Annotated in this window: 46 protein-coding genes (2 of these 46 running past the window's edge); 24 read left to right on the top strand and 22 right to left on the bottom strand. The window is 67.6% G+C overall.

Features of this window, described 5'->3' with window-relative positions; translation table 11 throughout:
• On the bottom strand, positions 1-5086 hold the 5' portion of the coding sequence (locus GU927_RS15005) for an alpha-2-macroglobulin family protein (protein WP_161763270.1). It extends 320 nt beyond the left edge of the window; 5086 of the gene's 5406 nt are visible here — the first part of the coding sequence; it begins with the start codon at positions 5084-5086; its stop codon lies beyond the left edge, outside the window.
• A 151-nt stretch (positions 5087-5237) separates the two neighbouring features.
• On the opposite strand from GU927_RS15005, the gene GU927_RS15000 reads away from it, so the two are divergent.
• Positions 5238-7787 (top strand): hybrid sensor histidine kinase/response regulator, encoded by a 2550-nt coding sequence (locus tag GU927_RS15000; RefSeq protein ID WP_161763268.1) that lies wholly within the window; start codon positions 5238-5240, stop codon positions 7785-7787.
• A gap of 7 nt (positions 7788-7794) precedes the next feature.
• Here GU927_RS15000 and yaaA read toward each other — a convergent pair whose 3' ends face one another.
• The 3 genes from yaaA to GU927_RS14985 all read right to left on the bottom strand — a co-directional run bounded on the left by yaaA (position 7795) and on the right by GU927_RS14985 (position 11031).
• A complete protein-coding gene (gene yaaA, locus GU927_RS14995; protein ID WP_161763266.1) occupies positions 7795-8589 on the bottom strand; it encodes a peroxide stress protein YaaA in 795 nt (264 codons plus the stop codon).
• A 38-nt stretch (positions 8590-8627) separates the two neighbouring features.
• Positions 8628-10670 carry a DNA helicase RecQ gene (recQ, locus tag GU927_RS14990; protein ID WP_161763265.1) on the bottom strand — a complete coding sequence of 681 codons (2043 nt, stop codon included), beginning with the start codon at positions 10668-10670 and terminating at the stop codon, positions 8628-8630.
• Between the two features lie 73 nt (positions 10671-10743).
• Entirely contained in the window at positions 10744-11031 is a 288-nt protein-coding gene (locus GU927_RS14985) for a YggT family protein (RefSeq protein WP_161763263.1), read from the bottom strand.
• A 134-nt stretch (positions 11032-11165) separates the two neighbouring features.
• Here GU927_RS14985 and GU927_RS14980 point away from each other — a divergent pair, with 134 nt between their 5' ends.
• The 7 genes from GU927_RS14980 to GU927_RS14950 all read left to right on the top strand — a co-directional run bounded on the left by GU927_RS14980 (position 11166) and on the right by GU927_RS14950 (position 17187).
• Positions 11166-11696, top strand: a complete 531-nt coding sequence (locus tag GU927_RS14980) for an acyl-CoA thioesterase (RefSeq protein WP_161763261.1) — start codon at positions 11166-11168, stop codon at positions 11694-11696.
• Between the two features lie 73 nt (positions 11697-11769).
• Complete coding sequence (locus GU927_RS14975) at positions 11770-13140, top strand: MFS transporter (protein WP_161763259.1); 1371 nt, start codon at positions 11770-11772, stop codon at positions 13138-13140.
• The gene (gene mepA, locus GU927_RS14970) at positions 13140-14027 is read left to right on the top strand and encodes a penicillin-insensitive murein endopeptidase (RefSeq protein ID WP_161763258.1); all 888 of its coding nucleotides are present in this window, start codon (positions 13140-13142) and stop codon (positions 14025-14027) included. The genes GU927_RS14975 and mepA overlap by 1 nt, the downstream gene beginning before the upstream one ends.
• Positions 14000-14896, top strand: coding sequence for an esterase-like activity of phytase family protein (locus GU927_RS14965; RefSeq protein ID WP_161763256.1), 897 nt, complete (start codon positions 14000-14002; stop codon positions 14894-14896). The genes mepA and GU927_RS14965 overlap by 28 nt, the downstream gene beginning before the upstream one ends.
• Positions 14897-14983: 87 nt before the next feature.
• Positions 14984-15607, top strand: coding sequence for a queuosine precursor transporter (locus tag GU927_RS14960; RefSeq protein ID WP_161763255.1), 624 nt, complete (start codon positions 14984-14986; stop codon positions 15605-15607).
• A 244-nt stretch (positions 15608-15851) separates the two neighbouring features.
• Positions 15852-16277 (top strand): alternative ribosome rescue aminoacyl-tRNA hydrolase ArfB, encoded by a 426-nt coding sequence (arfB, locus tag GU927_RS14955; protein ID WP_161763253.1) that lies wholly within the window; start codon positions 15852-15854, stop codon positions 16275-16277.
• Entirely contained in the window at positions 16270-17187 is a 918-nt protein-coding gene (locus GU927_RS14950; protein WP_161763252.1) for a phosphotransferase enzyme family protein, read from the top strand. The genes arfB and GU927_RS14950 overlap by 8 nt, the downstream gene beginning before the upstream one ends.
• Before the next feature lie 2 nt (positions 17188-17189).
• Here the strand turns inward: GU927_RS14950 and pncB are convergent, their stop codons facing one another.
• On the bottom strand, positions 17190-18479 hold the full coding sequence (pncB, locus tag GU927_RS14945; protein ID WP_161763251.1) for a nicotinate phosphoribosyltransferase: 1290 nt from the start codon (positions 18477-18479) through the stop codon (positions 17190-17192).
• Between the two features lies 1 nt (position 18480).
• Entirely contained in the window at positions 18481-19089 is a 609-nt protein-coding gene (gene pncA, locus GU927_RS14940) for a bifunctional nicotinamidase/pyrazinamidase (protein WP_161763250.1), read from the bottom strand.
• 103 nt (positions 19090-19192) lie between these two features.
• Here pncA and trhO point away from each other — a divergent pair, with 103 nt between their 5' ends.
• Entirely contained in the window at positions 19193-20095 is a 903-nt protein-coding gene (trhO, locus tag GU927_RS14935) for an oxygen-dependent tRNA uridine(34) hydroxylase TrhO (protein WP_161763330.1), read from the top strand.
• A gap of 6 nt (positions 20096-20101) precedes the next feature.
• Here trhO and GU927_RS14930 read toward each other — a convergent pair whose 3' ends face one another.
• Positions 20102-21157: an ABC transporter ATP-binding protein gene (locus GU927_RS14930; protein WP_161763249.1), complete on the bottom strand. Its 1056-nt coding sequence runs from the start codon at positions 21155-21157 to the stop codon at positions 20102-20104.
• Between the two features lie 24 nt (positions 21158-21181).
• Positions 21182-21964, bottom strand: coding sequence for an IclR family transcriptional regulator (locus GU927_RS14925; RefSeq protein ID WP_161763248.1), 783 nt, complete (start codon positions 21962-21964; stop codon positions 21182-21184).
• Positions 21965-22066: 102 nt separating this feature from the next.
• Here GU927_RS14925 and GU927_RS14920 point away from each other — a divergent pair, with 102 nt between their 5' ends.
• From GU927_RS14920 to GU927_RS14885, 8 genes are all read left to right on the top strand, one after another.
• Positions 22067-23311 (top strand): ABC transporter substrate-binding protein, encoded by a 1245-nt coding sequence (locus GU927_RS14920; protein WP_161763246.1) that lies wholly within the window; start codon positions 22067-22069, stop codon positions 23309-23311.
• Between the two features lie 105 nt (positions 23312-23416).
• Positions 23417-24319 carry a carbohydrate ABC transporter permease gene (locus tag GU927_RS14915; protein WP_217765686.1) on the top strand — a complete coding sequence of 301 codons (903 nt, stop codon included), beginning with the start codon at positions 23417-23419 and terminating at the stop codon, positions 24317-24319.
• 1 nt (position 24320) lies between these two features.
• Complete coding sequence (locus GU927_RS14910; RefSeq protein WP_161763244.1) at positions 24321-25166, top strand: carbohydrate ABC transporter permease; 846 nt, start codon at positions 24321-24323, stop codon at positions 25164-25166.
• Positions 25163-27250 (top strand): alpha-galactosidase, encoded by a 2088-nt coding sequence (locus GU927_RS14905; protein WP_161763243.1) that lies wholly within the window; start codon positions 25163-25165, stop codon positions 27248-27250. The genes GU927_RS14910 and GU927_RS14905 overlap by 4 nt, the downstream gene beginning before the upstream one ends.
• A gap of 15 nt (positions 27251-27265) precedes the next feature.
• Positions 27266-28162 carry a 2-dehydro-3-deoxygalactonokinase gene (locus GU927_RS14900; protein ID WP_161763241.1) on the top strand — a complete coding sequence of 299 codons (897 nt, stop codon included), beginning with the start codon at positions 27266-27268 and terminating at the stop codon, positions 28160-28162.
• Positions 28159-28770, top strand: a complete 612-nt coding sequence (locus tag GU927_RS14895) for a 2-dehydro-3-deoxy-6-phosphogalactonate aldolase (RefSeq protein WP_161763240.1) — start codon at positions 28159-28161, stop codon at positions 28768-28770. Before GU927_RS14900 ends, GU927_RS14895 begins: the two co-directional genes overlap by 4 nt.
• Entirely contained in the window at positions 28767-29624 is an 858-nt protein-coding gene (locus GU927_RS14890) for an SMP-30/gluconolactonase/LRE family protein (protein ID WP_161763239.1), read from the top strand. Before GU927_RS14895 ends, GU927_RS14890 begins: the two co-directional genes overlap by 4 nt.
• Complete coding sequence (locus GU927_RS14885) at positions 29621-31522, top strand: beta-galactosidase (protein WP_161763237.1); 1902 nt, start codon at positions 29621-29623, stop codon at positions 31520-31522. Before GU927_RS14890 ends, GU927_RS14885 begins: the two co-directional genes overlap by 4 nt.
• Here GU927_RS14885 and GU927_RS14880 read toward each other — a convergent pair.
• The gene (locus tag GU927_RS14880) at positions 31519-33126 is read right to left on the bottom strand and encodes an alpha-amylase family glycosyl hydrolase (protein WP_161763236.1); all 1608 of its coding nucleotides are present in this window, start codon (positions 33124-33126) and stop codon (positions 31519-31521) included. The two genes, GU927_RS14885 and GU927_RS14880, sit on opposite strands and share 4 nt — an antisense overlap.
• A 344-nt stretch (positions 33127-33470) precedes the next feature.
• Here GU927_RS14880 and GU927_RS14875 point away from each other — a divergent pair, with 344 nt between their 5' ends.
• Positions 33471-34715 carry an MFS transporter gene (locus tag GU927_RS14875; protein ID WP_161763235.1) on the top strand — a complete coding sequence of 415 codons (1245 nt, stop codon included), beginning with the start codon at positions 33471-33473 and terminating at the stop codon, positions 34713-34715.
• Here the strand turns inward: GU927_RS14875 and GU927_RS14870 are convergent.
• Entirely contained in the window at positions 34712-35737 is a 1026-nt protein-coding gene (locus GU927_RS14870; protein WP_161763233.1) for a DUF4424 family protein, read from the bottom strand. The two genes, GU927_RS14875 and GU927_RS14870, sit on opposite strands and share 4 nt — an antisense overlap.
• Positions 35738-35860: 123 nt before the next feature.
• Here GU927_RS14870 and GU927_RS14865 point away from each other — a divergent pair, with 123 nt between their 5' ends.
• Positions 35861-37033, top strand: a complete 1173-nt coding sequence (locus tag GU927_RS14865) for an MFS transporter (RefSeq protein ID WP_161763231.1) — start codon at positions 35861-35863, stop codon at positions 37031-37033.
• Between the two features lie 102 nt (positions 37034-37135).
• Positions 37136-38158, top strand: a complete 1023-nt coding sequence (locus tag GU927_RS14860) for an aspartate-semialdehyde dehydrogenase (RefSeq protein ID WP_161763230.1) — start codon at positions 37136-37138, stop codon at positions 38156-38158.
• Between the two features lie 206 nt (positions 38159-38364).
• Here GU927_RS14860 and recR read toward each other — a convergent pair whose 3' ends face one another.
• The 5 genes from recR to torT all read right to left on the bottom strand — a co-directional run bounded on the left by recR (position 38365) and on the right by torT (position 42661).
• Entirely contained in the window at positions 38365-38970 is a 606-nt protein-coding gene (gene recR / locus GU927_RS14855) for a recombination mediator RecR (RefSeq protein WP_161763226.1), read from the bottom strand.
• Positions 38970-39323 (bottom strand): YbaB/EbfC family nucleoid-associated protein, encoded by a 354-nt coding sequence (locus GU927_RS14850; protein WP_161763221.1) that lies wholly within the window; start codon positions 39321-39323, stop codon positions 38970-38972. The genes recR and GU927_RS14850 overlap by 1 nt, the downstream gene beginning before the upstream one ends.
• Positions 39324-39379: 56 nt before the next feature.
• Positions 39380-39787 carry a hypothetical protein gene (locus tag GU927_RS14845; protein ID WP_161763219.1) on the bottom strand — a complete coding sequence of 136 codons (408 nt, stop codon included), beginning with the start codon at positions 39785-39787 and terminating at the stop codon, positions 39380-39382.
• A complete protein-coding gene (locus GU927_RS14840; RefSeq protein WP_161763217.1) occupies positions 39763-41523 on the bottom strand; it encodes a DNA polymerase III subunit gamma/tau in 1761 nt (586 codons plus the stop codon). The genes GU927_RS14845 and GU927_RS14840 overlap by 25 nt, the downstream gene beginning before the upstream one ends.
• A gap of 64 nt (positions 41524-41587) precedes the next feature.
• A complete protein-coding gene (gene torT, locus GU927_RS14835) occupies positions 41588-42661 on the bottom strand; it encodes a TMAO reductase system periplasmic protein TorT (protein WP_232489227.1) in 1074 nt (357 codons plus the stop codon).
• Positions 42662-42728: 67 nt separating this feature from the next.
• Here torT and GU927_RS20515 point away from each other — a divergent pair, with 67 nt between their 5' ends.
• On the top strand, positions 42729-45581 hold the full coding sequence (locus tag GU927_RS20515) for an ATP-binding protein (protein WP_161763216.1): 2853 nt from the start codon (positions 42729-42731) through the stop codon (positions 45579-45581).
• Here GU927_RS20515 and GU927_RS14805 read toward each other — a convergent pair.
• A complete protein-coding gene (locus tag GU927_RS14805) occupies positions 45562-46266 on the bottom strand; it encodes a response regulator (RefSeq protein WP_161763215.1) in 705 nt (234 codons plus the stop codon). The genes GU927_RS20515 and GU927_RS14805 overlap by 20 nt on opposite strands.
• Positions 46267-46456: 190 nt before the next feature.
• On the opposite strand from GU927_RS14805, the gene GU927_RS14800 reads away from it, so the two are divergent.
• The 3 genes from GU927_RS14800 to GU927_RS14790 all read left to right on the top strand — a co-directional run bounded on the left by GU927_RS14800 (position 46457) and on the right by GU927_RS14790 (position 50479).
• Positions 46457-47395, top strand: coding sequence for an ABC transporter substrate-binding protein (locus GU927_RS14800; protein ID WP_161763214.1), 939 nt, complete (start codon positions 46457-46459; stop codon positions 47393-47395).
• Between the two features lie 100 nt (positions 47396-47495).
• Positions 47496-48521, top strand: coding sequence for a quaternary amine ABC transporter ATP-binding protein (locus GU927_RS14795; RefSeq protein WP_161763213.1), 1026 nt, complete (start codon positions 47496-47498; stop codon positions 48519-48521).
• 26 nt (positions 48522-48547) lie between these two features.
• Positions 48548-50479 (top strand): ABC transporter permease, encoded by a 1932-nt coding sequence (locus GU927_RS14790; RefSeq protein WP_232489226.1) that lies wholly within the window; start codon positions 48548-48550, stop codon positions 50477-50479.
• Between the two features lie 42 nt (positions 50480-50521).
• Here the strand turns inward: GU927_RS14790 and GU927_RS14785 are convergent, their stop codons facing one another.
• The 6 genes from GU927_RS14785 to GU927_RS14760 form a co-directional block, all read right to left on the bottom strand.
• On the bottom strand, positions 50522-52027 hold the full coding sequence (locus GU927_RS14785) for a tripartite tricarboxylate transporter permease (RefSeq protein ID WP_161763211.1): 1506 nt from the start codon (positions 52025-52027) through the stop codon (positions 50522-50524).
• A 12-nt stretch (positions 52028-52039) separates the two neighbouring features.
• Positions 52040-52498 carry a tripartite tricarboxylate transporter TctB family protein gene (locus GU927_RS14780; RefSeq protein WP_161763210.1) on the bottom strand — a complete coding sequence of 153 codons (459 nt, stop codon included), beginning with the start codon at positions 52496-52498 and terminating at the stop codon, positions 52040-52042.
• Positions 52499-52560: 62 nt separating this feature from the next.
• Positions 52561-53538, bottom strand: a complete 978-nt coding sequence (locus tag GU927_RS14775) for a tripartite tricarboxylate transporter substrate-binding protein (RefSeq protein ID WP_161763209.1) — start codon at positions 53536-53538, stop codon at positions 52561-52563.
• 214 nt (positions 53539-53752) lie between these two features.
• On the bottom strand, positions 53753-55096 hold the full coding sequence (locus GU927_RS14770) for a sigma-54-dependent transcriptional regulator (RefSeq protein WP_161763208.1): 1344 nt from the start codon (positions 55094-55096) through the stop codon (positions 53753-53755).
• Positions 55093-56883: a sensor histidine kinase gene (locus GU927_RS14765; protein WP_161763207.1), complete on the bottom strand. Its 1791-nt coding sequence runs from the start codon at positions 56881-56883 to the stop codon at positions 55093-55095. The genes GU927_RS14770 and GU927_RS14765 overlap by 4 nt, the downstream gene beginning before the upstream one ends.
• Positions 56884-57032: 149 nt before the next feature.
• Positions 57033-57671: the final stretch of an NADP-dependent isocitrate dehydrogenase gene (locus GU927_RS14760; RefSeq protein ID WP_161763206.1), read on the bottom strand. 1584 nt of this gene lie beyond the right edge of the window; only the last 639 of its 2223 coding nucleotides appear in the window; its start codon lies beyond the right edge, outside the window; its stop codon occupies positions 57033-57035.

Here is a 57671-nt window from a genome sequence, read left to right as displayed (position 1 = left end):
CGAAGGGCGTCACCTCCAGCACCGCGATCATCCGCGTCCCGACCGGCACGGTGGCCGCATCGACCGGCGTGCCATCCATCGCCAGATAGCTGCGCGTAATGGCATAGCCGTTGCCGGATGCAGGCTCGGCCGCCTCGGGCACGCCGAAGGTGGTGACAGTCAGCGTCGTATCCGCCCCGCCATTCGCCACCGCGACCGGCACCGCGCCCAGACCCCGCATGGCGACCAACGGCCCGTCCGCCGCCTGACCGTCCAGCGTGACGCCCTCGGCCCCCGCCCCGTCGATCAGCGCATTGGCCGCCAGCAGCACCCAGGTCACCTCCTGCGTCGACATCCGCCCCTGCGTCGCGATCCGGTCCGCCAGCGCCTCGCGGTCCACGGCAGCCGACCCCGCCTCGACCGCCAGCGTCAGCACCGCCGCCGCATCGCGATAGACCGTGCCGTAATCCGCGCGGAACAGTTGCTCTGTCTCCACCGCCGCCGCATCCAGCGCCGCCCCTGCCCGTGCAAACATCGCATCCGCGCGCCGCTGCTCGCCATAGGCGGCCAACGCCGCGCCAAGCTGCGCCATGGCGGTGGGCGTGGCAAAGGCATCGCCCTTGACGTCGGCGTAATAGCGCAGGTCCCCGATCGCCGCCGCCCCCTCGCGCGCCAGCACCATCAGAGCATAGGCCAGCGCCTCGCCGCCATAGTCGAAATCGGCGGTGTAGTTGACCTGGTTACGCAGGTTGTCCAGCGCCATGCGGAAGCCCGCATCCGGCACGTCGAACCCGCGCGCCTTGGCCCGTGACAGGAAGTCGGTGACATAGGCATCCAGCCACATATCCCCCGACCCCGGCCCCCACAGGCCAAAGCCGCCCTCGGCCCCCTGATTGGTCAGGATCTCCGTCACCGCCTGCTGCACGCGGCCCTGCACGTCATCCGACCACGGCAGGTCCATCGCCTGCGCCACCTGATCGAAGTAAAGCAGCGGCATCGCCTTCGACGTCATCTGTTCCGTGCAGCCATAGGGATACCGGTCGAGCGCCGCCAGCAGCCCCGGCGCATTCAGCCGCGCCAGCGGCCCGATCGCCAGCGTCGCCCGCGCGCCCGGCTGGAACCCCGCCAGCACCGCATCGTCAAAGGCGAAGGTCTGCCCCCCCGCCAGATCGAAGCGCGACACCTTCACCACCTCGGGATCGCCCCGCATAACGGGCAGCGACAGCACCTTGGTCAGGACCTTGCCATCCGGCGTGGTCAGGGTGACGGCAATCTCCTGCACGCCCTCCTCCGCCGCCGTCACGGGCACCGCGACGACCTGCTTGCCCTTCTCGGCCAGATCGACGCTTGCCGGCACATCGCCAAGGCTGACCCCGCGCCCCTCGACCGCCAGCCCCGTCTTGCCGAAGGGCCCCGTGGCGTGGACGATCTCCAGCAACACGCGGCTTTCATCCCCCGGCGCCATGAAGCGCGGCAGGGACGCCGTCACGACCACCGGATCGCGCACCAGAACATCCGCACTCGCCTGCCCGACGCCGGTCCTTGACCACGCGACCGCCATCACCTTCACCGTGCCGTTGAAGGCGGGCAGGGTGAATTCGGCGCGCGCAGTGCCATCAGCGCCCACCTCCACCGGACCGGTGAAATAGGCGACCAGCTCCTCTGTCGGCGGAGGGGCCTGCAACCGCGCCTGCGCGCCCGCATCGCCGCCCGACCGGACGGTCCCCTCTGCCCCGTTCATCCCGTCGATCAACCGCCCGTACAGGTCGCGGATGCCGACGCCCAGCTTGCGCTGCCCGAAGTAATGCCCCTGCGGATCGGGCGGGGTGAATGACGTCAGGTTCAGGATGCCCTGATCCACCGCCGCTATGGTGACATAGGCCGTCTCGCCCGCCGCCACGCCCTCCACCTTCACCGCCACGGGCAGCACGCCGCGCGGATCGGCCTCGGCCGGAACCTCCACCATCGCGGACAAGGCCCGCGCGCCGGGATCGACCGCCGCATGGGCCAGACCCAGCGCCCGCGCCGGATTGCGCCCCGCCGCCACATCCATCGGGCGCAGCACCTGCGCCGTCACATAGACCCCCGCGCCCCAGTCATCCGTCACGGGCAGGTCGATGACGTTCTCGCCCTCGGCCACATCCACCGCCTGCATGGCGACCAGTCGGTTCGACAGCACCATCACCACGGCCTTCCCCGCAAAGCGCGGCACCAGCCGCAGCTTGGCCACATCCCCCGCCGCATAGGCCGCCTTGTCCAGCGACAGCTCCAGCGTGTCGGGCGTCGCCGCCGCATCCGCCGCCGCAAACCACCCCGCGCTGAACGGAACGGATGTCAGCGCCACCCCGTCGCCTTGCGTGACGGTCAGCACATATTCTCCCCACGTCACCGGCACCGCCAGTTCCGCAGGCGCCGCCAGCGCCAGATCGCCCTCTGCCACCCGCTCGCGCCGCGTGACGGGCTGCCACATCCAGTTGCCGTAACTCTGGTACCACTGATAGGTCGTCTCGACCCGCATCAGCTCCCACTTTGCAGCCATCGCCGTGGCCTTGCTGTCCGGCCCCACCGCCGCAACGCTGAACCGCGCCTCGGCATTCTCGGCCACCACCCCGTCGAACAGCGGCTTCACCCCGATCATCGCCGCCGCAGGGGCCAGCGCCTGCGTCACCACCCGCTCCACCGGACGGCCCGACCCTTCGGCCACGCGCACCGCCACCCGCGCCTCCAGCGGACGGTCCGCCGTCGCCGCATCCGGCATCGCCAGCGTCACCGCCGCCTTGCCCGCCGCATCCGTCCGCGCCGGATCGAAGCCCTGCATCACTGCATCAAAGGGCACGTCATGCGCGCCGAAACGATAGCCGTCCCAGCCCGCCAACTCCTCGGCCGCGCGCAACAGAACCTCGCCCTCCACCGCCAGATCGGCCCCCGGCGCGCCGAACAGATAGCGCGCCTCGACCCCCAGTTCCGCCACCTGACCGGGACGCAGCCCTTCGGGAACCGTCACGTCGAAATCGATCCGTTCGGGCAGGAAATCCTCGACCAGAAAGGTCTTGGCGACCAAGGGCGCGGCATCGGCATCGGCCAGAACCTCCATCCGCCAGACACCGCGCGGCGCATTGCCAAGGATCGGCTGGCTGGCGACATAGCCGCCGCCCCAGTCACTCACCACCTGCCGCGCATGTTCCACCCCGTCGGGCCGCTTGACCACCACGGTCAGGGGCAGCCCCTCGATCGCCGCCGCCCCGCTGTCGCGGGCAAGGATCGTGGCATAGACCGTCTCGCCCGCGCGATAGGCCCCGCGATCCGTGGTCAGGAACACATCCACCGGCGGTGCCGCCTCGCGCCCCTCGACCCCGCGATCCGACAGGTCGAATTCCGGCTCGGTCAGCGACAGGAAGGCCACATCCTCGCCACCATCCCGCGCCACCACCATCGCCGGTGCCGCCCCGCCCGTCCCGCGCGTCAGACCCGCATCGAACCGCGCATAGCCCTGCTCGTCGGTCGTGGCAGACCCCAGAACCTCGTTCCCGTTCGAGACCAGCTCCAGCGCGACGCCCGCCTTCGCCTCGGCAGAGCCGAGCGAGCGGACAAAGACGTGCAGCCCGTCCACCCCCGACAGGGTCGTCATCCCCAGATCCGAAACGGTGAACCACTGCCAGCCCGCCGCCACCTCCCACGCCTGCTTGCCCGGGACCGACGCGCGCAGCGCATAGACCCCCGCCCCCTGTCCCGCCAGCGCCTCGTCCATCGGCAGGCGGGTGGTCACGTCGCGGTTCACCTCCATCCCCACGCTGGCTGATCCCTTCCAGACCTCGGTCCCCGTCTGGGCGGTGAAATCATATTCCTGCCATTCGGCCAGCGGCGCCGACAGATAGCCGTTCTGGAAGGCGCGGATCAGGTTCCGGTCCGTCACGCGATACAGCACCAGATCGACCACCTCGGTATTCACCGTCTCGACCGGCAGCGCCGCGCCTGCGGCCTTGGGCAGGACATAGGCCCGCCCCGGAAAGCGCACGCCGGGCGACCGGTCGCGGATGTATTGGGTGATGTCCACCGCATCCGCCAGAACCTGCCCGTCCGCCGCCGGAAGCCCCGCGCGGAAGGTCACCGTCGCCCGCTGCCCGTGTGTCAGACCCTCGACACAGATGTCTCGGTAATTGGCGCTGACCGTCAGGTCCGGCGCGTCAAGCTGCACGAAACTGGCGTAATCCACGCCCTTGGCCACCAGATCCTCGGAAAAGGTCGCGCAGATGCGCGGGCGCGCGCTGTCGCTTTCCACGCGGTTCTCGACGATGCGGAACCCGTATTTCCCCGCCGCATCGGCCAGCAGCGCGGCCGTGTCGTCCCGCGGCTGGATCTCCTGCGCCAGCCGCAGCGCGCGCACCATGTCGCCGCCACGGTCGATCCGCTCCAGCGCCTGGCCCATCTGCACAAGGATCGTATGCCCCTCGCGCGGATCGTCCGACCGCAGCCAGGCATTGACCGCCGCGTAATAGGACCGCTCGAAATAGCTGCGCTGCTCGGGCCCCTCGAACCCGCCCATGGCAAACAGCAGCCGCGCATATTCCGCCCAGTCCGCCGCCGCATCGGTCAGGCTCGCCACCGCGCCCGCCTGCCGGAAGGCGCTGTCGAAATCGCCCTGCATCTCGGCATCCGCCGCCGCCGCGCGCCATTCCTCGGCGCTCCACCCGCCCGCCGGATGGTTCCCCGCCAGATCGGCCGCCTGCTGAGTGACCGCCCCCAGCTCCCAGTCCTGCACGAAACCGATCTCGCCCCGCCGCTCGCGCGCGCGCCCTGCCGCGCCCTCGTCCGCCAGCGCCACCGTGCCGGACAGCGCCCCCGCATAGCTCTCCGCCGCGCCGGTTCCCGCCTTCAGAAAGCAGCTTCCGTTGCGGCTGTTGAAGGTGAATGCCTCGCACGATGTGTTGGCCAGACAGGCCCGCTGGCACGCCTCCACCGTGGTATCGAAGGCCGAGGCGATATCGCCCCCCGGCAGGTCCGTATCCTGCCACATCACGATCCGCTTCTGCGGCACAAGCTCCTGCGCCTGGGTCACCGTCGGGACAAGGAAGATCAGGGCCGAAAGGCACAGGGACAATAAACGCATGGCGGCACCACCAGAGGTGTTGGAACTGCCGCCGATGCTGTCACTCCCCCGCCTGTCTGGCAAGCGGCGTCCCGTCGCGGGCAGCCGTTTACCAGCCATTTACCGCCCTCTCCGATGCTGGCGCAGCAACGGGCCGAGTCGGGACCAAGGCATGACATTGACAGAACGTCTGGCACAGGAACGCCGCGCGCGCATGGCGGCGGAACGGCATCTGGAATGGAAAAGCCGCGAATTGGCCGCGGCCAACGAAAAGCTGGCCCTTCAGGCCCGCGCCCTTTCGGAACAGGTGGTCGAGGAACGCCAGTCCGCCCGCGCCGCCCGGTCCGAGGCTGCGCGTCTCAAGGGCCAGAACGAACGCTATGTCGGCGATCTCGACCGCGCCCACACCGCCGCCGTCATGGCCGAACGCCGCCTGCGGACCTCGATCGACACCATCCGCGACGGTTTCGCGGTATTCGACGGTGACGACCGCCTCGTGCTTGCCAACCGCGCGATGATGCAGCCCTTCCCGCAAGGGGCCGTGGTTCAGGGCATGACCTACCGCGACCTGATGGAACGTCTCGCCCCGCTCATCGACACGGACCAGCCGGTCGAGGACTGGGTCGCCACCATGCTTGACCGCATCGCCGCCGACCACATTCCCCCCGTGGAACTCGCCTTCCGCTCCGGCCTCTGGGTCCGGCTCGAGGACCGGCGCGCCCGCGACGGCGATCTTGTCAGCCTCGCCATCGACATCACCGGCGAAATGCGCCTGCGCGCCGCGATCGAGGCGATCCCCGACGGCTTCGTCATCTTCGACCGTCACGACCGCCTTCTGCTGTGCAACCAGACCTACCGCCGCATCTATTCCGCCGCCGCCGACACCATCCGCCCCGGCGCCCGGTTCGAGGACATCCTGCGCGCGGGCCTTGCCGCCGGCCAGCATTCCGATGCCATCGGCCGCGAGGAGGAATGGCTTGCCGAACGCATCGCCGAATTCCGCTCCGCCTCGGGCCTGTCGGAACAACACCTTGCCGATGGCCGCTGGATCCGCGCCAAGGACCACCCCACCCCCGATGGCGGCCGCGTCGGCCTTCGCACCGACATCTCGGCCGAGCGCGAGGTGCAGGAATCCCTCCGCACCGCCCGCGCCGCCGCCGAAGCTGCCAGCCGCGCCAAATCCGCCTTCCTTGCGAATATGAGCCACGAGATCAGGACACCGATGAACGGCGTCGTCGGCATGGCCGAACTGCTCTGCGGCACCCCCCTGACCGAAGAGCAGCGCCTTTTCGCCGAAACCATCCGCTCCTCGGGCGAGGCGCTGCTGACCATCATCAACGACGTCCTCGACTACTCCAAGATCGAGGCGGGGCGCCTGAACCTGCATCCCGAACCCTTCGACCTTGACCGCCTGATCCACGAAACCGCGATCCTCCTGCAACCGCAGGCCCGCGCGCAGGGGATCGACCTGATGATCGACTACGACATGTTCCTTCCCACCCGCTTCATCGGTGATCCGGGGCGGCTGCGGCAGGTGCTGACCAACCTCATGGGCAATGCGGTCAAATTCACCGAGGCAGGCCATGTCATCGTCCGCGTCGTCGGCATCCCCGGTGAAAAGGGCGGCAACGCACGGCTGCACATCTCGGTCGAGGATACGGGGATCGGCATCGCACCCGAACAGATCGACCACATCTTCGGCGAATTCAATCAGGCCGACAGCGCCGCCAACCGCCGCTTCGAAGGTACGGGTCTGGGCCTTGCCATCACCCGCCGTCTCGTGGATCGCATGGGGGGGGATATCTGGGTCGACAGCGAACCGGGCAAGGGTTCGTGCTTCGGCTTCTCCCTCTCCCTGCCCGTCGCGGAAGAGCTGCACGCCATGCCGCGCCCCACCAGCCTGCGCCGCGTGCTGCTCTGCGATCCGAACCCGCTCAACCGCGACATTCTGGAACGGCAACTCGCGCCCCTGTCGCTTGCCGTCACCACCTGCCGCAGCGCTGCCGAAATCGCCCCGCTGCTCGAAGGCCCCTGCGATCTGGTCATCGCCGACTTCCCGGGCGATGGCCCCGAAGGCCAGACCCTGCTCGACACCCTTCAGGCCCGCCGCAATCCGCCGCCGCTGATCCTGCTTGCCAACCCGGCGGGCCTGTCCGCGGCCAATGCACATGTCGCGCAGGGCATGGCCGCCGCCGTTCTTCCCCGCCCTGTCCTGCGTGGCGAACTCTGGTCGGCCGTCGCCCGCCTGACCGGTGCCGAAACCCCGCCCGATGCGGTCAGCCCGCCGCCCGCCGCCCGCCGGATGCGCGTCCTCGCGGCCGAGGACAACCAGACCAACCAGCTCGTCTTTGCCAAGATGGTGCGCGACCTCGACCTCGATCTGCGCTTTGCGGCGGATGGCCAGCAGGCGGTCGATCTGTGGCAGACCTTCCACCCCGACGTGATCTTCATGGATATCTCGATGCCCGTGATGGACGGCTGCACCGCCGCCCGCACCATCCGTCAGGCCGAGGCTGGCCGCGCCCGCGTTCCCATCCTCGCCCTTACCGCCCATGCCATGCCCGAGGATGGCGACGACATCCTCGCCGCCGGAATGGACAAGCACCTGACCAAGCCGCTCCGCCGTTCGGCCATCCTTGCCGCGCTACAGGAATATTGCCCCGAAGGTGCCGATCTCGGACCCCATGCCGAAGCGGCCACCCCCGCCGCCAGCGCCGCCTGACCCGCCCTCAGGCTGCCGCTTCCGCCCCCGCCTCGCGCAGGAAGACCGGCCTGTCCGGTGTGGAACGTTCCGCGTCCAGCGCATAGCCGCCCGTGGAAAAGCCAAGGATATCCGCAGGATCGGTCAGCCGGTTCTCGGCGATGAAGCGCGCCATCGCCCCCCGCGCCTTCTTGGCGAAGAAGGACACCACCTTCGCCTCGGCCCCCCGTCCTTCAAGGAAGACCGGCGTCACCACCCGCAACTTCAGCGCGCGCAGGTCCACCGCCCCGAAATATTCCTGCGAGGCGCAGTTCACCAGAACCTCCGCCCCGACCTCGGCCCCCTGCGCGTTCAGCGCCCGCGCGATCCGGTTGCCCCACCATGCGTAAAGGTCCGGCCCCTTCGGATTGGCCAGACGGCTGCCCATCTCCAGCCGGTAGGGCTGGATCAGGTCCAGGGGCCGCAACAGCCCGTAAAGCCCCGACAGGATACGCAGATGCCCCTGCGCCCAGCGCAGCGCGTCGGCATCCAGCGTCTTTGCCTCCAGCCCCGCATAGGTATCCCCGTCAAAGCAGAAGGCCGCGGGTTTCACCGCGCCCGCCGCAGGCTTGGCGCGGAAGGCCGCGAACCGCTCGGCATTCAGCCGCGCCAGCGGTTCCGAAATCCCCATCAGCGCGCGCAAATCGGCCACCGAAAGCCCCCGCGCGATCTTCGCAAGCTTGGCCGCATCCGCACCGAAGGAGGGTTCGGTCGGCTCCAGGCCCGCAGGCAGGGCGCGCGGCTCTTCGTCCAGCCGCTTTGCAGGGGAAATGACGCACAGCATGGCAATCTCCTTTGGCTAGCCTGCCCAGATAGGCCCGCTTACGCCTCGCGCAAGACCGACAGGAAGGCTTCTCCGAACCGTTCCACCTTCTGGTCGCCCATCCCCTGTATCCGCTGCAACTCGGTCAGGGTCGACGGACGCCGCTCGGCAATCAGGCGCAGCGTGGAATGGGTGACGGACAGGTATTTCCCCGTCCCGTCCTCGCCCCGCGACAGCGCGACCTGCACATCGGCCAGCCGGTCAAAGACCGGCCCCGCCGCCTGCCCCGCCAGCCGCAGCCGCTGGGGATGCACCTGCTCGGTCGCCCCCACGATCACGGCAAGGAACTCTGCCCCGTAACTTTCCAGCTTCTTTGCACCCACCCCCGTGATCCCCGCCATCTGGTCCAGCGTGGCGGGCCGCCGCTCGGCCATCTCGATCAGGGTCCGGTCGGGGAAGATCACATAGGCGGGCACCCCCGCCGCCTCGGCCAGCGCGCGCCGCTTGGCCTTCAGCGCCGACAGAAGCGGCGCATCCTCGTCGGATACCAGCGCCTTGACCGCCACCGAAGGCCGCGCCGCATCGACCGTATCCTTGCGAAGCGTGATGCTCTCCTCTCCCCGCAGGATGGGCCGCGCCGCCTCGGTCATGCGCAGCGCGCCATGCCGCTCCGGATCGGGGCGCACCAGATCGCGCCCCATCATCTGCCGGAACACCGCGCCCCATGCGGCCTTGGTCAGATCGCGCCCCACGGCAAAGGTGGGCAGCTTGTCATGCCCCCGCTCGCGCACCTTGTCCGTCGCCGCCCCCGTCAGGATGTCGATCAGATGCCCCGCCCCGAACCATTCCCCCGTCCGCAGGATGGCCGACAGCGCCTTCCTCACCGCCTCGGTCGCGTCGAACAGCACCGCAGGTCGGTCGCACAGGTCGCAATTCCCGCAAGGCTCCGCCGCCTCGCCGAAATAGCCCAGCAGGACCTGCCGTCGGCAGCCCATCGCCTCGGCCAGCCCCAGCAGCGCATTCAGCCGCGCATGATCCGCCGCCTTGCGGTCCGCAGGCGCGATCCCCTCGTCGATCTGCGCCCGCCGCAGCCGGATGTCGTCGGGACCGTAAAGCGTCATCGTCTCGGCCGCCGCGCCATCACGCCCCGCGCGCCCGATCTCCTGATAATAGCCCTCGATCGACTTGGGCAGGTCGGCATGGGCGACCCAGCGGATATCCGGCTTGTCGATCCCCATGCCGAAGGCGATGGTCGCCACCACGATCAGCCCGTCCTCGCGCTGGAAGCGGATTTCGACCTGCCGCCGCTCCTCGGGGTCCATCCCGCCGTGATAGTGGCAGGCCACATGCCCCGCCTCGCGCAGCGCCTGCGCCAGCGTCTCGGTCTTGGCCCGCGTCGCGCAATAGACGATGCCCGACTGCCCCTTGCGCGCCGCCGCGAACCGCAACACCTGCGTGCGCGGATTGTCCTTCACCGCAAAGGCCAGATGGATGTTTGGCCGGTCGAATCCGCGCAGGAAAGTCTCGGGCGCCACCCCGTCGAACAGCCGCGTCACGATCTCGGCCCGCGTCTCTTCGTCCGCGGTGGCGGTGAATGCCGCCAGCGGCACGCCCAGCGCGCGGCGCAACTCCCCGATCCGCAGGTAATCGGGCCGGAAATCATGCCCCCACTGGCTGACGCAATGCGCCTCGTCCACCGCGATCAGCCGCGTCCCGATCCGCCGCAGCATGGGCAGCGTCGCCGCCGATGCCAACCGCTCCGGCGCCATGTACAAAAGCTTCAGCCGCCCCGCATCCAGCGCGGAGAACACCTCTTCCGTCTCGGCCTCGGTATTGCCTGATGTCAGCGCCCCCGCCTCCACCCCCGCCTCGCGCAGCGACCGCACCTGATCCCGCATCAGCGCGATGAGAGGCGAGATCACCACCGTCACCCCGTCGCGGCACAGCGCGGGCAGCTGGAAACACAGCGACTTGCCCCCGCCCGTCGGCATGATGGCCAGCGTGTTGCGCCCCGCCATCACCGCCGCCACGATTTCGGCCTGACCGGGGCGGAACCCCGGAAAGCCGAAGACGGAACGCAGCAAGGTTTCGGGATCGGTCATGGCGGGGCAGGGGGCCTGAATCGGGACGGGGCGGGGAAAGCCTGCCCCGCCCGTGGTTACGAAGCGGTGAAGATCACATGAAGGCGGCGGCGTTGTTCACCAGAACGATCCGCAGCGCATAGACCGCCAGCAGCACGACCAGCGGGGCAAGGTCGATCCCGCCAAGGTTCGGCAGCACCGACCGGACGCGCGAATAGATCGGTTCCAGCAGACGGTTCAGCGCATCCCAGATTTGCCCGACCAGCGGCTGGCGCAGGTTCAGAACCTGGAAGTTGATCAGCCAGCTCATGATGATATGGGCAAGGATCACCCACTGCACGACATCCAGGATGAGCAGCAGGATTTGCAGGATCGAGGTCATTCAGCGGCCTCCGCATACTAGGGCTTGTGTCACAGGTAGCCTCTGGCGGCCAAAACCGCAACGCCCTTCCGCAGCGTCGCGCCTTGACCTTCCGCGCCCCAGCGGGCAACCCGCAGCCGACAGGAGAGCTGCTCATGTATCCCTTCCTCCGCATGGCCAAAGAGTTGTGGGTCTTCCGCAATGCCCCCGCCCTTCCGCTGCTGGGCACGCATGTCAGCACGCATATGTGCTGGCCGTGGGATCTGGACCCGTGGGTCGAACTGAACAATGGCCGCACGCTGACGATCTACGATCTGGGCCGTATCCCTCTGGGCCAGCGCACGGGGCTGCACCGCGTTCTGGCGGCGAATGGCTGGGGGATGACGGTCGCGGGCAACACCGTGCGCTACCGCCGCCGCATCCGCGCCTTCGACCGCATCACGATGCACAGCCGCTGCATCGGCTGGGACCACCGCTTCCTCTATATCGAACAATCGATGTGGAAGGGCGACGACTGCACCAGCCATCAGGTCATCCGCTCGGCCGTGACCTCGAAGGACGGCATCGTCGCGCCCGACCGCGTGCTTGCCGCGCTGGGCCAGCCGCAGCAAAGCCCGCCCCTGCCCGATTTCGTGCAAGCCTGGATCGCGGCCGAGGGGCAGCGGCCCTGGCCCCCCGCCCGTTGACCGCTCCAGCCTTGCCAGACGGCCGGTTTCACGATTCAATCGCGACAAAAGGCCGAAAGGGCAGGGGGCGGGCATGAGTGCGACGGTCAGCGCAAGAAAGCGCATCTGGGGATGGTGGTTCTTCGACTGGGCCAGCCAGCCCTACAACACCCTGCTCCTGACCTTCATCTTTGGCCCCTACTTCGCCGAGATCGCCCGCGGCCAGTACATGGCCCAAGGGCTGGATGCCGATGCCGCAGGCGCCGCGGCACAGGCCTATTGGGGCCTCGGCCTTGCCATTTCCTCCGTCGCCATCGCCATCTTCGCCCCCATCCTCGGCGCGATTGCCGACAGCACGGGGCGGCGGATGGTCTGGGTCTGGTTCTTTTCGGCCTTCTACGTCGCAGGCTCCGCCGCGCTGTGGTTCGTGGCACCGGGGGGCGACACGCTGTTCTGGGCGGTGGCCTGTTTCGGGCTGGGCTTCATCGGCATGGAATTCGCCACCATCTTCACCAACGCCCTGATGCCCTCGCTTTCGGACCATGACGACATGGGCGCCATTTCCGGCTCGGGCTTTGCCTTCGGCTATCTGGGCGGGCTGCTCGCGTTGATCCTGATGCTCGCGCTCTTTGCCGAAAACAGCGCGACGGGGAAAACGCTGATCGGCCTCGACCCCATCCTCGGCCTCGACCCCGAAGCGCGCGAGGGGACGCGCGCCGTCGGTCCCTTCACCGCGCTCTGGTATGCGGTCTTCATGATCCCCTTCTTCCTCTGGGTGCGTGAACCCCGCACCGAACGCCGCCCCCTGAACCTCGGCCTTGCCTTCGCCAGCCTGCGCGACCTTCTCGCCTCGCTCCGCTGGCGCGGCAGCCTCTCGGCCTATCTTGCCTCGTCGCTCTTCTACCGCGATGCGCTGAACGCGCTCTACGGCTTCGGCGGGGTCTATGCCTCGGGCGTGCTGAACTGGGAGATCACGCAGATCGGCGTCTTCGGCGTGGTGGGCGCGGTGACGGCGATGGTCGCAAGCTGGATCGGCGGCAAGGCCGACCGCCGCTTCGGCCCCAAACCCGTGATCGCCTTCTGCATCGTGGTCCTGATGCTCGTCTGCCTCGTCATCGTCGGCATGACGCGCGAGTCGCTCTGGGGCCTCCCGCTCGACCCTGCCTCCAGCGCATCGGACACCATCTTCTTCGCCTGCGGCGCGCTCATCGGCGCGGCGGGCGGGGCGCTTCAGGCCGCCTCGCGCACCATGATGGTCCGCCACACCACCCCCGACCGCGCGACCGAAGCCTTCGGCCTTTACGCCCTGTCGGGCAAGGTCGCCTCCTTCATCTCGCCCGCGCTGATCGCCCTTGCCACCTATCTCAGCGGATCGCAGCGCATCGGCATCTCTCCGCTGATCGTGATGTTCCTGATCGGCCTCGTTCTGCTATCCTTCGTGCGGGCAAAGGGCGAGCAGGCGTGATGTTCAAGTCATTGGCAGGATTGGCACTGGCAGTCGCCCTCGCGCTGCCGGCAACGGCAGAGACCAAGGCGAACCAGCTTTTCGGCGCGGTGGACCAGCCCAGCTCCAGCCGCCCCATGCCCTATGGCAGCTACGCCAAGGGCTGCGCGGACGGCCTTGTCGAACTGCCCGAGACGGGGCCCACATGGCAGGCCATGCGCCTGTCGCGCAACCGCAACTTCGGCCATCCGGTAATGATCGACTACCTCGTCGACCTCAGCCGCGCCGCCACGCAGATCGGCTGGGCCGGCCTCTATATCGGCGACATCAGCCAGCCCCGCGGCGGCCCGATGACCAGCGGCCATGCCAGCCACCAGATCGGGCTGGACGCCGACATCTGGATGCTGCCCCCCCGCCGCCTCGACCTGTCGCGGCAGGAACGCGAGGATATCTCGTCGATCCCCGTCCGCTCCGCCGACCAGCGCAGCGTCACCGACAACTGGACCCCCGCCCATGCCGCGCTTCTGCAGGCCGCCGCATCCGATCCGCGCGTCGACCGCATCTTCGTCGCCGCCGCCGTCAAGATCGAGATGTGCCGCACCGCCACCCGCGCCGACCGCAAGTGGCTCCAGAAGATCCGCCCCGTGGCGGGGCATGACACCCATTTCCACGTCCGCCTGAAATGCCCCCGCGGCGCCCGCCAGTGCGAGACGCAGACCCCCACCGTCGATGAACTGTCGAAAGGCGGCGACGGCTGTGACGAGACGCTGATGTGGTGGGTCTCGGACGAATACCTCAACCCCGAACCGGACCCGAATGCCCAGCCCGCCCCGCGTGAGCGCGGCGCGCGCGACTACACCCTTGCCGATCTGCCCAGACAATGCCGAAACGTCCTCTCCTCGCCCTGACGGCGGCGGCCTGTCTGGCCCTCGCACTGCAAGGCAGCGCCAGCCCGCCCGCACCGGCGGGCTTTCTTGGTTCCTACGAATGGACGATGCCGGATGACGCCTTCGGCGGCCTTTCGGGCATCGAGCTTTCCGCTGACGGGCTGCGCTTCACCGCCATTTCCGACCGCGGCGCATGGACCGCCGGCACGATCACCCGCGACGCGCAGGGCCGCATCACCGCCATCACCGCCGCCCCCCTGCGCCTCCTGCGGGGCAAGGGCGACGGCCCGCTGGAAAAGGGCCGCAACGATTCCGAAGGGCTGGCCATCGCCCCCGATGGCACCGCCTTCGTCTCCTTCGAAAACGTCGCCCGCGTCCTGCGCTATGCCACGCTCGACGGACCTGCCGAAAACCTGCCCACCCCGCCGGAATTCGCCACGCTCCAGACCAACTCCGCGCTCGAGGCATTGGCCATCGCCCCCGACGGCACGCTCTACACCCTGCCCGAACGCTCGGGCCGGATGGAACGGCCCTTTCCCCTCTGGCGCTTTCGCAACGGCACATGGGACCAGCCCTTCGCCCTGCGCCGTGACGGGGGCTTTCTTGCCGTAGGCGCCGATATCGGACCTGACGGGCGCTTCTACCTGCTGGAACGCGAATTCCACGGCATCGCCGGTTTCGCCAGCCGCGTCCGCAGCTTTGCCCTGTCGGAGTCCGGCCTGACCGACGAACGCACCGACCTGCAATCCCCCACCGGCCTGCACGACAACCTCGAAGGCATCTCGGTCTGGCGCGGGCCGGATGGGGCGATCCGGCTGACCCTGATCTCGGACGACAATTACAACTTCTTCCAGACGACCGAGATCGTCGAATACCGCCTGCCCGATTGACAGCACCGCGCCACAGGCGTAGGGGCCGCGCGTCCCCCGATGCGCGGGGGGCCAAGTCTCCGCGACCTTGTCAAAACGGAATCTGACATGACCCGCATCTCGCTTTATGGCGTCGCCGCCATGGCCATCGTCGTGGTGGCCTCCAACATCCTCGTCCAGCATCCGATCGGCACATGGCTGACATGGGGTGCCTTCACCTATCCGCTGGCCTTCCTCGTCTCGGACATCGTCAACCGTCTGGAAGGCCCCGCCGCCGCCCGCCGCGTGGTCTATGCGGGTTTCGTCACGGGCCTTGCCTGCTCGGCCATCGGCACGCAGATCATGGGCGAATTCGGTCCGCTCGTCACAATCCGCGTGGCGCTGGGCTCGGGCCTCGCCTTCCTCTGCGCGCAACTGCTGGACATCTTCGTCTTCGACCGCCTGCGCCGCGCCGCATGGTGGAAGGCGCCCTTCATCTCCACCTTCCTCGGCTCCACCCTCGACACCGTGATCTTCTTCACGCTGGCCTTCTCGATGACCTTCGCCTTCCTCGAACCCGCCAACGACGTGTCATGGGCCGCCGAAACCATGCCCCTTCTGGGCTTTGGTCCCGCCGTTCCCTTCTGGGTCTCGCTGGGCTTCGCCGACTGGCTGGTCAAGATCGCGGTGGACGTGGTGGCGCTGCTGCCCTTCCGTCTGGCCATCCGCCGCTTTGCCACAAGGGTAGCGTAAAAGGCTTTGACAAACACAAAATCTGTGCCACGCTACCTCTATCGGTAACCCATCGAAAGGAGGTGATCCAGTGTCTAGAGCTACATTGGAGAGAGGTGTCGGGACAGTCCGGAGGCGTGTTTTCTGAGGGCAGCCCCTCAGCCAGACAGACCACCTGATTGGGCTTGAAACCTAACTGGCCCATCTCCTTGGATCTCGGAAAGGGTCGCCGCGCAGGCGACCCTTTCTCTTGCGGACCCCGCCCATGCTGCACATCACCGAAACCCTCGCCATCGCCGATTGGGAACTGACCGAACAGTTCATCCGCGCCTCCGGTCCCGGCGGGCAGAACGTGAACAAGGTCTCCACCGCGGTCGAATTGCGGTTCGAGGCCGCGCGCTCCCCCCACCTGTCCGACCCCGTGAAATCCCGCCTCAAACGCCTTGCCGGCCGCCGCTGGACGACCGAAGGCGCCATCGTCATCCAGGTCGACGAAACGCGCAGCCAGGCCCGCAACCGCGAGATCGCGCGCGACCGTCTGGCCGACCTGATCCGTCAGGCCCTCGTCACCCCGAAACGCCGCATCGCCACCAAGCCGACGCTGGGCAGCCAGCGCCGCCGCCTCGCCGCCAAATCGGTAAGGGGAGAGGTCAAGTCCCTGCGCGGCAAGGTGGACGGCGACGATGACTGACGAAGCCCGCGCCGCCGCCGCGCTATGGGGCGCGACCCATGTCCGCCTGATCCTCGCCCGCGAAAACGCCGTCCACGAAATCGCCCTGCCCGACGGTACCCGCGCCGCCCTGCGCCTGCACCGCATCGGCTACCAGACGCAGGCATCCATCGCCTCGGAACTCTGGTGGTGCAGCGAACTCGCCGCGCTGGGCCTGCCGGTTGCGACCCCCGTCGAATCCCGCGCGGGCAACCTGCTCGAACCCCTCGCCACCGGCCGCCTCGCCAGCGTCGTGCGCTGGATCGACGGCACGCCCCTTGGCACGGCGGGTGTGCCCTTTCCCGAACCCGTCGCCATCCAGACCGACCGACACTTCCGCCTCGGCCAACTGCTGCGCCGTCTGCACACCGCCAGCGACGGCCTGACCCTGCCCGCCACCTTCACCCGCCCCCGATGGGATGCCGGGGGTCTGGTGGGCGAGGCCCCCTTCTGGGGCCGCTTCTGGGACCATCCGCGCGCTGCGTATGTACAACGTGCGGTACTGCTTGCGGCACGGGATGCGGTACGGTTGCATCTGGACCGCACCAATCCCCCCATCGGCCTGATCCACGCCGATGTCCTGCGCGAAAACGTCCTGTTTTCCGAAAGTTACCCCGCCCTGATCGATTTCGACGACAGCGGCTTCGGCTACCGCCTCTACGACCTCGGAACCGTCCTGTCCCAGAACCAATACGAACCCGCCCGCGACGAATTGCGCGATGCGCTGATGGCCGGATACGGCACGCAAGACGTTGAAAGCGTGGAACTTTTCACGATGGCGCGCACCCTTGCCTCGGTCGGCTGGACGATGCCGCGCCTTGCCCCCGACGACCCGATCCACATCAGCCACCTCGCCCGCGCCGAAATGGTCGCCCGCCGGATCATGGCGTGATTTCAGACAGTTACATCCATCGCCGCCTGCTCGCCCACGCCGAACACCCGCTTGTACCGCGCGATCTCGTCCTTGGGCCCCATCGCCTTGTTCGGGTTGTCCGACAGCTTCACCGTAGGCCGCCCGTTGGCTGACACCGCCTTGCATACCAGACTGAACGGCGCCAGCCGGTCGCCTGCCAAGCCCCTGAAATCATTGGTCAACATCGTGCCCCAGCCGAAGGACACCTTGACCCGCCCGCGGAACTGACGGTGCAATTCCTCGATCTTCTCCACATCCAGACCGTCGGAAAAGATCACCAGCTTCTGCGCCGGATCCTCGCCCCGCGACGTCCACCAGCGGATCGCCGTCTCGGCCCCCGCCGCCGGATCGCCCGAATCGATGCGGATACCCGTCCACGTGGTTAACCAGTCCGGCGCCTTCCGCAGGAAACCTTCGGTGCCATAGGTATCGGGCAGGATGATCCGCAGGTTTCCGTCATGTTCCTCGTGCCAGTCGGCCAGCACCTGATAGGGCGCCTGCGCCAGGGCCTCGTCATCCTCCGCCAGCGCGGAATAGACCATGGGCAATTCATGCGCGTTGGTCCCGATCGCCTCGATATCCCGTTTCATCGCGATGCGGCAGTTCGAGGTGCCGGTGAACTTTGCCCCCAACCCCTCCTGCATCGCCTGCACGCACCAGTCCTGCCACAGGAAGGAATGCCGCCGCCGTGTGCCGAAATCGGCAATCCGCAGGTTTTCCAGTGACTTCAGCCGCTCGATCTTCTCCCACAGCCGCGTCATCGCGCGGGCATAGAGGATTTGCAGCTCGAACTTCCCCATCCCCTTCAGCACGGCCCGCGACCGCAATTCCATCAGCACGGCCAGCGCGGGAATCTCCCACAGCATGACCTCGGGCCAACTCCCCTCGAAGGTTAGCTCGTATTGCCCGTCGCGCTTTTCCAGATGATAGGGCGGCAGGCGCAGCCCCTCGAACCACTCCATGAAATCGGGGCGGAACATCTGGCGCTTGCCATAGAACATGTTCCCGCGCAGCCATGTGCTTTCGCCCCGCGACAGCGACAGCGACCGCACATGATCCAGTTGCTCGCGCAGCTCTCCTTCGTCGATCAGGTCGGCCAGCCGAACCTCGGCCGTCCGGTTGATGAGAGAGAAGGTCACCGTCGTCTCCGGCTTGTTGCGGAAAATCGACTGGCACATCAGCAGCTTGTAAAAGTCGGTGTCGATCAGGGACCGGACGATCGGGTCGATCTTCCAGTTGTGATTGTGCACGCGCGTGGCGATATCGACCAAATCAATCCTCCAGCGCGACGCCTGCCGCGCGCATCTGGGCCGTCATGGCCGCCATCGACCCGCCAAGGTCGATCCCGCGGCAGGCCCCCAGCAGGACCGTCGCCCGATAGCCCAACCGCGCCGCGTCCAGCGCCGAATAGGCGACGCAGAAATCCGTGGCCAGTCCAACGAAGGTGACGCCCGTCACCCCCCGCGCGCGCAGGTAACCATCCAGTCCCGTCGTCGTGCTACGGTCATTCTCGAAAAAGGCGGAATAGCTGTCGATCGCGGGGCGGAATCCCTTGCGGATCACCAGTTGGGCGGGATCGGTGCGCAAGTCGGGGTGAAATTCAGCGCCCGCTGTGCCCTGGATGCAATGGTCCGGCCACAGGGTCTGCGGTCCGTAAGACATTGTTAACGTCTCGAACGGCGCCTTGCCCGCGTGGTTCGACGCGAATGAGGAATGGTTGGCCGGATGCCAGTCCTGCGTCAGGACCGTGACGACGAAGTCATCCATCAACCCGTTGATCCGGTTGATGATTTTGTCCCCCTCTGCCACGGCCAGCGCACCGCCGGGACAGAAATCGTTCTGGACGTCGATCACGATCAGGGCTTCGGTCGCGGCACGCATCGGGAACCTCACGGCTTGGTGACTGGCCCTGCGTAGGAAACCCCCGCCCCTGCGTCAATGGGAACGGCTTGAAAACAGGGGAAAACAGGTGCATCCCCGCCCCATGCTGACCGTCGCCGCGCTTTACCACTTCACCCGCTTCCCCGATCCCGCCGCCCTGCGCGGGCCGCTTCTGGACTGTGCCGTGGGGCATGGGGTGAAGGGCTCGCTCCTGCTGGCTGCCGAGGGGATCAACGGCACCATCGCCGGAACCCGCGCGGGGATTGACGCGGTGCTGGCCCATATCCGCGCCCTTCCGGGTTGTGACGGGCTGGAGTGGAAGGAAAGCCCCGCCGCCACCATGCCCTTCGGCAAGATGAAGGTGAAACTGAAGCGCGAGATCGTGACGATGGGCCAGCCCGACGTCGACCCCCGCGCGCAGGTCGGCCATTACGTCGCCCCGCAGGAGTGGAACGCGCTGATCGCCTCACCCGATGTCGCGGTGATCGACACCCGCAATGACTACGAAGTTGCCATCGGCACCTTCGAAGGGGCCATCGACCCGAAAACGCGCAGCTTCTCCGAATTCCCCGCATGGTGGGAACAGAACCGCGACCGTTTCCACAACAAGCGGATCGCCATGTTCTGCACCGGCGGCATCCGCTGCGAGAAGTCGACGAATTTCCTTCTGCAACAAGGGGTTGAAGAGGTATACCACCTCAAGGGTGGCATCCTGAAATATCTCGAGGAGGTGCCCGCCGACCAATCCCTGTGGCAGGGCGAATGCTTCGTCTTCGACCAGCGCGTGTCGGTCGGCCACGGTCTGGTGCAGGGCCAGATGACGACCTGCGGCGCCTGCCGCCGCCCCGTCACCCCCGAGCAGCGCCGCGATCCGGCATTCGAGGATGGCGTCTGCTGTCCCGCCTGCACCGGTGAATATACCGAAGCGGACCGCGCCCGCTTCCGCGAACGCCAACGGCAGATGGAACTGGCCAAGGCGCGGGGAGAGCCGCACCTCGGCGCCTGATCCGGCCTAGCGCAGTCGCGCACCGCTTTCGGAAAAGACCAGCGCGTCTTTCGCGTCGAAGCCCACCCCGATCTGCGCGCCGGTGGCGGGAATGACATCCCCCTTCGCCTCGATCACCAGCTTCTCGCCTGTGGGTGCGGTGACATGGATATAGGACACACCCCCCAGCGCCTCGGTCATCTCCACCCGATGCGTGGTCCCGTCGATGACCTGAAGGTGCTGCGGACGCAGTCCGATCTCCACCTTCGCCCCCGCGCCGGGCAGGGCCACCCCGGTCGTCACGGTCGCTGCCAGACCCGCCGCCGCGACACGACCCGCGCCTTCGACCGTGCCGGAAACGAAGTTCATCGCGGGGCTTCCGATGAAGCCCGCGACAAAGCGGTTGTCGGGGTCGTGATACAGGTCCAGCGGTTTGCCCACCTGTTCCACCTTGCCCTTGCGCAGCACGACGATCTTGTCGGCCAGCGTCATCGCCTCGACCTGGTCATGGGTCACGTAGATCATGGTCGCGCCGATCTCGCGGTGAAGGCGCGCGATTTCGGCCCGCATCTCGACCCGCAACTCGGCATCCAGATTGGACAGCGGCTCGTCGAAGAGAAACACCTCCGGCCCCCGCACGATGGCCCGCCCGATCGCCACCCGCTGCCGCTGCCCGCCTGACAGGGCCTTGGGCTTGCGCGCGAGCAAGTCTTCCAGCTTCAGGATGCGCGCCGCCTCGGCCACCTTGCGGTCGATCTCGGCCCTGGGATGGCCCGTCATCTTCAGGCCAAAGCCCATGTTTTCCGCCACCGTCATGTGGGGGTAGAGAGCGTAGGTCTGGAAAACCATCGCCACGCCGCGTTCCGACGGGTCGGCCTTCGTGACATCCCGCGCGCCGATGCGGATCGCCCCTTCGGACGTTTCCTCCAACCCCGCCACCATCCGCAGCAGCGTGGACTTCCCGCAGCCCGACGGGCCGACAAAGACACAGAATTCGCCATCCTCGATCACCAGATCGACCCCGTGGATGACCTGCGCCTCGCCAAAGCGTTTGACGACCTTCTGAAGCACGACGCCTGACATGACCGTTTCCTCCCTGAAATTCCCTTAGGCCTGTTCCGGAAAGCGCCAGCTTTCCGCCTCGGCCGCGATTTGTGCTGCTGTCTGCTTGATGCGGGCCGCCCCCGAATCGAGGTCGGCCAGAGTGGTCCGGCTGGTGGTCGAGGTGACGGACAAGGCGCCGATCACCCGCCCCGTGCGTGACAGGATCGGCACGGCACAGCAGATGATTCCCGGCTCGTGCTCCTCGCGGTCATAGGCATGGCCGCGGGCACGGATGGCCTGCAATTCGGCCTTCAACTTCTCGGGCGTGTCCAGCGTATGATCGGTGAAGCGGTGGAAGCTCTGCCGCTGGATCGCGCGCTCCAGTTCGTCCTCGGACAGATAGGCCAGCATCGCCTTGCCCACCCCCGTGCAATAGGCGGGCCCCACCTTGCCGGCCTGCGCGAACATCTCGACAGGCTTCGCCGCGTTGCGCTTGTCCACATACAGGACCTGCCCGTTATCCATCTGGGCAAGGTGGATCGTCTCGCCCGTTTCGGCAGACAATTCATCAAGATAGGGCCGCGCCAGCGGGGCCAGCGATGATGTCGCCCATGCCGCATGGGCCAGCCGCACCAGCCGCACGCCGAGGGCATAGGTCTGCCGGTCCGGATCATAGGCCAGCATCCCCTGATGGGTCAGCGTCTGGATCAGGCGATACAGCGTGGCCTTGGGATATTCGGACCGCGCCAGCAGGTCGGTGAACCGCACAGGGCGGCCCACAGCCGCGACCATGTCGAGCACATCCAGCGCCTTGCCCACCGTCCCGTCACCCTGATCCGCCGCCATCGCCTTCCCTCGCGTCGCTGTTGACAGCCTAGACGATACGCACCATAGTTTTCAATATTCAAGACTAAGTTTCACATAATGGAACCACAAGGGAGGAAACCGATGGTCCGTTACGCGAAGGGCGCAATGGCGCTGACGGCGGCTTTGCTGCTGTCCACGGCGGCAGTGGCGCAGGACAAGCGTGTCCTGAAGTACAATGCCGACTACGACCCGATTCCGCTGGCCGCGATGGAAGCGCTGATTGCCGATTTCGAGGCTGCGAACCCCGACATCGACGTGCAGCTCAACAATTTCGATCACGAAGGCTACAAGACCGCGATCCGCAACTTCCTGACGGCGGATGCCCCTGATCTGGCGAACTGGTACGCCGGCAACCGGATGGCCCCCTTTGTCAACGCGGGCCAGTTCATGGACGTCACCGATGTGTGGGAGGCCAACGGCCTGAACGACGCGCTGGCCTCGGCCAAGGCGTCGATGACCATCGACGGCAAGCAGTGGGGCGTGCCCTACACCTACTACCAATGGGGCATCTATTTTAACCGCGACGCCTACAAGGCGGCCGGTCTGGAAGCCCCCGATGGTGGCGTGACCTGGGAGCAGTTCCTTAAGAATTGCGAGGCGTTCAAGGCCGCAGGTATCGACTGCGTCACCACGGGCTCCAAGGCGCTGTGGCCGGTTGCGGGCATCTTCGACTACCTGTCGCTGCGTACCAACGGTTATGAATGGCACATGGACCTGACCGCCGGGAAAATCGCCTGGACGGACGAGTCGGTGAAAAAGGTCTTTGCCGAATTCGCCAAGCTCCAGCCCTATGTCACGGCGAACCACGCCGCGATCGACTGGCAGGATGCCGCAGCGCTTCTGGTGCAGGGCAAGGCCGCGAACTACGTCATGGGCAACTTCGCCGTCGGCACCTTCAAGGAAGGCGGCATGACGAACGACAATTTGGGCTTCATGGTCTTCCCGGAAATCACCCCCGGCATCCCGCGCGCGGAAGAGGCGCCGACGGATACCATCCATATCCCGGCAGGTGCGCAGAACGTGGACGATGCCAAGAAGTTCCTTGCCTTCGTCGCCTCGGCCGATGCCCAGACCAAGCTGAACGCCGCGCTGGGCCAGTTGCCGACGAACAAGAACTCCACCGTCGCCGCGGATGATCCCTTCATCTCGGCAGGCTTCGAATCGCTGTCCTCGGCCTATGCGCTGGCGCAGTTCTTCGACCGTGACGCGCCCGCCGAAATGGCGAAGGCCGGCATGGAAGGCTTCCAGGAGTTCCTCGTGAAGCCCGAAAACCTCGACGCGATCCTCGAGCGGCTCGAGTCCGTCCGCCAGCGGGTCTACCAATAACCTCCCAGCGGGCGCGTCCCCCTCAGGGTCGCGCCCGTTTACTCCAGCCCCGGGGCGTTATCTGTCCCGGGGCCTTTCACCACGGAATTCCGCATCGAGGTTGGCATGTCGTCACGGTCTTTCAACCAGCGCAGCCTCGCGCCTTGGCTGTTCCTTGCGCCCGGCCTTTTGATGTTCCTTGTCTACGTCATCTGGCCGATCGGAGAGAGCCTGCTTCTGTCGCTGTACGACTGGGACGGGCTCTACAACCGCGAGGGCGAATTCACCGGTCGCTTCGTCGGTCTGGGCAATTTCCAGGAACTCTGGTCCGACCCTGCATTCGTCACCTCGCTCGTCAACAACGTGCTCTGGCTCGGGCTTTATCTGCTGGCGGTTCCGGCAGGGCTGTTGATCGCGATCTTCCTGAACCAGAGCGTGCGGGGCATCCGGCTTTACAAGTCGCTGTTCTTCTTTCCCTTCGTGATTTCGCAGGTCGTCGTCGGCCTGATCTTCTCGTGGTTCTACGCCCCCGATTTCGGCCTGTTCTACAACCTGATCGAGGCCGTCACCGGTACGGGTGTCGCCATCCTTGCCGAAGAGAAATACGTCACCTACGGCATCATCGCGGCAGGGCTCTGGCCGCAGATCGCCTATGTGATGATCCTGTATCTGACCGGCCTGAACAACGTGGCCCCCGATCAGGTCGAGGCCGCGCGTCTGGACGGGGCCAAGGGGTGGCGAATGCTGTGGTACGTGATCCTGCCGCAACTGCGGCCTGCCACCTTCATCGCGGTGGTCGTCACGGTCATCGGCGCGCTGCGGTCTTTCGACCTTGTCTCGGTCATGACGTCGGGCGGACCGTTCGGGTCAAGCCGCGTGCTGTCCTTCTACATGTATGAGCAGGCGCTCAGCGAATATGGCTATCGCATGGGCTATGGCGCGGCCATCGCCGTGGTGCTGTTTGCCATCATGATGGTCTTCATTTCGGGCTTCATCTGGAAGATGTGGCGCGACGAAACGGAGCGGTAAGATGTTTCCCCGTCCCATCGAACAAACCGCCCCCGCCATGCAGGTGATGTACAAGATCGCCCTGCCTGCCGCGCTGATCCTGTGGTTGTTGCCGCTGCTGGGCGTGGCTGTCACCTCGGTCCGTCCGGCCTCGGATCTGGCGCAGGGCAACTATTTCGGCATGCCCTCCTACCTCGCCTTCGAGAACTACGCCGATGTGTTCCGCAACACGCCGATGGGGCGGTATATCCTGAACAGCTTCATCGTCACGATCCCCACGGTGATCGGCGCGGTGGCGCTGTCGTTGATGACGGGCTTCGCGCTGGCGGTCTATCGCTTCAGGGGCAACCTGATCCTGTTCTTCATGTTCGTGGCGGGCAATTTCGTGCCCTTCCAGATCCTGATGGTCCCCGTGCGCGACCTGACGCTGAATCTGGGGATGTACAACAGCTATCACGGGCTGGCGCTGTTCCACATCGCCTTCCAGACGGGGTTCTGCACGCTGTTCATGCGGAATTTCATCAAGGCACTGCCGTATGAGCTGATCGAGGCCGCGCGTGTCGAAGGCGTGGCCGAGTGGCGCATCTTCTGGTTCATCGTGCTGCCCCTGATGCGGCCCGCCATCGCGGCGCTGTCTGTGCTGGTCTTCACCTTCATCTGGAACGACTTTTTCTGGGCCACCGTCCTGACCTCCAGCCCCGAGGCGCAGCCGATCACGGCGGGTCTGTCGTCGCTGAACGGGCAATGGGTGGCGGCATGGCATCTGGTGTCAGCGGGGTCGATCCTTGCCGCGCTGCCGCCGGTGCTGATGTTCTTCCTGATGCAGAAGCATTTCATCGCGGGCCTGACGCTGGGGGCTGTGAAGTGACGGAATACCGACTCGACGCCGGAACGGGGGCCACGGCGCAGACGATCGCGCTCACCACGGATGGCGGAATTCCGCAGGTCATCTGGTGGGGCGCCGCCCTGCCCGCGGCCGAGGATCTGGCACAGCTTGCCGCCGCCGGACGGCATGACCTGACGGGCGGGATGCTGGACGCGCTGCCCGCACTTTCGCTGTGTCCCGAGGCGGGGCGGGCCTTTCAGGGGCAGGCGGGGCTGGTGCTGGCCACGGCAGAGGGCGCGCCGCTGCTGCCCGCCTTCGCCTTCGACCGGGCAGAGCAAGAGCGGGGCCTTCTGCGCCTTGTCAGCATGGCCGAGGGGTTGCGGCTGACGCACGAATTCCGCGCCTATCCGACCGGCGTGATCGGGATGCGGACGATGCTGGAGTCAACACAGCCTGTCCGTCTCCACTGGCTGGCCGCGCCGGTGCTGCCTGCGCCGCAGGACGGGGATATCATCGATATCCACGGCAAGTGGACGCGGGAATTCCACCTGAATCGCTTGGCATGGACCCCTGGCGCGCGCCTGCGCGAGGCGCGGACGGGCCGGTCGGGGCACGAACATCCGCCCTATGCCCTGTTCGCGGGAAACGGGGCGACCAATACGCAGGGCGAGGTGCGGGCGCTGCATTACGCATGGTCGGGCGGGCATCGTATGGTGGCCGAGGAATTGCCCGACGGTCGCCGTCAGGTGCAATTCGGCAACCCGTGGGGGGCCGAGGTGCAGGCCGCGACGCGGTTCGAAACCGCCGAGTTGCTGGCCGCCTATTCCGCGGCAGGGCTGAACGGGATCGGCATCACCCTGCAACGCGACCTGCGCGACCGTGTCGTTACATGGCCCGATCCGGCCCGTCCGCGCCCTGTGCATTACAACTGCTGGGAAGCGATCTATTTCGACCACAAGCTTGCCGATCTTGCCGCCATCGCGGACCGCGCCGCCGATATGGGGGCAGAGCGTTTCGTTCTGGACGACGGCTGGTTCGGGCGGCGGGATGACGACACGACCAGCCTTGGCGACTGGTCGGTGGACCGTCGCAAATGGCCGGACGGGCTGCATCCGCTGATCGCGCATGTCCACAAACTGGGCATGACCTTCGGTCTGTGGTTCGAGCCGGAAATGGTGAACCCCGACAGCGACCTGATGCGCGCCCATCCGGACTGGATGCTCGGCCCTGCCGATCAGGTGGCGGGGCGCAACCAGATGGTGCTGGACCTGTCGCGGGCAGAGGTGCGCGAATACCTGTTCAACGCGATTTCCGAAATCCTTGGCGAATACGACATCGATTACATCAAGTGGGACCATAACCGCCTGTTGCCGGTCGTGGATGCGGCCCAGACGCGGGGTATCTACGAATTGCTGGGGGCTCTGCGAAAGGCCCATCCGGCGGTCGAGATCGAAAGCTGCGCCAGCGGGGGCGGGCGGATCGACGCCGGTATCCTTGCCCATACGCAGCGCGTCTGGCTGTCCGACAGCATCGACGGGATCGAGCGGTTGCGCATGCAGCATGACGCGGCGCTCTTCCTGCCTGCCGCCGTGACGGGCAGCCATGTCGGCGCGCGGCGCAGCCATACGGCAGGTCGGGTGCTGCCCATGTCTTTCCGTGCGTGGGTCGCGGCGCAGCGGCATTTCGGGTTCGAGATGGACCTGCGCCACCTGCCGGACGACGAGGCTGCCACGCTGAAATCCGTCACCGCATGGTGGAAGGCCAATCGCGGCTGGATGATGGCGGGCGATATCCACCGCATCGACAGCGACGATCCCGCCGTGGTGGCCGAGGTGCAGGTGGCGCGCGACGGCGGGCGCTTTGTCCTATTCGCGGGGCAGGAGGAAACGAGCGTGCAGATCCTGCCGCGCCCCCTGCGGCTGGCGGGGCTGGAGCCGGACGCCACCTATCGCGTTCGTCTGGTGAATCCGGACGATGCCCCGCCGCAGTCGCGGGGTCCGAATGCGCTCAAATCCGGGGACTTGACGCTGTCGGGGCGTGCGCTCATGCAGCGCGGGCTTTTGCTGCCGGTGGCATGGCCCGCGACGATGTGGGTGGTCGAGGGCGAGCGGGTCCGGCAGGCGTAGGGGAAGGTTTTGGCCATGAAGACCGAATGGATCGCAGTCGACTGGGGCACCACGAACCTGCGGGCCTGGGCGATGGGGGCGGAGGGTGTTCTGGACCATGCCGCCTCCGAGGATGGCATGGGGCGTCTGGACCGCGACGGTTTCGAACCGGCGCTGTTGCGGCTGGTCGGTCCGTGGTTGCAGGCCGGTCGGGTGACCGATGTCGTCGCCTGCGGGATGGTGGGCAGTCGTCAGGGCTGGCACGAGGCGCCCTATCGCGCGGTGCCCTGCGCGCCGCTGGATGCGGCAGCGACGGTGGCGGTGCCGACGCGCGACGGGCGCATCTCGGTCCGGCTGGTGCCGGGGTTGAAACAGTCCGCGCCCGCCGATGTGATGCGCGGGGAAGAGACGCAGGTGGCTGGGGTTCTTGCACTGAACCGCAGCTTCGACGGGGTGATCTGCCTGCCCGGCACCCATTCGAAATGGGCCCATGTCAGCGCGGGCGAGGTGGTGTCCTTCCAGACCTTCATGACGGGCGAGATGTTCGCGCTTCTGTCCCAAGGGTCGGTCCTGCGTCACGGCATGGCGGCGGGCGGCTGGGACGAGGCGGCCTTCGACACGGCGCTGTCCGAGGCGCTGTCGCGGCCGGAACGGCTGGGCGCCAAGTTGTTTTCCATCAGGGCCGAGGGGTTGATTGCTGGGCTGCCATCGGCCGCGGCGCGGGCGCGGTTGTCGGGTCTGCTGATCGGGGTCGAACTGGCGGCGGCGCGGCCCTACTGGCTGGGTCAGGCGGTGACTGTGGTGGGGTCCGAGGGGCTGGCGGCATCCTATGCGCGTGCCTTGCGGGCGCAGGGGGTAGAGCCGCGCGTGGTATCGGGCACCGATGCCGTTCTGGCGGGTCTGGTCGTGGCACGGGCAAGGGTGACGGCATGACGGCACAGCGCAACATCATCGCCATCCTGCGGGGCATCACCCCGCCCGAGGCCGTGCCGGTGGCCGAGGCGCTGGTCAAGGCGGGGATCACCACGATCGAGGTGCCGCTGAACAGCCCGCATCCGGTGACGTCGATTGCCGCAATGGCCAAGGCATTGGGACATCATGCGGTGATCGGGGCGGGGACCGTGCTGACCGTCGCCGATGTGGCCGAAGTGGCCGAGGCGGGGGGGCGGTTGATCGTGTCGCCCAATTGCGACCCGGAGGTCATCGCCGCGACCAAGGCGCGGGGGCTGCAAAGCTGGCCGGGGGTGATGACGCCCACGGAATGCTTCGCCGCGCTGAAGGCCGGAGCGGATGGGTTGAAGATCTTTCCGGCCAGCCTGATCGGGCCGGACGGGGTAAAAGCCATCCGTGCGGTGCTGCCCAAGGGCTGTCAGGTTTATGCCGTGGGCGGCGCGGGGCCCGATAACTTTGCCCAGTGGATCAAGGCCGGGGCGGATGGTTTCGGCATCGGCACCGCGCTTTACACGCCGGGACTTTCGGTGGCCGAGGTGGCGGAACGGGCGGCGCGGATCGTGGCGGCCTATGACGGGGCGGTGGGATGATTTTCGACAATCGCATCTGCGAACTGGGTGAGGGGGCGTTCTGGCACCCGATCCGGCGGCAGGTCTTCTGGTTTGATATCCTTGGGAAAAAGCTGCACTCGGTCGAGGATGGCGAGGCGCGGACGTGGTCCTTTGTCGAGCTGGTCTCGGCCGCCGGATGGGTCAGCCGCGACATCCTGCTGATTGCCGGAGAGCGGGACCTTTTCCTGTTCGATCTGGAGACGGAAGAGATCGAAAGTCTGGCCGAGCTCGAGGCCGACGATCCCGGCACGCGGTCGAATGACGGGCGGGCCGACCGGCAGGGCGGGTTCTGGATCGGGACGATGGGCAAGCGGGGCGGGAATGATCCCGGGCGCGGGTCGATCTGGCGGTGGTATCGGGGCGAGATGCGGCGGCTGTTTTCGGGGCTGACGATTCCCAATTCCATCTGCTTCACACCGGACGGGAAATTTGCCCATTTCTCGGACACGCTGACCCACCGCATCATGCGGGTGGCGCTGGATGCCCACGGCTGGCCCGTGGGCGCGCCGGAGGTGTTCGTGGATTTGAGCGCGGAGGGTATACTGCCCGATGGCGCCACGGTGGATGCCGAGGGCAACCTGTGGAACGCGCAATGGGGGGCTGGGCGGGTGGCCTGTTACGGCCCCGACGGGCGGTTCCTCAGGGCGGTGGCGATGGGGGCCACGCAGACCTCTTGCCCCGCTTTCGGGGGCGAGGGGATGGCGACGCTGTTCTGCACCACCGCGCATGAGGGGATGGATGTCGCCGCCCGCGCGGCCGACCCCGAAGCGGGAAAGACCTTTGCAGTCCAAGGCATTGGCCGGGGACTGCCCGAACCACAGGTGATCTTGTGAAACGCACGCTGGGCGTCTGCTACTATCCCGAACACTGGCCCGAGGCGCAATGGGCCGAAGATGCCGCGCGCATGGCGGGGCTGGGTCTGACATGGGTGCGGATCGGGGAATTCGCGTGGAGCCGGATGGAGCCTGAGCCGGGCCGGTTCGACTGGGATTGGCTGGATCGCGCCATCGACACGCTGGGCAAGGCGGGGTTGAAGGTGGTGCTGGGCACGCCCACCGCGACGCCGCCGCGCTGGATGCTGGAGCGGCATCCCGACATGCTGGCGGTGGACGCGCAAGGCAGGCCGCGCGGGTTCGGATCGCGGCGGCATTACTGTTTTTCGCATCGCGGCTATCGTGCTGAGAGTGCGCGGATCGTCACGGAACTGGCGCGGCGTTATGGGCGGATTCCTCATGTCGCGGCGTGGCAGACGGACAATGAATATGGCTGCCACGATACGGTGCTGAGCTATTCGGACGCTGCGCGGGATGCCTTCCGCGAATGGCTGGCGCGGCGGTATCAAAGCCCGCAGGCGTTGAACCGTGCTTGGGGCAACGTGTTCTGGTCGATGGAATATTCCAGCTTTGACGAGATCGGCCTGCCCAACCTGACCGTGACCGAGGCGAACCCGTCGCATGTCATGGCCTTCCGCCGCTTTGCCAGTGACGAGGTGGCGGAATACAACCGCATCCAGACGCAGATCATCCGCAGATTCTCGGACGCGCCGATTGCCCATAACTATATGGGCCGCATCACGGAATTCGACCATTTCGCGGTGGGGGCGGATCTGGATATCGCAACGTGGGATGCCTATCCGCTGGGCTTCCTGTCCGACCGGCTGGAGGTTTCGCCGGAACACAAACGGCGCTTCGTGCGGCAGGGGGATCCGGATTTCCAAGCGTTCCACCATGACCTGTACCGCGCCGTGGGGCGGGGGCGGTGGTGGATCATGGAACAGCAGCCGGGGCCGGTGAACTGGGCCCCGTGGAATGCCGATCCGCTGCCCGGGATGGCGCGGCTCTGGGCGTGGGAGGCCTTCGCGCATGGGGCAGAGGCGGTGTGCTATTTCCGCTGGCGGCAGGCGCCTTTCGCGCAGGAACAGATGCATGCAGGCTTGTTGAGGCCGGACAGCGCGCCCGCGCAAGCCTTTGAAGAGGCAGGCGAAGTCGCGCGGGAACTGGCGGCGATGCCGGATGTCGGCACGGCGCGGGCGGATGTGGCGGTGGTCTTCGACTATGCCAGCGCCTGGGCCTGGGCCACGCAGCCGCAGGGGCGGGATTTCGACTATTTCCGGCTGGTCTTTGCCTTTTATCGCGGGCTGCGGCGGCTGGGGTTGAACGTGGATATTCTGCCGCCGGATGTGGCGGACCTGTCGGGGTATCGGCTGGTTCTGGCGCCCGGTGTGGCGACCTTGTCGGAGGCCTTCCTTGGGGCGTTGAAGGCGTATCGGGGGGCCGCGCTGATCGGGCCGCGCAGCAATGCCAAGACGGTGGAGTTCGCGACGCCCGTCCCGCTGCCGCCCAATCTGCCGGGGCTGGAGGCCGTGGTGGCGCGGGTGGAAAGCCTGCCGCCGGATGTGCCCGTGCCGCTGGAGGGCGGGGGTAACCTGTTGCACTGGCGCGAGAAAATGGACGGCCCCGCCGAGGTGGTGGAGCGGGCGACGGATGGTTGGCCTGCGCTGCTGCGGGCGGGGGGGCTGCATTATCTGGCCGGTTGGCCGGACGAGGTGGCGATGGACCGGATACTGTCGGCTCTCTGCGCTGCGCAGGGGATTTCCGTCGAGGTGCTGCCCGAGGGGCTGCGGCGGCGGGATACCGATACGCACCGCTTCTGGTTCAATTACAACCCCGTTCCGGTGGAATGGGGCGGGGTGGTGATCCCGCCCGCCGGGGTGCATTGGGAGCGGCTTTAGCGCAATTCCACCACGCCCGAGACGGTGACGAAGGCGACCCCGTTGGGGCCGAGCGTGAGGGTGTCCCCCTCCAGCACAGCGGCGAGCGAGGGGCCGGTCAGGGTGCCGAGACCGGTCAGGCGCAGCACCGTCGCGGCGGGGGCGAGGTTGAAGAAACAGGCCAGATCATTGCCGCGCTGGAAGCCGAAGACGGGGTCGGGCAGGTCGACAAAGCGGGTGCGTCCCTGCCGGAGCGCGGCTGTCTCGCGGCGGTAACCAATCATTAACCTGTAAAAATTCAGAACGGAATCAGGGTCTTGCAACTGATCCGCCACGTTGCGGGCCAGTTGCGGGGGTTTCACGGGCAGCCAAGGGGTGCCCGTGGTGAAGCCGCCATTGGCACTCCCGTCCCAGACCATGGGTGTGCGGGTGTTGTCGCGCCCCACCGGTTCGGGCCAGAAGGCGATGCCCTGCGGATCGGTCAGTTCGTGGAAGTCGAGGTCGGTGTTGGTCTGTCCCAGCTCCTCGCCCTGCCAGAGGCAGATGGAGCCTTCGAGCGACAGGATCAGGGCCGCGGCCTGTTTGGCCAGCGCATCGGGCGAGGCGCCATGCGCGGCCCAGCGGGTGACGTGGCGCGGCACGTCATGGTTCGAGAAGGCCCACATCGGCCAGCCGTCTGGCGCGCCGGCGAAGAAATCCTCGACCTTCTGGCGGAAGAGGGCGGGGGTGTAGTCGGGCCCCATCATCTCGAAGCTGTAGCACTGGTGCAGGCGGCGCGGGCCGGTGTAGTCGCCCATCAGGCGGATGGCGTGGTGGCTGTCGCCCACTTCGCCCACCGAGGCCCGCGCGTCATAGCTGTCGAGCAGGCTGCGGATGCGTTCCATCCAGCCTGTCGTTTCGGGGCGGTTCTTGTCGAAGAGGTGATACTGCATCTCGTACGGGTTGGCGTCGGGTCGGGTTTTTTCGCGGATGTCGGCGGGATTGTCGCGCAATTGCGGGTCGTGGAAGAAATAGTTGGCGGTGTCGAAGCGGAATCCGTCCACGCCGCGGTCGAGCCAGAAGCGCATGTTGGCGAGGTGCCAGTCCTGCACGGCTGGATTGTGGAAGTTGAAGTCGGGCTGTTCTGACAGGAAGTTGTGAAGATAGTACTGCTTGCGCCGTGCGTCCCATGTCCATGCGCTGCCCCCGAAGACGGAGAGCCAGTTGGTGGGGGGCGTGCCGTCCTTGCGGGGGTCGGCCCAGACGAACCAGTCGGCGCGGGGATTGTCCCGGCTGGCGCGGCTTTCGGTGAAGAAGGGGTGCTGGTCCGAGCAGTGGCTAAGCACTTGGTCGATAATGATTTTCAGGCCAAGGTCATGGGCGCGGGCGATCAGGGTGTCGAAGTCGGCCAAGGTGCCGAAGCTGGGGTCGATATCGGTGTAATCGGACACGTCATAGCCCATGTCGCGCATGGGCGAGGTGAAGATGGGCGAGAGCCAGACCGCATCGACGCCGAGGTCCGCGATATGGGGCAGGCGGGCGGTTATGCCGTTGATATCGCCCAGACCGTCCCCGTTCGAGTCCTGGAAACTGCGGGGATAGACCTGATAGGTGACGGCCCCTTTCCACCAATCCTGCGAGGACATGCGCTCTCCTGACCTGTTTTGCCGGAGGAGCGTATCGGTGTTCGGGGGGCGGATACAGGGTGTACCGATGGTTGTGCCGCGCACTGTGCCGCAAACTGTACATACGCAGCGCACGGTTGGTCAGGAAACGGGCAAGGACCGGACGGGCGGATAGGGGCAGTGCGGGGCGTGACGGGTCCGGACCGGCGCGGCGGGGGACGCCGCCGGGGGTTTGACACCCCCGGACCCCCGTCGGGTATTTGGGCCGAGATGAAGGGGCGGGGGGATTGTCTGCATCACAAATCTGCATTTGACCTTGGCAGGCGGCGGGCAGAGAAGGATCGGGCGACAGAAAGGTTTGCCCCATGACGACCAAGGCCCCGCTGATTACCCCCGTTCTGATTGCGGGCTGTGTCGTGCTGATGCTGGGCTTTGCCATCCGCGCGAGTTTCGGGGTGTTCCAGATCCCCATTGCCGAGGAGTTCGGCTGGGCGCGGGCGGAATTCTCGTTGGCGATTGCGGTGCAGAACCTGGCCTGGGGGATCGGGCAGCCGCTGTTCGGGGCGGTGGCGGAGCGGTTCGGGGACAGGAAGGCGATCGTTGCGGGCGCGCTGATGTATGCGGCGGGGCTGGTGCTGTCGGCCTGGGCGATCACGCCGGGGCAGATGCAGCTGCTGGAGATCCTCGTGGGGTTCGGGATCGCGGGGACGGGGTTCGGCGTGGTGCTGGCCATCGTGGGGCGTGCGGCGAGTGCGGAGAACCGGTCGATGGCGCTGGGCATTGCCACGGCGGCGGGGTCGGCGGGGCAGGTGATCGGCGCGCCTGTGGCGGAGTTCCTGTTGCAGTCCTATAGCTGGCAGGAAGTGTTCCTGATCTTTGCCGTGGTCATCCTGTCGTCGCTCTTCGCGCTGCCCTTCATCCGGTCGCCCAAGGTGGCGAGCAAGGCGGAGCTGGAGGAAAGCATGGGGGTGGTGCTGAAGCGGGCGTTCCGCGACCCGTCCTATACGCTGATCTTCCTTGGCTTCTTTTCCTGCGGCTATCAGCTGGCCTTCATCACGGCGCATTTTCCGGCCTTTGTGACCGAGCTGTGCGGGCCCATCGATCCGGGCGGGATGATCGCGGGCATGGGGATCACCACGACGAGCGCGCTGGGGGCGGTGTCGATTGCCACCATCGGGCTGTTCAACATCGTGGGCACGATCACGGCGGGGTGGCTGGGCAAGCGGTATACGAAGAAATACCTGCTGGCGGGGATCTATACGGGGCGGACGGTGGCGGCGGCGGTGTTCATCCTGTTGCCCATCACGCCCGAGAGCGTGCTGGTGTTTTCGGCGGTGATGGGGGCGCTGTGGCTGGCCACTGTGCCGCTGACGAGCGGTTTGGTCGCGCATCTGTACGGGCTGCGCTATATGGGCACGCTCTATGGCGTGGTGTTCCTGAGCCACCAGATCGGCGGGTTCCTTGGCGTGTGGCTGGGGGGGATGATGTATGACATCACCGGCGGCTATACGCTGGTCTGGTGGATCGGGGTCGGGGTCGGGGCGTTTTCGGCCATCGTGCATCTGCCGGTGCGCGAAAGCCGGGGGCCGGTGGCGGCGGCGGCGGCCTAGGGTCCGGTCGGCGTCACGATCAGGATGTCGAGGTCGCGGTCGGGGGTGAAGTCTTTGGCCCGCATCTCGAACGTGGTGGCGCCGGTCTTTTCGATCCCGTCGATGCAGAGCGAGATGACGTTTTCCGGCGCGCCCTTGTCCAGCGTTAGGCGGAAGTCGCCGATGGGGCCGGCCCATGAATTGGCGGTGCGCAGGACATAGGCCAGCGTATAGGCGATGCCGTAGCCGTCGGTCGGGGCAAGGCGTTTGGCGATGGCGCGCGAGGTGCCGTCGTCGATGCAGTAGCGCGCGGCGTAATCCTGCGCCCAGTCGTCCACCGGCGGGTGCTGCCAGCCGAAGATGCCGCCCGGCGGGTGGTTTTCGTAGTCATGCACAACGTCCAGCGTGGCATTGGCGGGGAAGGTCTGGGTCCAGTGGTAGCGGATCACCACGGACCAGAGCGGCCATGCCTCGGGCGGGAAGCCCTGCGCGGGGTCGCCTTCGTAGAAATCGGCCATACCTTCGGATTTCAGTTCGGCCTGCGCTTCGGGCGGCAGGGCGAGGAGGAGGGTGGCGATTTCGGCGGTGTCGAGCGAGAGGGGGATGCCGTGGCGGGCGAGGGCGGCGGTCACGTCGCGGCCGGGGGTGTCGTAGTGTTCGGCGGCGGGGCGGTTCTCGTCATAGGGCGGTTCGATCACGGCGATGCGGTCGATGCGCGGGGTGACGGGCTGGCCCGCGACGGTGGCGGTGAAGCCCACGATGTTGTCGCGGTCGGCGCCCATGTTGAAATCCGAGGACATCAGGAACTGGAGCGAGATCGGGGGGAGGGGGAAGATCACCTCGCCCGTGACGTCCTGTGCGGTCAGGTTGCGGAAGGTATAGGCCACGCGGATGCGGTCGAGGCCGATGAAGAGATCCTCGCGTTCCATCGCGATGGCGTCGGTCTGCGCGAAGGTGAGGCCGGTGGCGGAGAGGCCGCCGAAGCCGTCATTCGCGAGGGCGGGGGTGGCGAGGAGGAGGGAGGCGAGCAGGGCGCGGAACATGGGACACTCCGGAACGGGACGGGGCAGTGTTGCCCCGACGGGGGCGGGCTGGCAAGGCGTTGCGGCGGGGTTGCAGCCGGTCGCGGGGCGCGGCAGGGTGCGCCCGCGTCAGGGAGGACGGGGATGGTTGCGGGAATTGCGGCGCTGGTGGCGGCCTATGTGCTGAGCCAGTTCTACAGGGCGTTTCTGGCCGTTCTGGCCCCCGCTCTGGCGGCAGGGATCGGGGCGGGGGCGGAGGATCTGGCGCGGGCCTCGGGCGTGTGGTTTCTGGCCTTTGCGCTGGCGCAGATACCGGTGGGCGCGGCGCTGGACCGTGTGGGGCCGCGGCGGACGGCGTCGGTCGCGCTGGGTCTGGGCGGTGCGGGCGGGGCGGCGGTCCTTGCCATGGCGCAGGGGCCGGGGGCGGTGACGGTGGCGATGGCGCTGATCGGGGCGGGCTGTGCGCCGGTGCTGATGGCGGCCTATTACATCTTTGCGCGGACCTATGCGCCTGCGGTTTTCGGCACGCTGGCGGGGATGGTGATCGGGATCGGCAGTCTGGGGAATATCGCGTCGAGCCTGCCTCTGGCCGCGGCGGTGGAGGCGTTCGGCTGGCGCGGGACGTTGTGGGGCATGGCGGGGGTGACGCTGGCGGTGGCGGCGGGGCTGGCCCTTCTGGTGCGCGATCCGCCGAAGGTGGAGGGGGCGGGGCGGGGGTCGCTTCTGGACCTGCTGCGGATGCGGGCGCTGTGGCCCGTGCTGGTGATGATGGCGGTCTGCTATGCGCCGGCGGCGGGGCTGCGGGGGCTGTGGGTGGGGCCCTATCATGCCGAGGTCTTCGGGGCGGATGCGGCGGCGATCGGGGTGGTCACGCTGGTGATGGGCGCGGCGATGGTTCTGGGGAATTTCGCCTATGGGCCGATGGACCGTGTGCTGGGGACGCGGAAGTGGCTGATCTTCGGGGGCAATCTGGGGGTGCTGTGCTGTCTGGTGGCGCTGGTGGCGATGCCTGCGGCGGGGGGGTGGGTGACGCTGGCGCTGTTTGCGGCGCTGGGCTTTGCCGGTGCGTCCTATCCGATGGTCATCGCGCATGGGCGGGCGTTCTTTCCGCCGCATCTGGTGGGGCGCGGGGTGACGCTTCTGAACCTGTTTGGTCTTGGTGCGGTTGGGCTGGCGCAGGTGGTGACGGGGCGCATCCATGCGGGGCTGGAGGGGCAGGGGGCGGTCGTGGCCTATCAGGGCATCTTCGCCTTTTTCGCGGTGATGCTGGCGGCGGGGCTGGCGGTCTATCTGTTCTCGCAGGACCGCACGGATTGAGACTTTGCGCGCAAGGGGGGCGAATCCGCTTTCCTGCCTGACGGCATTGCGCTAACAGGCGCCGTCTTTCGTTTGGAGAGGACGGGTACAAGGAGAACCCCGATGGGCTACAAGGTCGTTGTCGTCGGTGCCACGGGCAACGTTGGCAAGGAAATGCTGAACATCCTCGCGGAACGCGAGTTTCCGGTCGACGAGATCGCGGCGCTGGCGTCGCGAAAATCGCTGGGGACCGAAGTCAGCTTTGGCGACCGAACTTTGAAGACCCAGGATCTTGACGCCTTCGACTTCACGGGCTGGGACATCGCGCTGTTCGCCATCGGGTCGGACGCGACGAAGGTCTATGCGCCGAAGGCCGCATCGCAGGGCTGCGTGGTGATCGATAACTCGTCGCTCTATCGCTATGACCCCGAGATCCCGCTGATCGTGCCGGAAGTGAATGCGGATGACGTCGTCCGCTACAAGAACAAGATGATCATCGCGAACCCGAACTGTTCGACCGCGCAGATGGTGGTGGCGCTGAAGCCGCTGCATGACCGCGCGCGGATCAAGCGCGTCGTCGTGGCGACCTATCAATCCGTGTCGGGCACCGGCAAGGAGGCGATGGACGAGCTGTGGAACCAGACCAAGGGCATCTTCGTGCCCGGTCAGGAAGTGGAGCCGAAGGTCTATCCCAAGCAGATCGCCTTCAACGTCATTCCGCATATCGATGTCTTCCTTGATAGCGGGGAGACGAAGGAAGAGTGGAAGATGGTGGCCGAGACGAAGAAGATCCTCGACCCCAAGATCAAGGTGACGGCGACCTGCGTGCGGGTGCCGGTTTTCGTGGGCCATTCGGAAGCCATCAACATCGAGTTCGAGGATTTCCTCGACTGGGAAGAGGCGACGGACATCCTGCGCGAGGCGCCGGGGGTTCTGGTCGTCGACAAGCGGGAAGCCGGTGGCTACATCACGCCGATCGAATGCGTGGGCGAGTATGCGACCTATGTGAGCCGTATCCGGCAGGATTCGACCATCGAGAATGGTCTGAACCTGTGGTGCGTTTCCGACAACCTGCGGAAGGGTGCGGCGCTGAACGCGGTGCAGATCGCGGAAGTGTTGGGGAGCCGCTGCCTGAAGAAGGGCTGAGGGTTCCGGGAGATTGCGGGAAAGGCCGTCCTTCGGGGCGGCCTTTTTCTATTCAGGTGGAGCGGGCGTGCCGCCCGCAAGCCTTTGCCGTCGGCAGCGCGCGTGCCGCGCGCAACCTCCGCGTCAGGGGACATTCTGTCCCCTCTTGGCCGCAAGCGGCCAATTCACCCCTTGAGGATATTTGGGGACGGAAAATGGGGGCGGGCTCAGAAGCTTTTGCGGGCGCGCAGGGCGGCGCTGAGGGTGCCGTCGTCGAGGTAGTCGAGTTCGCCGCCGATGGGGACGCCTTGGGCGAGGGAGGTGATGGTGACGCCTGTGGGCGTGAGGGCGTCGGCGATGTAATGGGCGGTGGTCTGGCCGTCGACGGTGGCGTTGAGCGCGAGGATGACTTCGCGCGTGCCTTCGCTGCGGATGCGGGCGAGGAGGGCGGGGATGCGGAGCTCGTCCGGGCCTACGGCGTCGAGGGCCGAGAGGGTGCCGCCGAGGATGTGGTAGCGGCCACGGAAGACGCCCGCGCGTTCCAGCGCCCAGAGGTCGGCCACGTCTTCGACCACGCAGATTTCGCCGGTGGCGCGGCGGTCGTCGGTGCAGATGGGGCAGAGGTCGGCGGTCGAGATGTTGCCGCAGGTCCGGCAGTCGCGGGCGGTGGTGGCGACCTGTGCCATGGCGGTGGCGAGCGGGGCCATGAGGCTGCCGCGCTTCTTGAGCAGGGTCAGGACCGCGCGGCGGGCCGAGCGGGGGCCAAGGCCGGGCAGGCGGGCCATGAGGTCGATCAGCGCCTCGATCTGCGGCGGGGCCTCGGCGTCGGGCATCAGAAGGGGAGTTTCATGTCAGCGGGCAGGCCGAGGGATTCGGTCATGCGGCGCATCTCGTCGGCCATCTTCTGCTGACCCTTCACCTGCGCGTCCTTGATGGCGGCGATGATGAGGTCTTCGACCACCTCCTTCTCGGACGCCACGAGGATGGAGGGGTCGATGTCGAGTCCCGTCACCTCGCCCTTGGCGGTGGCGCGGGCCTTGACGAGGCCGGCGCCGGATTCGCCCACGACGACGGTGTTGGCCATCTGCTCCTGCATTTCGGCCATCTTGGTCTGCATTTCCTGCGCGGCCTTCATCATCTTGGCCATGTCGCCGAGGCCGCCGAGGCCGGGGATACCCTTGAGCATGATCGTCTCCTTTGTCTTGGCCCTGACAGTAGGGGCTGGGGCGGGGGACGGCAAGGTCAGGCGGGGCGGCGGCGGCGGCGGACGAGGGCGCGGGCGATGGGGAGGAGGGCGGCGAGGACGAGGAGGATCGTGGCGGGAAGGGCGGTGGCAAGGCAGCCTTCGGCCTGTGCGAGGGCGGCCATGTCGGCCTGGCGCGAGACGGTGAGGAGGGCTGCGAAGGCCAGCGCCAGCAGCGCGGCGGGGATGGCGAGCCAGAGGCGCGGGATCACCAGCGCGAGCGCGAGGAGGAGGAAGAGGATGAGCGCGGGGGGCGAGGCGAGGATATAGGCGGTTTCGGCAAGCCAGCCCTGCGGGCCTGCGGCGGCGGTCCAGTCGGGGCGGATCGTCGCGCAGGTTCCGGCCCATGCGGGGGCGGGGAGGAGGAGGGCGGCGGCGGTTGTCAGCCGTCTTCGAAGGGGTCCCATTCGTCTTCCACTTCGGGCAGGGCTTCGGCCTGTGCTGCGGCGGCGAGCGCCTCGGGGGTGCGGATCTCGGCGATCTTCGCGCCGGGGAAGGCGGCGAGGACGGCCTGGACCAGCGGGTTATGCATCGCCTCGGCGCGGGCTTCGGTTTCGGCGCGGTCGCGTTCCTCGGCCACGGTGGGGGCGCCGCCTTCGTTCACGACCGAGACGCCCCAGCGGGCCTGGGTCCAGCCTTGCAGCCGCGCGCCGAGGAGGGCGGCGAGGTCGGGGGGCGCGTCGGGGGTGGGCTGGAATTCGATCCGGCCGGGGCTGTAGCGGACGAGGCGGAGGCCGTGTTCCACCTCGTAGAGCAGTTTCATGTCGCGCTTTTCGCGGATCAGGTCGAGGACGCTGTCGAAGGTGGCGTAGACCTGAAGCTGGCCTTCGGCGAGCGCGAGGGCCTGATTGCCCTGCATGACGGGGCCGCGCGCGGGTGCGCTGGCGGGGGCCAGGCGCATGGCGGGGGCGTGCAGCGTGCCGCCGCCGCCGCCTGCGGGGGCGCCGCCGGTGGGGCGGGGGCCGCCGGTCGGGGGCGGGTTGTCCTGCAACTGGCGGATCAGGGTTTCGGGATCGGGCAGGTCGGCCACGTGGGTAAGGCGGATGACGGCCATTTCGGCGGCCATCATGGCGTTGGGGGCGATCGTCACCTCTTCCAGCGCCTTGAGCAGCATCTGCCAGAGGCGGGCGAGGACGCGTTTGCCCAGACGGCCCGCCATATCCAGCCCGCGCGCGCGTTCGTCGGGGGGGGTGGTGGGGTCCTCGGCCGCGGCGGGGGTGATCTTGATGACCGAGAGCCAATGCGTGATCTCGGCCAGATCGCGCAGGATGGCGACGGGGTCGGCGCCGTCGGCATATTGGGCGGCGAGTTCGGAGAGCGCGCCCGCCGCATCGCCCGTGGCGATGAGGTCGAAGAGGTCGAGGACGCGGCCACGGTCGGCAAGGCCCAGCATGGCGCGGACCTGCGCGGCGGAGGTTTCGCCCGCGCCATGGGCGATGGCCTGATCCATCAGCGACATGGCATCGCGGACCGAGCCTTCGGCGGCGCGGGTGATGAGGGCGAGCGCGTCGGGCGCAAGGGTCGCGCCTTCGGCAGAGGCCACGCGGGTGAGGTGGGCCATCATCACCTCGGGTTCGATCCGTTTGAGGTCGAAGCGCTGGCAGCGCGACAGGACCGTGACGGGAACCTTGCGGATTTCGGTGGTGGCGAAGATGAATTTGACGTGTGCGGGGGGTTCTTCCAGCGTCTTGAGCAGCGCGTTGAACGCGTTGTTCGACAGCATGTGCACTTCGTCGATGATGTAGATCTTGTAGCGCGCGGAGGCGGCGCGGTAGTGGACGCTGTCGATGATCTCGCGGATGTCGCCCACGCCGGTGCGGGAGGCGGCGTCCATCTCCATCACGTCGACGTGGCGGCCTTCGGCGATGGCGCGGCAGGGTTCGCAGATGCCGCAGGGTTCGGTGGTGGGGCCGCCGGTGCCGTCGGGGCCGATGCAGTTAAGCCCCTTGGCGATGATGCGGGCGGTGGTGGTCTTGCCCACGCCGCGCACGCCGGTCATCACGAAGGCATGGGCGATGCGGTCGGCGGCAAAGGCGTTCTTGAGCGTGCGCACCATCGCCTCTTGCCCGATGAGATCGGCGAAGGTCTGCGGGCGGTATTTGCGGGCGAGGACCTGATAGGCCTTTTCGGGCGAGTCGGACATGGACGCTCCTTGAACCGGCATACCCTAGTCGGTCGGGCGGGGGATGGGCAAGGACGGCTGCGGGTCAGTTGCCGCTGTCCGTGCCCGCGCGCAGGGTGAAGATCGGGACGAAGCTGGCAGGGGCGAGCGAGCCTTCGGCGCCGATGGTGGCGATGCTGTCGGGGGTCACGGTGGTGATGCGGGGTCCGGCGTGGGAGTGGACAAGGCTGCCTTCGAGCGCGCGGGCGGCCATTTCGACCGAGAGCCTGCCCTGCATGGCGGCGAAATCGGTGGGGGCGGCGAGGATGCGGCCGCGCATGATGCCGCGATAGACGGCGTGGCTGATATAGGTGGAGACGATCTGGACGCGGCCGGTCAGGCCACGGGCGCGCAGGATGGAAACCGCAGCCTCGGCCATGGGGCCGGAGCCTGCGAGATAGTCGATGTCGGGCTGTTCATCGAGCGCCTCTTCCACGAGAAGCACCTGCTCCTCGAGGCCGGTATCGCCGTATTTCGTGGCGACGAGGCGGGCGGAGGAGCGGGCGAGTTCGGCGCGGAAGCCGTCCTCGACGAAGGTGACCCAGCCCGCGCCCTTGGGTCCGGGGAACCATGCGACATTGACGGGGGGGCTGCCTGCGGGGTGGCGTTCCGCGATGACGCGACCGGCGGCGGCGCCCATCTCGCGCCACGGGACGGCGGCCTTGGCGGTGATGCCGCGGTCGTCGATGTCGTTCACAGCGGCGATCACGGGTTTGGTGGCGGCGATGTCCAGCACGGTGGAGGTGAGGCCCTGATAGGACACCGCGCCAAGGATGACGGCGTCGAAGGCATCCGAGCCGCAGGCGCGAAGCTGGTCGATCTGGCGCGAGAGGTTGGGGTAGCCGCCTGCCTCGAACACCTCGAACGAGAGGCCGAGGCGGCGCGCCTCTTCGACCATGCCGTAATTTACCGAGAGCCAGTAGGCGTCTTTCAGGTGGGGGTAGAGGATGCAGAGGTGCCAGTCGCGGCTGGCGCGGTCGAGCGGGCGGTAGTCGACGGGCGAAAGGGGGCTTTCGTCGTCGAAGGGGATGGCGGGGACCATGAGCGGCCATGTGTCCTGCGCGGTGGCGGGGCCTGCGAGGGCGGCGGCGGCGAGAAGGGCGGTGAGGGTGCGTCGCAAACTGGCGTTCCTTGCAGGACGGAATCGGTGCTAGCCTGCGCGCAGGCCGCGTGTCGGGGGACGAGACTTGCGAAAACCGGGCTTCAAGTCGAGTCTTGGCGGAAAGCTTCTGCTGGCCATCGCGGTGATCGCGGGATTTCCGGCCACGACGGGGATACTGGGCTGGTTCGAGTTGCAGGACGTGGCGCGCACCCAGTCGCGCGTGGTGACCGAGGCGATTCCGGCGATTTCCGAGGTGCGCGGCGTGGCCGAGGAGACGAGCCGCGTGGTGGCGATGGCGCCGGAACTTGCGGCGGTGACGAGCGAATCCGAGCGGGCGGAGCGGTCGGATTACCTGCTGGCGCAGGTGGATGCCTTGCGGGTGCGGATCGCGCGTCATGCCGACGGGGCCGAGCAGGCGTCGCGCGCGGCGCTGGCGGCCGAGCAGGAGGTGCGCGGGTCGATCCGTACGCTGGAGCGGCTGGTGGGGCAGCGCATCGCCTTGCAGGCGCGGCGGGACGCGCAGTTGCGGCAGGGGCTGGCGGCGGCGCGCGAGCTGACCGAGATCGCGGATACGCTGGTGGCCAATGCCGAGATGGGCACGGCGGCGGTGATTTCCAACCTGTACGAGATCGAGGCGGGCGAACCGGGGGACCGGCAGGCGCGGCTGGACGCGCTGGACAAGCTGATCGAGGTGGACCTGTTCCAGCTGGGGCTGATGTTCGAATTGCGCGCCCATGCGTCGGAGATCGGGTTGCTGTTGAACCGCGTGGGGGCGGTGCGGCTGCCCGGGGAGCTGTCGCTGTTGCGGGCGGAGCTGGACGAGCGGTTGAAGGTGGTGACGCGGCGGATTCTGGCGGTGAACGATCCGCGGAGGGCGGAGCGGGCGCTGGTGCTGTTGCGGATGCTGGGCGCGGGGGCGGCGGTGCCGCCCGAGACGGGGGGCATCTTCGAGGCGGCGGGGGGGGTGCTGGACCTGACGCGGCGGATCGAGGGCGCGCAGGCGGAATTGCGGGTGAGGGCGGTCGCGCTGGAAGAGGCGGCGGCGGGGTTGGCCGACCGGATCGAGGCGCAGGCCGTCACGGCGGGGGCGCTGGCGGCCGAGGCGATCGCGGCGACGCAGCGGCTTTATGCGCTGTCGTCGGTGCTGGCGCTGGGCCTGTCGCTGGCGGTGATGTGGTTCTATGTGCGGGGCAACCTGATCCGGCGGCTGGACCGGCTGACGGCGGGGATGTTCCGGCTGGCCGAGGGGGACGAGATCGCGCCGATCGAACCCAAGGGCGGGGACGAGATCGCGCGGATGGAGGGGGCGGTGGAGTTCTTCCGCCGCCAGTCCATCGCCAACCGCGAGTTCGAGGAGGAGCGGGGGCGGCACCTGATCGAGTTGCGGGCGCACCGGAACGAGTTGCAGCGGCTGGTGGACGAGCGGACGCAGCAGTTGCGCGGCGAGGTGGCGGCGCATGACGCGGCGCGGGCGCGGGCCGAGGATGCCGATCGCGCCAAGACCGAATTCCTTGCGATGATGAGCCACGAGGTCCGTACCGCGATGAACGGTGTGCTGGGGATGTTGCGCGGGCTGGGGCGGGGCGGGCTGAAGGCGGGGCAGAGGGCACAGCTGGGGGTGGCGCTGGCGTCGGGCGAGAGTCTGATGGGCCTTCTGAACAGCATTCTGGACTATTCCAAGCTGGAAGGCGGGATGGTCGCGCCGGAGGTGGTGGAATTCACCCTGCCCGCGGCGGTGCGGGATGTGGCGCTGCTGATGGCGCCGATGGCCGAGGAGAAGGGGCTGGCACTGGAGGTGCGGCTGCCGGAGGGCGAGGGGCTGCGGCTGCGCGGCGATCTGGGTAAGCTGCGGCAGATCCTGTTCAACCTTGTTTCCAATGCGGTGAAGTTCACGGCGGCGGGGCGGGTCGTGGTCGCGGCCGAGCCGCTGGGCGCCGGGCGGTTCCGGTTCAGCGTGAGCGATACGGGCAAGGGCATCGCGCCCGATGCGCTGGAGCGGATCTTCGCGCCCTTCGAGCAGGAGGATGCCCAGACCGCGCGGCAATATGGCGGGACGGGGCTTGGCCTTGCCATCTCGCGCCGGTTGGCGGGGATGATGGGGGGCACGTTGCAGGCGGAAAGCCGGCAGGGGGCGGGGTCTGTCTTCGTGCTGGAGGTGGGGTTCGAGGAGGTCGCGGGCGCGGAGGGCGGGGCGCTGCCCGTGGCGGCGGGGCCGCTTTGGGTGCTGGTGGTTGAGGATCATCCGGTCAATCAGGCGGTGGTGCGGTCCTATCTGGAGGCGATGGGACACCGGCCCGTGGTGGCGGAAACGGGGGCCGCGGCGATTGCGGCCGCGGCGGCGGGCGGGTTCGACGCGATCCTGATGGACGTGAGCCTGCCGGACATGTCGGGGATCGAGGTGACGCGGCACATCCGTGCGGCGAAGTCGGGGGCGGTGCCGGTGATCGGCGTGTCGGCCCATGTGCAGCCCGTGGATGTGGCGGCCTGTCTGGCGGCGGGGATGGACGAGGTGCTGCCCAAGCCCGTGGTGCCCGAGCGGCTGGCCGCCGCGCTGGCGGCGCATTGTGGTGCGGGGGGCGGGGCGGGGGTGGTGCCGCCCTCGGTGGCCGGAACGCTGGCCGATCTGGGGGCGGAGCAGACCGGTGCGCTGGTGCGGCTGATGCTGGAGCGGTTGCAGGGCGAGGGCGCGGCGCTGGTCGCCGCGCTGGAGGCGGGGCAGGAAGAGGCCGTGCAGCGCATCGCGCACCAGTTGAAAGGGGCGGTGGGGAATTTCGAACTGCCCGCGATGGTGGCGATGCTGGACGGTCTGGCGCGGGCGGACGGGCCGCGGGTGGCGCCGGACGTGCTGCGCGCGGCACTGGCGGCGACGGGGGCCGAGTTGCGCGGCAGTCTGGCGGGGCTGCGTGGGCGGGCCGAGCCTATGCCAGCGGGGCGGTGAACACATAGCCCTCGCCATGCGAGGTGCCGAAGATGCGGGGCGTGCGGGGATCATCGCCCAGCTTGGCGCGCAGGCGTTTGACCATCACATCCACGGTGCGGGTATTCGTGCCGTTCTGGCGGTGGGTGATGGTGGCAAGCAGGCGGTCGCGGTCCATCACGATGCCGGGGTTGAGCACGAAGGCGCGCAGGAGTTCGTATTCGCCGCGCGTCAGGGGAATGATCTCTCCCTGGCCGTCGGTCAGGTGGCGCGAGGCGGTGTCGAAGGTGAAACCCGCGAAATGCACCACGCGGCGGGCCAGTTGGCGCATGGCGGTGGTGCGGCGCAAGAGGTTCTTGACCCGTGCCAGCAGTTCGCGGCGGTTGAAGGGTTTGCAGACATAGTCATCGGCCCCGAGTTCCAGCCCCACGATGCGGTCGACGTCATCGGTGCGGCCCGAAAGCAGGATGATCCCGATTTCCGACCGCGCCCGCTGTTCGCGGGTGATCTCCAGCCCGTCCTTGCCCGACAGGTTGATGTCCACGATCAGCAGGTCGGGGTTTTCCTGGGCCAGCACACGCTCGGCCGCTTCGGCCCCGGCGCAGTCGGTGACGCGGTAGCCGAAGGATTTCAGATATCCGGTCAGCGCCGTCCGCGTGACGGGGTCATCCTCGATCACGACGATGTGGGCCGTGGCCGGATTCATGCCGTTCCCCCCGTTCTGCGCCCCGAACTGTTAACATCTTGTCACAACTTTCTCCAGTCTGTTCATCGCTGCGGTCTGACACGTTCACAACTGGGCAATAACGTTCTCTGGCAGGAAAGATTTTAGGCTTTCCGCAACAGAACGAGGTCCGACAGCGGACCAAGCAAAACAGGGAATGGAAACGATGCACATGAAAGCAGGATTGCTGCTGACGGGCGCGCTTTATGCGCTGGCGGCGGGTGGAGCCTTTGCCGAGGATTCGTCCGATCCGATCATCATCCCGATCCACAACTGGTCGAGCCAGATCGTGATGAGCAACGTCGTCGGCCAGATGTTCGAATCGATGGGCAATTCGGTCGAGTATGTCTCGACCGACAGTCAGGCGGTGTACGAGGCCGTGCGTCTGGGCGACGCGACGCTGGAGCTGGAGGTCTGGGAAGGCGCGTTCGGGGCGTCCTTCATGGCGGCGGTGGAAAAGGGCGGCATCCATGATGTGACGACCCATGACGCCATCACCCGCGAGGACTGGTGGTATCCGATGTGGACCAAGGAAGCCTGCCCCGGTCTGCCCGACTGGCAGGCGTTGAACGACTGCGCGGCGAAGTTCGCCACGCCCGAGACGGGCGACAAGGGGCGGTTCCTTGGCGGTCCGGTGGACTGGCTCAAGCATGACCAGGAGAAGGTCGACGCGCTGGGCATGAATTTCGTCGTGGTGAATGCGGGCTCGGCGGCGGCGCTGTGGGCCGAGATCGCGGCGGCGGAGAAGGACAAGACGCCGATCGTCCTGTTCAACTGGACGCCCAACTTTGCCGAGGCCGTCTGGCCGGGCGAGTTCGTGGAGTTCCCGGCATGGGAAGCGGGCTGCGACAAGGACCCGGCGGTCGGCCTGCATCCGGACAAGACCTATGACTGCGGCAATCCGGCGAACGGCTATCTGAAGATCGCCGCCTGGGACGGGATGAAGGACAAGTGGCCTGCGGCCTATGCCACGCTGCAGAAGGTCAACTTCACCAACGCCCAGATCGCCGAGATGGCCAAGCTGGTGGATGTCGACGGGATGGAGCCCGAGGACGCCGCCACCGCATGGCTGGAAGCGAACGAGGCGGTCTGGAAGCCCTGGACCGAGTGATCGGACACCGGTTCTCCCGGTCGCGCCTGACGCTGGCGTGACCGACCCTCAACTTGCCACCCGCGCAGAGCGGGTGGCCTTTTCGGAATAGGAGACGCGCGTGGCCGATCAAGAGGTGGTCATTTCCTGCCGCAACCTTTGGAAGGTGTTTGGCGACGGGGCGGAGAAGCTGGACCTGACCCCGCGCACGACGGTCGAGGCCTTGCGGCGCAGCGGGCATGTGGCGGCGGTGCGGGATGTGTCGCTGGACATCCGCAAGGGCGAGATGCTGGTGGTGATGGGGCTGTCGGGGTCGGGCAAGTCGACGCTGGTGCGCTGTCTGGCGCGGCTGATCGAGGCGACGGCGGGCGAGGTGCTGGTCGAGGGGCGCGACATCGGCAAGCTGGGCGAGGGCGAGCTGATCGACCTGCGGCGGCGCAAGATGGGGATGGTGTTCCAGAGCTTTGGCCTGTTGCCGCACCGGACCGCGCTGGAGAATGTGGCCTTTCCGCTGGAGATGCGGGGGCAGGACCGCGCGTCGCGGATCGCGCGGGCGTCCGAGATGCTGGCGCTGGTCGGCCTGAAGGGACGCGAGGGGTATTTTCCGCGCGAATTGTCGGGCGGGCAGCAGCAGCGCGTGGGGATCGCGCGGTCGCTGGCGGTGGAGCCGGACATCTGGTTTCTGGACGAGCCCTTCTCGGCGCTGGACCCGCTGATCCGGCGCGAGATGCAGGATGAATTCCTGCGTCTGAAGGGGATGATGGCCAAGACCATCGTCTTCATCACCCATGACTTCGACGAGGCGCTGCGGCTGGCCGACCGGATCGCCATCATGAAGGACGGCGCGGTGGAGCAGTGCGACACGCCCGAGCGGATCGTGATGGCACCGGCGACGGAATATGTGGCGAAGTTCACCTCGGCCGTGGACCGGTCGCGGGTGGTGCGGGCGGGTGCGCTGGCACGCCCCGTGGCGGGCGCGGCGGTCGAGGGCGCGGCGGTGGCGGCGGACGAGACGCTGCACGGTCTGGCGCGGATGCTGTTGTGCGATCCGCGCGCGCGGATTCCGGTGGCGGGGCGTGACGGGGCGCTGGTCGGCCTGATGGACCGCGAGGCGGCGGTGGAGATCGTGCTGGGGCCGGTGGCATGATGGGGGTGCGGGTCGCGGCGGGGGGAATGCGCCCCGATCGTGTGACGGTGGCGCGCGGATTGCTGGCGGTGGCGCTGGCGCTGGTCGTTCTGAAGGGGGTGTTGCCGGACTGGGTGATGCGCCTGCCCGAGGGGATGGTGCTGCCCTTTGCCGACTGGATCAATGCGGGCTTTGCCTTCCTGCGCGACGATCTGGGATTGATGGCCTTTACCCGCGCCTTTGCGGATGTGGTGGAATTCCTGCTCGATGTGACGGCGAACCTGCTTTACGGCAAGTCGCGCTGGCCCGATCTGGGGCCGATCCCGTGGGTGGTGATCGCAGGCACCATGGCGGTGATCGGCCATGCGCTGGGCGGGTGGCGGCTGGCGGCGCTGTCGGGCGGGACCTTTGTCTGGATCGCGGTGATGGGCCAGTGGAAATGGGCGATGGAGACGCTGTCGGTCATCGTCGTGGCGGCGCCGCTGTCGGTGGCGCTGGGGTTGCTGGCGGGCATCGCGGCATGGCGGTGGCGCGGGGTGGAGCGGGTTCTGAACCCGCTTTTGAACATCGCGCAGTCGATGCCGCATTTCGCCTATATGATCCCCGTCGTCGTCTTCATCGGCGTGGGGCCAAAGGCGGGGGCCATCGTCACCATCATCTTTTCCGTCCCGCCCATGATCCGCATGACGATGCTGGGCCTGCGCGGCGTGTCGCCCGAGATCATCGAGAGCGGCAAGATGTGCGGCACGACGCGGTGGCAGCTGATGACGCGGGTGCGGTTGCCCGCAGCGCGGACGGAACTGCTGATCGGGGTCAATCAGGTCATCATGCAAAGCCTTGCGATGGTGGTGCTGGCGTCCTTCATCGGGATGCCCGGGCTGGGGCAGAAGCTGTTGCAACTGCTGCAGGCGCTGAAGATCGGGCTGTCGGTGGAGATCGGGATCACCATCGTCCTGCTGGCCGTGGTGCTGGACCGGCTGACCAAGGCCTGGGCGCACCGGCAGCCGGTGCATCATGCGGCGGGGGCGTCCTTTGCGCTGCGCCACCGGATGGCGCTGGTCTGGCTGGGGATCGTGGTGGCGGGGGTGATCCTTGCCCAGCTGAGCCCCTATTTCGTCGAGGTGGAGCGCAAGCAGGCGCTGAGCCTTGCGGGGCCGGTCGATGCGGTGGTGGATGTGGTCATTACGGGCGTCGGGCCGGTGACGGACTGGCTGCGCTGGTTCCTGATCACATGGGTTCTGATCCCGCTGCGTGACGGGTTCCTTGCGCTGCCCGTGCTGGCGGTCCTGATCTTTCTGGCGGGTGTCGGCTGGCGCGTGGGGGGGCAGCGGTCGGCGCTGGTCTGTCTGGCCTTCTTCCTGCCCATCGCGCTGTCGGGGTGGTGGGACCGGGCGATGATCACGGTCTACATGGTGGCGGTGTCGGTGGCGCTGGCGCTGGCGGTGGGGTTGCCGCTGGGTCTTTACGGCGCGGCGAAACCGGCGCGGGCGGGGCGGGTGCTGCTGGTCTGTGACACGCTCCAGACCTTCCCCAGCTTCATCTACCTGATCCCCGTGATCATGCTGTTCGGCGTGAATGACGTGGCGGTGGTTGCGGCGGTGATGGTCTTCGCCACGGTGCCCATCGTGCGCTACACGATCGAGGGGCTGCGCGGCGTGCCGTCCGAGGTGGTGGAAGCGGCCGAGATGTCGGGGGCGAACCGGCGGCAGGTGATGTGGCGGGTGAAGCTGCCGCTGGCGGTGCCGACGCTGCTGGTGGGGGCGAACCAGTCGGTCATGTTCGCGCTGTTCATGGTGATCATCGCGGCCTTCATCGGGACGCAGGATCTGGGGCAGGAGATGCAGCGGGCGCTGTCCACCACGGATGTGGGCAAGGGGCTGACGCTGGGCTTTGCCGTGGCCTTCATCGGGTTGATGGTGGACCACCTGTTGCTGACATGGTCGCGCGAACGGGGCGCGGCCCTGCGGACCGGAGTCTAGCGCGCGGGACCGGCGCGGGTGGCGCGCCGGTCCCCTGCGGGTTCAGTCGGCCTTGACAAAGACCTCGTCCCGCTTCTTGCGGATGGCGGGGAGGAGGACGATCACGAGGACCGCCACGGTCAGCAGCAACAGTGTCAGGCTGATCGGGCGGGTGACGAAGATCGACGGATCGCCGCGGCCGAGGATCATGGCGCGGCGCAGGTTTTCCTCGAGCATCGGGCCAAGGACGAAGCCCAGCAGGAGTGGCGCGGGTTCGCAGCGCAGTTTGATGAGCGCATAGCCCAGAAGGCCGAAGAAGGCGACGGCAAACAGGTCGAAGACATTGGCGTTCACCGAATAGACGCCGATGGAGCAGAAGGCCATGATGACCGGAAACAGCACGTGATAGGGCACCTTCAGAAGCCGCACCCACAGCCCGATCAGCGGCAGGTTCAGCACCACGAGCATGAGGTTGCCGATCCACATGCTGGCGATGATTCCCCAGAACAGCGCGGGCTGTTCGGTGGCGACATTGGGGCCCGGCACGATCCCCTGGATGATCATGGCGCCCACCATCAGCGCCATGACCGGATTGGCGGGGATGCCCAGCGTCAGGAGCGGGATGAAGCTGGTCTGCGCGCCCGCGTTGTTGGCCGATTCCGGCCCCGCGACACCGGCGATGGCACCCTTGCCGAAGTCTTCGGGGTGGTCGGATATCCGCTTTTCCATCGTGTAGGACGCGAAGGAGGCCAGCACCGCCCCGCCGCCCGGCAGGATGCCGAGGACGGAGCCGACCGCGGTGCCGCGCATCATGGGGGCGACCATCGCCTTTAGGTCCGCGCGTGACGGAAACAGGCCGCCGAGCTTTGTTCCCAGCACCGTGCGGTCCTGTTCGCCTTCGAGGTTGCGCAGGATTTCAGCGATCCCGAAGACGCCCACGGCGAGGGCCACGAAGTTCAGCCCGTCGGCATATTCGGGGATGCCGAGGGTGAAGCGCGGGGTGCCGGAATAGATGTCGGTGCCCACAAGGCCCAGCAGCAGGCCCAGCACGACCATCGCCAGCGCCTTGAGGATGGACCCGTGCGCCAGCGCGATGGCCGAGACGAGGCCGAGGACCATGAGGCTGAAATACTCTGCCGCGCCGAATTTCAGCGCGATGGCGGTCAGCGGCGGCGCAAAGAGCGCCACCAGCAGCGTCGCCACGGTTCCGGCAAAGAACGACCCCAGCGCCGCGACGGCCAGCGCCGTGCCCGCCTTGCCCCGACGCGCCATCTGGTAGCCGTCGATGGCGGTGACGGCGGAGGAGCTTTCGCCCGGCATGTTGATCAGGATGGCGGTGGTCGAGCCGCCATATTGCGCGCCGTAATAGATGCCCGCCAGCATGATGAGCGACGAGACGGGCTCGAGCTGGAAGGTGATGGGCAGGAGCATGGCGATGGTCGCCGTGGCCCCGATGCCCGGAAGCACCCCGATCAGCGTGCCGAGGATGACCCCGATCAGGCAGAAGAGCAGGTTTTCGGGGCTGGCCGCCGTGGCAAAGCCAAGCGCGAGGTTGGAAAGCAGGTCCATGGACGGCCCCTTTCAGAAGGAAAGCCACGGGCCGAAGCGCCGGAATGGCAGGCCGAGGGCATAGGAGAAGACGAGGGTCGAGAAGAGCGTGACGCCCACGGCCAGCAGCAGCGCCCAGTGCAGGCGCATCTTCAGCGAGGCAAGGCCCGCGATCAGCGTGGTCAGGAAGATCGCCGGAACAAAGCCCAGCCCGCGCACCGTGAGCCCGAAGAAGACAGGCGCGGGCAGGATGAAGAGCATCCCGCGCCATGCCAGCGTACCGGCATCCGTTGCGCTGCCGGATTTGAAGGCGTTGAACAGCACCAGCAGGCCGAAGCCCGCCAGCACGCAGGACAGCACGAGCGGGAAGTAGCCCGGTCCCATGCGGAAGGCGGTGCCGAGTTCCAGACCCAGCGATTGCAGGCCGAAATACAGGGCGAAAAGCAGGAAGAGGATGCCTGCGGCGGCATCGGTGCGGTCGACGGTTTTCATGGCAATGCGCGCCTTGGCAGGGGGAAAGGGGGCCGCGCGGCGCGCGACCCCCTGTTGGCCGGTCAGTCTGCGTAGACGCCTGCGGCTTCGATCACCGGCTTCCAGCGGGCGATCTCGGCATCGAGCTTGGCCTTCAGCGCCTCGGGCGTGGCGTCGGTGGCGGGCGAGGGGGCGGTGCCGAGTTCGGCCAGCTTTTCCGCGATGCCCGGATCGGCCAGTGCCGATTGCAGCGACTGCGTCAGGCGCGCCAGAGCCTCGGGCGGGGTGCCCTTGGGGGCGTAGAGGCCGTGCCAGACCGAGACTTCCATGTTCGCAAAGCCGCCCTCGGCCACGGTGGGCAGGTCGGGGAAGATGTCCAGACGCGCAGGCGTGGTCACGGCATAGCCCTTGATCGTGCCGCCCTTGATCTGTTCGGCGGTGTTGGTGGTCTGGTCGCACATGATGTCGATCTGCCCGCCCAGAAGTTCGGTCATGGCCGGACCCGTGCCCTTGTAGGGAACGGTGACGATGGGCGCCTCGACCGCCTGCATGAAGAGCATCCCGCACAGGTGCGAGGCCGCGCCGATGCCCGCATTGGCCATGGTGATCGTGTCGGCGTTTTCCTTCACATAGGTCACGAGCGCGGCGAAGTCGGCGGGTTCGAAATCCTTGCGCGCGACGATGGTCATGGGCACTTCGGTGACGAGGCCCACATAGTCGAACGCCTCTTGCGGGCTGTAGGGCAGGCTGCGGTAGAGCGTGGCAGAGGTCGCCATGCCGATGTGGTGCAGAAGGATGGTATAGCCGTCCGCCTCGGCCCCCGCGACCTGACCGGCGCCGAGCGTGCCGCCCGCGCCGCCGACGTTTTCCACGATAATCTGCTGGCCGAGGTCGGCGGACATGCGTTCCGCGATCAGGCGGCCCACGGTATCGGTCGGCCCGCCCGCGGCGAAGGGGACGACCATGGTGATCTGGCGGTCGGGGTAGCCCTGTGCGAGGGCGGTGGATGCGGTCAGGATCGCGCCGGTGGCAAGACCGGCGAGCAGTTTGATGGTGGTCATTCTGTCCTCCCAGACATGGCTTATGGTGCCCCGCGCGGCCTCCTCTGCCGTGCGGTTGCGATCACGAAACCGGTCGGGGCCGCGCAACGCAAAGCGGATGGCGCGGGGCGCGACGGGTTTCTCGCCCTGCACAACGCCGGATGGGTGGAAAAGGAAACATCGCCCCTGCGCGGCTGGGTGGATTCCCACCCAAGGTTGCCGCGGCGGGACGGGGTCAGTCGTCGTCTTCGCCCGGTTCGGACAGGAGGCGGCGGTCCAGCCCGTGCTTGACCATCTTTTCGTAGAGCGTCTTGCGGCTGATGCCGAGCTGTTCGTAGACGCGGCGCAGGTGGCCGCCATGGGCGGCAATGGTGCCCGCGATGACGCTGCGTTCGTAAAGCGCCACGCGGTCGGCAAGGCGGGGCGAGGGGGTGGTCTCGCCTTCGGCCCAGTCGAGGCCGAGGACCAGACGGTCGGCGGCATTGCGGAGTTCGCGCACATTGCCCGGCCAGTCGCGCGCCGAGAGCAGGGCCAAAAGGTCGGGGTCGGGAAGGCGGTCTTCGACCCCGTGGCGGGCGGCGGCCTCGCGCAGGAGGTGGAGGAAGAGGACGGGCACATCCTCGCGCCGGTCCGAAAGTGCGGGCAGGCGGAGGGTGGCGACATTGAGCCGGTAGAAGAGGTCGGCGCGGAAGCTGCCCTGTGCCACGGCGGCGGCGAGGTCGGCCTTGGAGGTGGCGATGAAGCGGACATCCAGCGCCACGGGATCGTTGGAGCCGAGGCGGGTGATGACCCGTTCCTGCAGCACGCGCAGGAGTTTGGCCTGAAGGTCGAGGGGCATGGACCCGATCTCGTCCAGAAGGATCGTCCCGCCGCGGGCATGTTCGAAGCGTCCGTAGCGGGGCCGCATCGCACCGGGGAAGGCGCCGGCTTCGTGACCGAAAAGCTCGCTCTCGATCAGGGCGGCGGGGAGGGCGGCGCAGTTGATGGCGACGAAGGGGCGGGCTGCGCGGGGCGACAGGTCGTGCAGGGCGCGGGCCGTGACTTCCTTGCCGCTGCCGGTGGGGCCGGTGATCAGGATGTCTGTCTCGGACGGGCCGAGGGTGCGGATCAGGCGGCGCAGGTCGATCATCGCCGCCGAGCGGCCGGGAAGGCGGGCTTCGAGGTCGTCACGCTGGCCTGCGGCGGCGCGGAGGCGGCGGTTTTCGATGACCAGCGCGCGGTGGTCCAGCGCGCGGCGCAGCACGCTGCCCAGAGCCTGCACCGAGAAGGGTTTTTCGATGAAGTCATAGGCCCCCCGCCGCATGGCGGTGACGGCGAGGCTGACATCGGCATGGCCGGTGACGAGGATTACGGGAAGGTCGGGGTCAAGGTCGCGGATGCGTTCGAGAAGCGTCATGCCGTCCATGCCGGGCATGCGGATATCGGTCACGATCACGCCGTTCAGGCTGGGCCCCGCGGTTGTCAGCGCCTCTTCGGCGGTGGCGAAGCTGTGGACGTCATAGCCAGCCAGTTCGAGCGCCTGTTCGGTGGAGCGGCGCATCGCCTCGTCATCGTCGATCAGCAGGATGGTCTGTTTCATTCGGCGGCCATGTCGCGGCGTCCGGCGGATTTCAGCACCACCTCGAACAGCGCGCCGCCGTCGGGGTGGTTCGACATCCGCAGGTCGCCGCCGAAATCCTTGAGGATGTTGTAGCTGATCGACAGGCCGAGCCCGAGGCCGGAGCCCACGGCCTTGGTCGTGAAGAAGGGGTCGAGGATGCGGTCCGCGATGCTGGCGGGGATGCCCGTGCCGTGGTCGCGGACGGACAGGAGGACGGTCGCGCCTTCGGCCCGTGCCGAAATGTCGATGGTGCCGCCCGCGCAACCCTCCATCGCGTCGGCGGCGTTGGAGAGGAGGTTGACGATCACCTGTTGCAGGCGCACGGGGCCGCCGCGCACGGGGGGCAGGTCGGCGGGAATGTCCAGCGTGACCGAGAGGTCCGAGGCGCGCAGGCGGGTTTCGGCAATCCGCAGGGCATCGGCCACGACGGCGGCAAGGTCGACGGGGTGGAGCTTTTCGTCGGGCTTGCGGGCGACGTTGCGAAGGTGGCGGGCGATGGTCGCCATGCGGTCGATGAGCGACAGGATGTGGCCGAGGTTTTCGCGCGCGCGGGGCAGGTCGCCACGGTCGATCAGAAGGGCGGCGCTGTCGGCATAGTTGCGCGCGGCGGCGAGGGGCTGGTTGATCTCGTGGCTGAGGGCGGCGGACATGCGCCCCAGCGCGGCGAGCTTGCCCACCTGCACCATGTCGTTTTGCATCCGGTGCAGTTCGGCATTGGCGGCGGTCAGGTCGGCGGTGCGTTCGGCCACCTGCCGTTCCAGTTCCGCCTGCGCTGCCGCCTGCATCGCGATGCGTTCGGCCAGCCGCGCGCGGCGCTGCACCAGTGCCCAGCCGAGCGAGAGCGCCCCCGCCATCAGCAGCACGACCGCTGCCACCAGAAGGCGGGCCTGCGCGCGCAGGGGGGCGGTGTCGAGGATGACATGCACGGTCCAGCCCGCCTGCGGCATGGCGCGCGTGGTGGTGACGTATTCGTGCCGCACGCCATCGGGCGTGGTCAGGGACATCAGGTCGAAGCCCGCCTCGGTGCGGGTCGACAGGTCCAGTTCCACCAGCGGCATGTCGGAATAGCGGCGCGAGGCGGTGGTGCGGGCCACACGGTCGGGCGTCAGGGGCAACAGGCCCCTGTAGCGCCAGTCTGGCTGTGTCGCCATGAAGACGATGCCTTCCGGATCGGTGACGAGGGTTTCGTATTCCCGCGCGCGCCATCCGCTTTCCAGATCGTCCACCCCGATTTTCAGCGCGACAACGCCGGTGACCTGCCCCGCATCGCCATGCACGGGGCTGGCGAAGTAGTAGCCGCGCACGCCCGAGGTGGTGCCGAGTGCGAAGAAGCGGCCCGATCCGCCTGCCACGGCCTGGGTGAAATAGGGGCGGTAGGCGAAGTTCTGGCCGATGAAGCTGTCGGGGCGATCGTGGTTCGAGGCGGCGACGGTCGTGCCGTCGGGGGTGATGAGGTAGAGGTCGGACGAGTCGATGGTGGCGTTGGTCGCCGCGAGCCAGCGGTTCATTACGGCGATGTCGGCGGCGCTGCGCGGGCCTGCGAGGAAGCGGCGCAGTTCGCTGCGGTCGGCCAGAAGCTGGGGGATGGCCTCGAACCGGCGCAGGTGGCCGTCTAGCGCGTTGACGGTCTGGCGCAGCGTGGCCTCGGCCCTGTCGCGGCCTTCGGACAGGGCGTTGTGGGTGGCAAGGCGGGCGATGGCGACGGTCACGATGAGGCAGAGCCCTGCCAGAAGGATCGCGATCCGGATGGTCGGCCAGCGCGTCATGGTTCCCTTTGCCCTTGTCCAAGGCAGAGCATGACCAATCCGGCACCGCCCGTCTAGGCGGGTCAGCGGGCGGTGCGGGAATGGAAAAGGGCGGCGGATCAATGTCCGCCGCCCCGTTCTGTCAGGCCCTGATCGGGCGGTCAGCCGGTTCAGCCGATGATGTCGGCAAAGACGCGGGACGGGCGCATGATCGCCTCGGTCTTGGCGGGGTCGGTGTGGTAGTAGCCGCCCAGATCGGCAGGTTTGCCCTGCACCGCCGCGATTTCGGCGAGGATCTTGCCCTCGTTCTCGGCCAGCGCCTTGGCGATGGGGGCGAAATGGGCGGCAAGCTGGGCGTCTTCGGTCTGGGCCGCCAGTGCCTGCGCCCAGTAGAGGGCGAAGTAGAAGTGGCTGTCACGGTTGTCGGTCTGGCCGACGCGGCCCTTGGGCGAGCGGTCGTGGTCAAGGATGCCTTGGGTGGCAAGATCGACCGCCTTGCCGAGGATGCGGGCCTTGGCATTGCCCTTCACGTCGGCGAGGAACTTGAAGCTTTCCCCCAGCGCGCAGAATTCGCCCAGGGAGTCCCAGCGCAGGTGGTTTTCCTCGATCAGCTGCTGGACGTGCTTGGGGGCGGAACCGCCCGCGCCCGTCTCGAACAGGCCGCCGCCGTTCATCAGTTTGACGATCGACAGCATCTTGGCCGAAGTGCCCAGTTCGAGGATGGGGAACAGGTCGGTCAGGTAGTCGCGCAGCACGTTGCCGGTGATGGCGATGGAGTTTTCGCCCTTGCGGATGGTTTCGAGCGAGAC

The sequence above is a fragment of the Paragemmobacter amnigenus genome (genome assembly GCF_009908265.2).
In the GTDB taxonomy this organism is placed as follows: Bacteria; Pseudomonadota; Alphaproteobacteria; order Rhodobacterales; family Rhodobacteraceae; genus Paragemmobacter; species Paragemmobacter amnigenus.
This window is presented reverse-complemented; position numbering and strand designations above follow the sequence as displayed.

What these genes read in the sequence shown, in the direction of transcription:
- GU927_RS15000 (WP_161763268.1), top strand. Translation starts at nt 5,238, where the DNA reads ATGACATTGACAGAACGTCTGGCACAGGAACGCCGCGCGCGCATGGCG.
- yaaA (WP_161763266.1), bottom strand. Translation starts at nt 8,589, where the DNA reads ATGCTGTGCGTCATTTCCCCTGCAAAGCGGCTGGACGAAGAGCCGCGC.
- recQ (WP_161763265.1), bottom strand. Translation starts at nt 10,670, where the DNA reads ATGACCGATCCCGAAACCTTGCTGCGTTCCGTCTTCGGCTTTCCGGGG.
- GU927_RS14985 (WP_161763263.1), bottom strand. Translation starts at nt 11,031, where the DNA reads ATGACCTCGATCCTGCAAATCCTGCTGCTCATCCTGGATGTCGTGCAG.
- GU927_RS14980 (WP_161763261.1), top strand. Translation starts at nt 11,166, where the DNA reads ATGTATCCCTTCCTCCGCATGGCCAAAGAGTTGTGGGTCTTCCGCAAT.
- GU927_RS14975 (WP_161763259.1), top strand. Translation starts at nt 11,770, where the DNA reads ATGAGTGCGACGGTCAGCGCAAGAAAGCGCATCTGGGGATGGTGGTTC.
- mepA (WP_161763258.1), top strand. Translation starts at nt 13,140, where the DNA reads ATGTTCAAGTCATTGGCAGGATTGGCACTGGCAGTCGCCCTCGCGCTG.
- GU927_RS14965 (WP_161763256.1), top strand. Translation starts at nt 14,000, where the DNA reads ATGCCGAAACGTCCTCTCCTCGCCCTGACGGCGGCGGCCTGTCTGGCC.
- GU927_RS14960 (WP_161763255.1), top strand. Translation starts at nt 14,984, where the DNA reads ATGACCCGCATCTCGCTTTATGGCGTCGCCGCCATGGCCATCGTCGTG.
- arfB (WP_161763253.1), top strand. Translation starts at nt 15,852, where the DNA reads ATGCTGCACATCACCGAAACCCTCGCCATCGCCGATTGGGAACTGACC.
- GU927_RS14950 (WP_161763252.1), top strand. Translation starts at nt 16,270, where the DNA reads ATGACTGACGAAGCCCGCGCCGCCGCCGCGCTATGGGGCGCGACCCAT.
- pncA (WP_161763250.1), bottom strand. Translation starts at nt 19,089, where the DNA reads ATGCGTGCCGCGACCGAAGCCCTGATCGTGATCGACGTCCAGAACGAT.
- trhO (WP_161763330.1), top strand. Translation starts at nt 19,193, where the DNA reads ATGCTGACCGTCGCCGCGCTTTACCACTTCACCCGCTTCCCCGATCCC.
- GU927_RS14930 (WP_161763249.1), bottom strand. Translation starts at nt 21,157, where the DNA reads ATGTCAGGCGTCGTGCTTCAGAAGGTCGTCAAACGCTTTGGCGAGGCG.
- GU927_RS14925 (WP_161763248.1), bottom strand. Translation starts at nt 21,964, where the DNA reads ATGGCGGCGGATCAGGGTGACGGGACGGTGGGCAAGGCGCTGGATGTG.
- GU927_RS14920 (WP_161763246.1), top strand. Translation starts at nt 22,067, where the DNA reads ATGGTCCGTTACGCGAAGGGCGCAATGGCGCTGACGGCGGCTTTGCTG.
- GU927_RS14915 (WP_217765686.1), top strand. Translation starts at nt 23,417, where the DNA reads ATGTCGTCACGGTCTTTCAACCAGCGCAGCCTCGCGCCTTGGCTGTTC.
- GU927_RS14910 (WP_161763244.1), top strand. Translation starts at nt 24,321, where the DNA reads ATGTTTCCCCGTCCCATCGAACAAACCGCCCCCGCCATGCAGGTGATG.
- GU927_RS14900 (WP_161763241.1), top strand. Translation starts at nt 27,266, where the DNA reads ATGAAGACCGAATGGATCGCAGTCGACTGGGGCACCACGAACCTGCGG.
- GU927_RS14895 (WP_161763240.1), top strand. Translation starts at nt 28,159, where the DNA reads ATGACGGCACAGCGCAACATCATCGCCATCCTGCGGGGCATCACCCCG.
- GU927_RS14890 (WP_161763239.1), top strand. Translation starts at nt 28,767, where the DNA reads ATGATTTTCGACAATCGCATCTGCGAACTGGGTGAGGGGGCGTTCTGG.
- GU927_RS14880 (WP_161763236.1), bottom strand. Translation starts at nt 33,126, where the DNA reads ATGTCCTCGCAGGATTGGTGGAAAGGGGCCGTCACCTATCAGGTCTAT.
- GU927_RS14875 (WP_161763235.1), top strand. Translation starts at nt 33,471, where the DNA reads ATGACGACCAAGGCCCCGCTGATTACCCCCGTTCTGATTGCGGGCTGT.
- GU927_RS14870 (WP_161763233.1), bottom strand. Translation starts at nt 35,737, where the DNA reads ATGTTCCGCGCCCTGCTCGCCTCCCTCCTCCTCGCCACCCCCGCCCTC.
- GU927_RS14865 (WP_161763231.1), top strand. Translation starts at nt 35,861, where the DNA reads ATGGTTGCGGGAATTGCGGCGCTGGTGGCGGCCTATGTGCTGAGCCAG.
- GU927_RS14860 (WP_161763230.1), top strand. Translation starts at nt 37,136, where the DNA reads ATGGGCTACAAGGTCGTTGTCGTCGGTGCCACGGGCAACGTTGGCAAG.
- recR (WP_161763226.1), bottom strand. Translation starts at nt 38,970, where the DNA reads ATGCCCGACGCCGAGGCCCCGCCGCAGATCGAGGCGCTGATCGACCTC.
- GU927_RS14850 (WP_161763221.1), bottom strand. Translation starts at nt 39,323, where the DNA reads ATGCTCAAGGGTATCCCCGGCCTCGGCGGCCTCGGCGACATGGCCAAG.
- GU927_RS14845 (WP_161763219.1), bottom strand. Translation starts at nt 39,787, where the DNA reads ATGGGACCCCTTCGAAGACGGCTGACAACCGCCGCCGCCCTCCTCCTC.
- GU927_RS14840 (WP_161763217.1), bottom strand. Translation starts at nt 41,523, where the DNA reads ATGTCCGACTCGCCCGAAAAGGCCTATCAGGTCCTCGCCCGCAAATAC.
- GU927_RS14805 (WP_161763215.1), bottom strand. Translation starts at nt 46,266, where the DNA reads ATGAATCCGGCCACGGCCCACATCGTCGTGATCGAGGATGACCCCGTC.
- GU927_RS14800 (WP_161763214.1), top strand. Translation starts at nt 46,457, where the DNA reads ATGAAAGCAGGATTGCTGCTGACGGGCGCGCTTTATGCGCTGGCGGCG.
- GU927_RS14790 (WP_232489226.1), top strand. Translation starts at nt 48,548, where the DNA reads ATGCGCCCCGATCGTGTGACGGTGGCGCGCGGATTGCTGGCGGTGGCG.
- GU927_RS14785 (WP_161763211.1), bottom strand. Translation starts at nt 52,027, where the DNA reads ATGGACCTGCTTTCCAACCTCGCGCTTGGCTTTGCCACGGCGGCCAGC.
- GU927_RS14780 (WP_161763210.1), bottom strand. Translation starts at nt 52,498, where the DNA reads ATGAAAACCGTCGACCGCACCGATGCCGCCGCAGGCATCCTCTTCCTG.
- GU927_RS14775 (WP_161763209.1), bottom strand. Translation starts at nt 53,538, where the DNA reads ATGACCACCATCAAACTGCTCGCCGGTCTTGCCACCGGCGCGATCCTG.
- GU927_RS14770 (WP_161763208.1), bottom strand. Translation starts at nt 55,096, where the DNA reads ATGAAACAGACCATCCTGCTGATCGACGATGACGAGGCGATGCGCCGC.
- GU927_RS14765 (WP_161763207.1), bottom strand. Translation starts at nt 56,883, where the DNA reads ATGACGCGCTGGCCGACCATCCGGATCGCGATCCTTCTGGCAGGGCTC.